Source organism: Halochromatium roseum (genome assembly GCF_016653315.1).
Lineage (GTDB): Bacteria > Pseudomonadota > Gammaproteobacteria > Chromatiales > Chromatiaceae > Lamprobacter > Lamprobacter roseus.
Window position 1 is genome coordinate 1 of record NZ_NHSH01000086.1, and the last position, 56,598, is coordinate 56,598.

Genomic DNA, 56,598 nt, shown 5'->3' on the forward strand with positions numbered 1-56,598 from the left:
AGCTGGGGCTTCTGGTCGTGGCTGGAGACGCGGGCGTAGAGCACGGCACGTGTGCCGCCCGCCGGAGCCTCGTCAGTCACCTCGACCAGGATGGTGCCGGTCTCGGTTTGGTGCGCCGGGGCCGGCAGTTTCCCCGCCTTGTACCAGTTCCACGCGGTGCGGTACGCAATCCCTTGCTGCTTGGCCCAGGCACTGAGTTTGATGCGCTTCATGCATAACAGAATAGCGCAAAAGGCTATGTCCGTCTATTTATTTGTTCAACGGATAGAACCCTTCATCACCATCGGCTGGCGCTGCTGGCAGGGCAGCGACTGCCGCTGAACTATCCCGTTCTGCCGGGATCTCCCGCAGGCGCTCGACATCGAGACCGCGCGCCTGCAGATGTGCGATCAAGCTGTCGAAACCGCTGTCCTTGGAGAGGATGCGATAGCGGGCCTGTCGATCAGCTGCCGCCAGCTCGCCGAGGTAGAAGGCCAGATGGAAGTCGAGCGCATTCTTGCCGGCACGCTCGATCTTCACGTAGCGACCACGCCCGCCGAGTGCCTGCATCCGCATCACCAACTCGATCGGTAGCCGTTGCTGCTGGGGGCCGACGAACAGGGTGATACTGGTTTCCTCGTCGAGCCAGCCCTCCAGTTGCTTAGGCTGGATGCTTTCATAGTCGATCAGGTAATGTGTACTCATCATGGCTTCTGACTTCAGACATCCTGGTCGATGCTTCTTCGCTATCAGTCTTTCAGGTCTGCTTTTGTGCAACCTGATGCTACCGCGTTTGGGCGTGACCCTTGAGTTCGATCGACCGGTGGATGGGTCACGGGAGCGCGAGCAGGTTCCAGTACTCGCCATTGATCTGTCGGCGCTTGATGCTCAGGGGCTTGTCGGGCCAACTGACGGCAAACGCGCCCTCAGCTATGAGTTCTGCATCCCGGCTAACGAGGCTCGGGTCGCCGAGGTTCGCGGCATCGATCCGAGTGCTCAATTCTTCCCGGTCTCGCCGGGGCGCATCGGTTGTGGCGACCATCAACAATTGGTCATCGGTCATACCCATCAGCCCGGCTTCGCTTCCATCCTCAGGCGCTTGGCCGATCTGCTCTACGTCGAGCGGATCGAGAAGAGCGACTTCGAGTGAGGCGACACGGCACGGCTTAAGACGCTGCTAGGCAAAGGCCTAAAAAGCTGCGTTTTGCCCGAAAACGGCAGAAAACGAGCAGATTTTGGTTGCTCGGGTTTGTTAGAGAAGTCAGCGCGTAGGATTGATTAACAAAATCAAGTGCTTACAGGGAAACATTATTTTGAGACCCTTGAGGATCTCGGTCTTCTGCAACCCGAAGGTGAGGACGACCACTCAGCTCGCTGATGCTGATCGGGCTGGGGCCATCTCGTCGGCCTCACGGGTTTAACTCATCGGGATCGAGTCCAAGCGCGCGCAAGCGCTCTGCTAAACGCTTGGCGCGGGTCTGTGCGGCATCGGCCCGCATCGCTTCTTGCTTGGCCCGTATCGCCTCCTGATCGGCACGTTGCGCCTCCTGATCGGCACGTTGCGTCGCCTGATCGGCACGTTGCGTCGCCTGCTCCGCCCGCTCAACAGCCTGCTCGGCGCGCCGAGCCAGCTCCACCGAGGTCAGGAACGGCTGGCCGTTGGGGTAGAACAGCAACAGCGTCTCGGGCGTCATCGCGAAACGCACCCCGAGCAATGGGCTGGTCCAGCCGTGGATGTGTGATTGGCGGATGAGCCTTGGACGCTGCTCCTGACGGCCTAGTACCGGCTTGAAGTTGGGCGCTGACTCCGCCGCTGAGGATGAGGCTGTACCCAACGCTGACGCCAGTGCGGACTTGGACGCGGCAGCGGCCTCCGAAGCAGCCGCGGACACGGACACAGAGCGATCGCCGCCTTGGCGGGTCCAGATGCCGAGGGTGTGCCGATCCGGGTCGTAGACGTAGTATTCCTCGACACCGTAGCGATCATAGAAACCCAGCTTGTCGGCCATCTCCTTGACGCTGTTCGACGGGGAGAGGATCTCGAAGGCGACCTGTGGCGCGATGTCGTCCTCTTCCCACTGCCGATAGGAGCCCCGTCGCCCCTTGGGTCGACCGAAGACCACGAACACATCGGGCGCGATCGGCCCGGTCTCGCGCCGATCGGGCACCGGATACCAGAGTAGGTCACCGGCGATGAAGACGTTCGGATCATCGGCGTACAGGATCTCCAGATTCTCCTTGATCTTCACCAGCCACTGATACTGCTCGGTGTTGTCGGCCATCGGCTGCCCGTCGCTCTCCGGATAGGGATCATCCGGATCGATGTGAGACAAGGGGTTCATCGCTCGGCTCCGGTAGGGGGTTGATTCACAAGACTGATCATTGAGACGTCTCGGATCATAAAGCAAAGGCGGCCAGCATGCGCGTCACAACCCCTGCTCGCCCACCACATAGCGATTCTTCATCCCCTGCAAGCGGGCGATCCGCTGCTGGCGCTTCATCTCCCAGGCATCCACTGGATCAAGCTCGTTCCAGGCCGCGTATAGCTGCTCATCCTGCCTTGACAGTCGCAATCCGTAGGTATCGCGCATGTACAGCATGATTCGGGCAATATCGCCACGCAGGGCATCTGGTGGCTGGGCTCGTCGTCCCGCGGCATCGATGCGGATACCGCAGCGGCCATAACGCTTGCCGCTCGGCGCCATGCCCCAGCTGTAGTCACGCCGGTCGCCGTTGATCATCCCGACCGCCGGAATCAGGTTCTGCAGGTCGTTATGCGCAACGATAAAGGTCTCATCGACGCGCAGGCAGCATTCCCGACCCGAGACCGGATCACCCTGCTTGTCGCGACAGGCGCGATAGGCCCGGGGCTGTCGCCAGCAGCGCCGGAAGTTGCCAAATTGCGCCGCCGGAAACACATGCTCGGCCTCGACCCATCGCGCGCGCGCCTTGTCCGCGAAACCCTCGAGCCCGCAACTCTCGAGGTCAATCTTGCGCTTGCTGTTATAGGTGCAGCCGCAGTAGGCGGTGAGCCGATGCCCACGGTAGACGCGCTGGTAGAGCAGCTCCTTGGCCTCGCTGAAACTGGCCGCCACCCGCGGCAGATCGCCGCCGCCGATGGGCAGGGAGGGCTGTGGCCACCAGTCCACCAGCAGACCGCCAAGGAGATCACCGAAGATCGCCTGTGGCGCCGGCAGCAGATCGCCGAGGCGGGGCAGTCGAACGCCAAGATCCAGCTCGCGCGCCTCGCGCAACGCATCGACCAGCATCACGCCACCCTCCTCGGCCAGCGCCTTGCCGTTCTCGCCGAGCCAGTCGGCGCCCTGCTCGATCACCAAGGCACCGACATCTAATAACAGCACGCGGATGTCACGGGTAATCGCCGCGGCGCGCTGAGCTAGCACGGGCCAGTCGGCGGTCACCGATGGCGGCACCAACGAGATCGCCATGATCAGCCCGAGGCCGATGGCCAGACCACGCAGCTTGGCGCCAAGGCGTCGCAGCATCCCGAACAGCCTCGGTCGCTGCCGGGTCGACCTTGAGCGACTCGGCTTTGCCGCGTTGGCGCTGGGTTTGGCGGACGATGAGGCCGAGCCGCGAGCGCCACGGCGGCTCGCACGAGCGGGAGTGGATGCGGGTGCGGAGGAATCAGGAGAACGACGAGGCATCACGGACAACATCAGCGGACGATGCCGCGAGACTATCAGAGCTCGAGGCTCGGCAGGTCAACTGCTTATCTGAGGATCACCGAGACCCTCGCAACCTTGGCGGATCTCGGTCTTATGCAACGCAAAAACGAGCCCTATCGTTTAGCGCGCTAAAGGTCAAAAAGGCATCTCTTAGCCTCGCCTCGCCGCTAGCACCAAGGCCAAATGGCGCTATGAACTCGGCGACCCAGGGTCCAACCGCCAGCCCGCGGCATCGTTCGGCAAACGGCCAAAGTCATCGATGACCTGGACCGAGCAAGGCGTCAGCGATCCGCCATGTCGGCCGCTGAAGGCCGCGACCCGACCCGCTTGGCAGGGTCACCCAATGGGCCTAAACTCATCTGTAAGACAGCTTTGTATTACAGGGAGACCCAGCGATGGCTCTGTCACTCCGGCTCGATCAGGAAACCGAGGTCGCACTGCGCCAGCATCTGCAGCGCACCGGCCTCACCCAGTCTAGCTTCGTGCGCGAGGCGATTCGAGAAAAGCTCGCCCGTTCTTCACCCGAAGCATCAACCCCGTATCAGCTCGGCGAGTCCTTGTTCGGCCGCTGCGCCAGTGGCGATTCGGGCCGCAGTCAACACCGCAAGACCTTGAATCGGGAGCGTTTGGATGCAAAGCATCGTCGTTGATAGCGGTCCCTTGATCGCGCTCTTCGACGGCTCCGATCGTTTCCATCAGGCGGCGCTGGCCTTTATCAAGGCGCAGCCCGGACCACTGATCACCAACCTCCCGGTGATCACCGAGGTGGTCTACATGCTGGATTTCGCCGCCCAGGCACAGCGGGACTTTCTCTTCTGGGCGGAATCGGCACTGCTGCTCGATACCGAGACCGCGAACGACCTGCCACGGATTCGCGCCCTGATGGAGCAATACCACGACCGACCCGCCGATTTCGCCGACGCCTCCCTGGTCGCCCTCTGCGAGCGGCGGCGGATCACGACGGTTGCCAGCGTCGATGCCGACTTCACCGTCTATCGCATGCAAGATCGGCGCGGTTTCCGCAACCTGTTCCAGACATTCAACTGAATCAGTCGGTCTTCCGAATCTGTGGCAAACAGGAATCCCAGGTTCTCCTTGCTGTCAAGCGCGCTCGCGAAAGCCGCCTCGGCAAATCCGTTCTAGCCGACGGGAGCTGTTTGGGCAGCGCGGGGGTTGGATTTCGCTGTCATACGCAGGTCGTCGAAGACACGGCGGACCTTGCGGGCAAGCTTATCAATGGTTGCCGAGACAGAATCATTGGATTTTGCCTGGATCAAACCGGTCGCGAACCGACGCAGGCGGGAAATGTTTTCTGGACCCTGGCCGGTGCGAATCGTGCAGCGATCCTCGTCCCAGTTCCAGTCGAGCATCCAGTGATGGGCCTCGACGCCCCAATGCCCGCGGTTAAAGGAAAGCAGGCGCTCGGGATTCGCGCTATCAGGGATCGCCATTGACTCGACCGCGCTGCCCAGGCGCTTCAGCGCGCCAATGGTGGTGGCGTTCTGCTTGGCGGCGACCTCGGCCGCGGCGCCCTCGCAGGTGATGGTGACCTGCGTCACGCTCACAATCGGCGCGCGGGTGGTGTCGATCCGCTGCGCCTCGTCGCTGGTGGACAGGTGCGGCTCGGAAATCAGCGTACCGGTATCGGGCGCCGGGGCGCGCGTCAGGCGCTGATCCACCGGCAGGGTGAAGGACTGGCCATTGATCCGACAGGTTGTAATAACGCTCAAGCATGACAGGACTCTTAGAAGGTCACGACGAATTCGAAGGTTTCACGGGTGCTCGGCTGGCGCACGATGGGCACGCTGTACTGAAGCAGCAGCAGGATAGGATGGCCATGGTGACATCATCTCCGTTGGGAATGGGACACTGAGCCACCTTGCCGGAAGCGCAGTCTGTATATACACTTAAAGGACATGAACATCGTCTTCGATCCCGCTAAGGACCGCCGCAACCTCGCCAAGCACAGGGTGTCCTTGGCGCTGGCGGGTGATTTGGAATGGGAGTTCGCGCAGGTGCGTGAGGATCTCAGCGCGACCTATGACGAGCAGCGCTGGATCGGCTTTGCGCCGATCGGCCATCAGATCTACTGCGTGGTGTTCACCGAGGATCAGGACGTCTATCGCATCATCAGCTTGCGCATCGCAGAGAACCATGAAAAACGAACCTACATCGATCACCTCTAAATCCGGCCGCGTCTTTCGGCTCAATACCGAAGAGGAAGACGCCCGCATTCGCGAAGGCATCGCCGCCGATCCAGACGCCCGCGAGCTGAGCGACGAGGAACTCGCCGAACTGCGCCCGTGGCCTGAGGTGCGCGCCGAAGCCAAACAGGCCCGGCAGGCCAAGCAGGCCATCTCGATCCGGCTCTCCCCGGAGGTGCTCGAGCACTTCAAGGCCGGTGGGCCGGGTTGGCAGACCCGCATCGATGCGGCGCTGCGCGAGTACGTCTCGGCACACTCGGCGCATTGAGTCCCTTTCCAGGGCGCGAACCGACAAGGATTCCTTCATCCTTCAAACCTTAACGCAATGACCCATACGTTCGACGCCTTCGATCTCGACGAGCCGCTGCAGCGCGCCATCGCCAACGCCGGCTGGCGGCAGCCGACGCCGGTACAGCAGCGGGTGATCCCCGCCGTGCTCGAGGGGCGCGACCTGCTCGCCTCGGCGGCCACCGGCTCCGGCAAGACCGGCGCCTTTCTGCTGCCAATCCTGCAGCGTCTCAGCGAGGAGCCGGCGCCGGATGGCGGCATCCGCGCCCTGGTGCTGGTGCCGACGCGCGAGCTGGCAAGCCAGACCCAGAGCGAATTCCTGAGCCTCGGCAGCCGCACCCGGCTGACCGCGGCGGTGATCGTCGGCGGCGAGGATCGCGGCCGCCAGGTCTCGGCGCTGCGCAAGAACCCGGACCTGGTCATCGCCACTCCCGGCCGGCTGCTCGAACATCTCGAGACCGGCGAGGCCGATCTGACCCAACTGCGCTTCCTGGTGCTTGACGAGGCCGACCGCATGCTCGACCTCGGCTTCGCCGCCGATGTCATCACCCTGATTGGCGCCAGCAACCGAGCGCGCCAATCGCTGCTGTTCTCGGCCACGCTCAAGCACGGCGGACTGCGCCCGATCACCGATCATCTGCTGAACAACCCGCTGGTCATCGAGATCGACGCCATCCGCGCCGCGCATCCGGACATCAGCCATCAGATCATCCTCAGCGACGAGCTGCCGCATAAACAGGCCCTGCTACTCTGGCTGCTGCAACACGAGACCTATGAGAAGGCGCTGGTGTTCACCAACACCCGCGCCCGCGCCGAGGCCATCGGCGCCTTCCTGGTTGGCGAGCAGGTGCGCGCGGCGGCGCTGCATGGCGAGCTGGATCAGCGCGAGCGCAAACGGGTGATGGGCCTGCTCGAGCGCGGTCAGGTCTCGGTGCTGGTCGCCTCCGATGTCGCCGCGCGCGGACTGGATCTGACCGGCGTCGAGCGCGTGATCAATCTCGACATCCCGCGCAGTGGCGAGGACTATCTGCACCGCACCGGGCGCACCGGCCGCGCCGGCCGGGCCGGCATCGCCATCTCGCTGGTCTCGGCGCCGGAATGGAACAAGATGGCGTCGATCAGCCGCTGGCTTGGCCTCGAGGTCGCGCTGCGCCAGTTGCCGGGTCTCGAGGCCCATTTCAAAGGCCCCAACCCAAGGCGCAAGGCCGGCGGCAAGCTCGCGAGCAAGGCAGGCAAGGCAGTTAAAACCGGCAAGCAGGCGGACAAGACATCCAGCGGCAAGACCGGCAACAGCCGCACGAGCACGACCGGCAACAGCCGCACGCGCACGACCGCCAAAAGCGCCACCAAGACCGAAGCACCTAAGCCAAAGCAACGGCTCCGCGACCGTAAGAACATTGGCAAACGGCGCAAGCCCAGCTCCACAGAGGGCGCCGGCACCGAACGCATCGACGCCGGCTTCGCGCCACCCAAGCGCCGACCTAACAGCGATGATCCGATGAAGCGATAAACCGGCTCGAACGATTCGCCGCGTCATCCCTCGAACAATTCGGAGTGCGTGCCCGCGCGGACAAACAGGATGCTGTCGTCATCCGCTTGGTAGATCAACAAGAAGTCACCACCGATGTGGCATTCCCGGTGATCAGCCCAGTCACCCTTGAGCGGATGATCCAGCCACTCGGGTCCCAGCGGGGCATCGTCTGCGATCAGCAACAGCATCACCTGCTTCAGGCGCTGGAGATCATAGCGGCCCGCGTGCGACAAACGCCTCCAGTCCTTAAGGAAGGTCTTGGTGTCATCGCATGCCCTCGGCGGCTTGGCCCGCTTATGACTGGCTGGCTTTTTCGAGGTCATCGATCAAGGCATCAGCAGCCTGAAAACGCGCGCTTCGATGCTGACGCATCAGGCGCGCCTCCTCCATCGCCGCGCGGGTCTGCGCGTTGGGTACCTTCAGCTCCAAAGGGAACGCTTGGTCGTTGACCACGCGCTTGAGCAAGATGCGCACAGCGTCGGATACCGTCAGGCCCATGGCCGCCAGTGCCTCGCTAGCCTGCGCCTTGGTGTCCTCGTCCACCCGGACATGGAGCATGGTCGACTGAGCCATACCGATCCCCCAGATCGTCACTCGATCATCATCAACGTGATCAGATTATGTATCGCTTTTGAGAGACAAAGAAGCGCGTTCGTGATTGCGATTGCCTGAGCGCCGCATCCCGTGCCGAAGTCACCGATCGCAAGCGGGAAAGGCTAAAATTGAGCAATGCCGCAACAAACGAATCCTGCCGTCTCTGGTATCGTTGATCAGCCTGGCCTGACTCAGGCAGCCGGTTGAGCGACCCCTGGAACAGACGCCTCCTCATCCGGGGCCGCGCTGTAAGATGTCAGGGTTTAGAGCAGAAGAAATGGGGATGCGATGCATCAACAAACGATTCTCGTCGTCGACGATGAGCCCGCCAACATCGACCTCCTGGTCGAATGCCTGAAAGACGCGTACAACGTCAAGGCCGCCACCCGCGGCGAGCGCGCCTTGCGCATCGCCCGCTCCGGCGAACCGCCCGACATGATCCTGCTCGACATCATGATGCCCGGCATGGATGGCTTCGAGGTCTGCCAGCAGCTCAAGTCCGAACTCAGCACGCGCCATATCCCGGTCATCTTCATCACCGCCAAGATCGCGCTCGACGACGAGATCCGCGGCCTCGAGCTAGGCGCTGTCGACTACATCACCAAGCCGATCAGTCCACCGATCGTCCAAGCCCGGGTGCACACCCAGCTCGCGCTCTACGATCAGAACCGCATCCTCGACATCAAGGTCCGCGAGCAGACCGCGCAGCTGCACGAGACCCGGCTGGCGATCATCCGCCGGCTCGGACGCGCGGCGGAATACAAGGACAACGAGACCGGCCTACACGTCATCCGCATGAGCCATTATGCCGCCATCATTGGCCGCGCTATCGGCATGGACGAGCGCAATGTCGACCTGCTGTTGAATGCCGCGCCCATGCACGATGTCGGCAAGATCGGCATCCCTGACAGCATCCTGCAGAAACCTGGCAAGCTCACACCCGAGGAATGGGACGTGATGCGCACCCACGCACAGATCGGCGCCGACATCATCGGCGATGCCAGCGACTCCGAACTGCTCAAGATGGCGCGCGTGGTCGCCCTGACGCACCACGAGAAGTGGGACGGCAGCGGTTATCCGAACGGCCTCGCTGGCGAGCAGATCCCGCAGGTCGGGCGCATCGTCGCCATCGCCGATGTCTTCGATGCCCTGACCTCGGTGCGCCCCTACAAGCCGGCCTGGCCGGTCGAGCGCGCGCTCGAGCTGTTCCGCGACAGCCAAGGCAGCCATTTTGATCCAGATCTGGTGCCGGTGTTCTTTGAGGCGATGCCAGAGATCCTGACGATTCGCAGCCGCTATGCGGAAGACGGCATGGTGACCTAGACCGCTCGCCACAGCCTATACACTCTCCAAGCCGTTCCAGCTTAAACAGGCGGATGCACCATGAGCGATGACATCCCGGATGACATCCCGACTCGGTTACTGATCGTCGACGACATCCCGACGATGCTGCAGACCCTACGCTATGCCCTCGAGGACCAAGGCTTCGAGGTCGTCGCATCAGCCGCCGATGGCCAAGAAGCGCTCAACCTGCTCAAGCGCCAGCGTGTCGACATGGTGCTGGCCGACTGGCACATGCCGAAGATGAACGGGCTCGAACTGCTGCGGCAGATTCGCGCCAACCCGAAGACCGCCAAGCTCCCGTTCCTGATGGTGACCGGAGAGAACGAGCGCACCAGGGTCGCCGAGGCGATCAAGTCCGGCGTCACCGACTTCGTCGCCAAGCCCTTTACCTCCGAGTCACTCGCCAAGCGCGTCAGAGGCGCGCTCAAATACGGCGCCAGCGCCATGCACCTGCCGACTGGCAGCAAGCCCGCCAATCCGCTCAGTCGCGCGCTCGAGACGCCATCTGGTCCGCGCCAACGCATCATCCTCACCGTCGACGACGAGCCCGACAATATCGAGATCGTCGCCGAGGCGCTGAAACCGCAATACAACGTCAAGGCCGCCATCAATGGCCGCATCGCCCTCAAGGTGGCCGCCGCCCAGCCACCGCCCGATCTGATCCTGCTCGACATCATGATGCCGGAGATGGACGGCATGGAGGTGCTCGGCAAGCTCAAGCAAAACCCGCGCACGGCCTCGATCCCGGTCATCTTTGTCAGCGCCAAGTGGACCAACGATGAGGTCGCCGCCGGCCTCACCGCGGGCGCCGACGACTATATTGTCAAACCCATTCAGCCGCTCATCCTCAAGGCCCGCATCGAGACCCAACTGCGGCTCAAGGACGCCGCCGATGCGCTGCGTGAGCAGCTCGATCTCACTGTCGCGCATATCCGCCTGCAGGAAGACATCGACCGCATGGTGCGCCACGACATCCGCAATCCACTCACTGCCATCATTGGCTACGCGGATGAACTCGGCGAACAGGGCTATCTAACCCCGGTGCAGAATGAGCTGCGCGAGAAGATCGAGCAAGCCGCCTTCACCGTCAGCGAGCTGGTCAATTTCTCGGTCGAGCTGCTGCGCATCGAACGCGGCGAATACGAACCCAAGCTAGCGCCGGTCAACCTGGTCGACCTGGCGCAACGGGTGATGCGCGACCTGCAGCCGCTGGCGCGCGCCGGCATGGTCGAGCTGTTGCTGCAAGAGCACGACCATCCGGAGGCGCTGGTCGCCTCGGGCGAGCGGCTGCTGATCTACACCATCCTCGCCAACCTGATGCGTAATGCGATCGAGGCCACCGCCGCCCGCGGCAGCGTGCGCATCCGCTTCGAGTATGGCGCTGGCCAGGTCAAGGTGCATGTGCTGAACCCGGCCTTGGTGCCGACCGAGATCCGCGAGCGTCTGTTCGAGAAAGGCGCCACCTTCGGCAAGGAAGACGGCTCGGGCCTCGGCACCTACAGCGCCAAGCTGATGGCCGAGGTGCTCGGCGGCTCGATCAGCTTCGTCAGTAATGAGAAAGAGCGCACCTGCTTCAGCGTGACCCTGCCCGCGCATCATGGTCGCTGAGCATCGCGGGGCCGGTTCTCCTCGCCGTTGGCCGGCGCATCGCCTCCACCGCCTGCTCGCCACCTCAGCACTCGCCATCACCCCGCCTACAGCCGCGCTTGCCGATGCCGGCACTGGCGTCGGCGCACTCGCACCGGTCGCCTTCATCACCTGGGCCATCAGCATTGGCGTCAGCATCGCGCTCGCTCTGGCGCTGCTGCGACGGCTGCGCCGCGGCAGCGAGGATCATCTGATCGAGCGGCGCGGCCTCATGCTGTTGGCACTGACGCTGGCGGGCCTGTTCCTAGCGCTGGCACTGGCACTGGCGCAACAGGGATTGAGCCAGATCGATCAACGCCTGCGCGCCGACAAGGCCGAGACGCTCTGGGCGATGAATCGCGCCACAGAGCAGGCGATGCAGATGTGGGTCGATAGCCACCAGCGCGAAACCGAGCGCATCGCCCATGATCCACAGCTGCAGCCACTGCTCGGGGCCTTGCTCGCGGCCGCCGAGGCGCCGACCCCGCTGCGCGACAGCCCAGCACTGACGCTGGCGCGCGAGCGCCTAGCCGAGCACCGCAACCTCAGCAACGCCGAGGATGTGTTTCTCCTCTCGCTCGAAGGCCGAGTGCTGGCCGCCGCCAAGCCGGGATCGCTCGGCGAGCTCCATCCGATAGCCCGCTGCAACCCGTTCGACTTCGCCCGGCTGTTGAGCGGCGAACGCCTGTTCATCCCGCCCAGCGCGCCGAATCAGGAGAAGACCGACGCTGACTGCCTGCCGCAAGCGCTGTTTCTGCTCGCACCGGTCAAGGATGCTCAGGGGATGCGCGCCTTGCTCGGCCTGCGCTTGGCCCCGGAACAAGCCCTGCGGCAGATTACCGCGTTCGGACAGCTCGGCCGCAGCGGCGAGACCTATCTGTTCGATACGCGCGGCCATCTGCTCACCCCCTCGCGCTTCGAGCAAGCGCCAGTAGCCGGATTCGAGGTCACCCCGGGCCTGCGCATTGCCGACCCAGGTGGCGATCTGTCCCGTGGCTTTCAGCCCAGCAACGCACCCGAGACCTGGCCGCTGACCCGGATGGCGCAGGCCGCGCTGCAGGCCGAGGATGGCATCGACGCCCAAGGTTACCGCGACTATCGCGGCGTGCTGGTGATCGGCGTCTGGAGCTGGTCCGAGACGCTCGGGCTCGGTATCGCCACCGAGATGGATCTGGATGAAGCCCTGGAACCCTATCGCGCCCTGCGCACTCCACTGCTCAGCGCCTTGGGCGGCGTGGTGCTGCTCGCTTTGGGGCTGATCGTCGCCCTGATCTGGCTCGGCGAGCGCGCCCGCGGCCGTCTCAACGAACTGGTCGAGGAGCGCACCCATGACCTGCGCAAATACGTTCAGGCGGTCGAGCAGAACCCGCTCTGCATCATCGTCACCGACCACCAAGGCACGATCGAGCACATCAACCCGACCTTCAGCCAGATCACCGGCTACAGCGCCGAGGAAGCGCTCGGCGAGAATCCGCGCCTGCTCAAGAGCGACAACACCCCGACCGAGACCTATGAGCAGCTGTGGTCGACCATCCTCAGCGGCCAGACCTGGCATGGCGAGCTGTGCAACCGCAAGAAGAACGGCGAGCACTACTGGGTCTCGCTGTCGATCGCGCCGGTCGCCGACGAGACCGGGCAGATCACCCACTTCGTCGGCATCGCGCAGGATCTCACCGCGACCAAGCAGATCGCGCTGGCGCTGCGCGAGGCCGAGATCGCTCGCAACCTCGCGCTGGATGCCGCTGAAGTCGGTCTTTGGAGCGGTGATCTGCTGAGCAACCGCTGGAGTTGGGACATACGCGTCGCGCAGTTGCTCGGTCTGCCGGAAGACCAGCCGGCGACGCTCGAGGGCTGGATTGAGCGTATCCATCCCGAGGATCGCGCCTGGGTCCTCGCCGATTTCGACGCCAGCCTGCGTGGCGAGCGTCCGCTCGAGATCGAATACCGGGTGTGCTGGCCCGATGGCAGCGAGCACGTCATCGCCGCCCGCGGCGGCACCAGCCTGGACCAGCAAGGCCGGCCAATCCGCATCGACGGCGCCGCCTTCGACCGCACTGCCCTGCGTCGCGCCGAGGCCGAGAGCGAGGCCGCGCGCGAGCGTAATGCGCTGATCCTCGACTCCGCCGGTGAGGGCATCATGGGCCTGGATCTGGAAGGCACCATCAGCTTCTGCAACCGCGCCGCCGGCGAGCTGCTCGGTTATGCACCGGAGGCGCTGATCGGCCTGCCACTGCATGCCACCCTGCACGATCGCGATGCCGACGGCCACCCGTTCCCAGAGGCCGACTGCCCGATGAATCGCACCCTTGCCGACGGTCAACGGCGCCGCATCGAGCAAGACCTGCTGTGGCGCCAAGACGGCTCGGCGCTGCTGGTCGAGTACGCGATGGTGCCGATGCGCAAGGCTGGGCAACAGATCGGTGCCGTGCTGGTGTTCAGGGACATCGCCGAGCGCGTCAGTGCTCAAAACGCCTTGATCGCCGAGCGTCAGCAGCTGCAGAACATCCTCGACTCGAGTCCGTTGAGCGCGGCCATCACGGTTGGCGGCACCATCCGCCTGGCCAATCCGAGCTTCCAGCAGGCCTTTTCACTCTCGGTTGGCGACTCGGCCATCAACATCTACGCCGACCTCTCACAGCGCCGGCAGATGCTCGAGCGCCTGGAGCGCGACGGCCAAGTGACCAACTTCGAGGTCGAGATGCACCGCAACGACGGCAGCATCGGCTACATGCTGGCCAGCTTCGTCAAGCTCGACTACCACGGCGAGCCGGGCATCCTCGGCTGGCTGATGGACTTCACCGAGCGCAAGGCCGCACAGCAAGAGTTGGCGCAGGCACGCGATGCCGCCGAGGCCGCCACCCGCGCAAAATCCGAGTTCCTGGCCAACATGAGCCATGAGATCCGCACACCGATGAACGCCATCCTCGGCATGTCGCATCTGGCCCTGCAGACCGAGCTGAACCCGCGTCAGCGCAACTACATCGAGAAGGCGCATCGCTCGGCCGAGGCCCTGCTCGGCATCATCAACGACATCCTGGATTTCTCCAAGATCGAGGCTGGCAAGCTCGACATCGAGGTGCGTGACTTTCGGCTCGAGGACGTCATGGACAACCTCGCCAACCTGATCGGTCTCAAGGCCGAGGAGAAAGGCCTGGAGCTGTTGTTCGAGCTGCCGCCGGATCTGCCAACAGCGCTGGTGGGCGATGCACTGCGCCTCGGCCAGGTGCTGATCAATCTCAGCAACAATGCGGTCAAGTTTACCGAGCCCGGCGGCGAGATCCTGATCCGGGTTGGCCTGGACCAGGAAGACGAGGCCCGCGTCTGGCTGCACTTCAGCGTCCGCGACACCGGCATCGGCATGACCCCGGAGCAGCAGCAGCGGCTGTTCCAGTCCTTCACCCAGGCGGATAGCTCGACCACCCGCAAGTACGGCGGCAGCGGGCTGGGACTGGCGATCAGCAAACGGCTGACGGCGATGATGGGCGGCGAGATCTGGGTCGAAAGCAGCCCCGGCGTCGGCAGCTGCTTCCACTTCACCGCCTGCCTGGGCAAGCAGCGCGGGGTGCGCTCGCAGCGACGCCTAAAAGTCGACGATCTGGAGGCCTTGCGGGTGCTGGTGGTCGATGACAATCGCAGCGCGCGCGAGCTGCTGCAGTCGATGCTCAGTGCCTTCGGCTTCCAGGTCGAGCAGGCCGCCAGTGGCGCCGAGGCGATCGAGCGCCTCGAGCAGGCCAAGGGCCAGGGCGCCTTTGATCTGGTGCTGATGGATTGGAAGATGCCGGGCATGGACGGGCTGGATACCACGCGGGCGATCCAGGCCGATCAGCTCATCGCGCGCGCGCCAACGGTGATCATGGTCACCGCCTACGGGCGCGATGAGGCGCAGCGCGCGGCCGATGGTCTGGAACTGGCCGGCTTCCTGACCAAGCCAGTGACCCCCTCAAGCCTGCTCGACGCCATCCTCAACGCCATGGGCCGCGAGGCGGTCTCCGATTCGCGCGCGGCCGATCAGCAGGAGGCGACCAGCGAGGCACTGGCGGCGCTGCGCGGCGCGCATCTGCTGCTGGTGGAGGATAATGCGATCAATCAGGAGCTGGCGTTAGAGCTGTTGATCACCAACGGCATGACCGCAGCAGTCGCGAACAACGGACAGGAGGCGCTGGATCTGCTCGAGCAGGAGCGCTTCGACGGCGTCTTGATGGACTGCCAGATGCCGATCATGGATGGCTACGCAGCAACCCGAGCGATCCGCCAAGACCCACGTTACAAGAGGCTGCCGATCCTCGCGATGACCGCCAATGTGATGACAGGCGATCGCGAGAAGGCCCTCGCCGCAGGCATGAACGATCACATCGGCAAGCCGGTGAAGGTGCGCGAGCTGCTCAGCACCATGGCGCGTTGGATCGAGGTCGAGAAGCGAGTTGAGAGGAGTGAGAAAGAGAGTAAGAAAGAGAGTGAGAAAGAGAGTAAAGAGAGAAGCGGGGAGAGGAGTGAAGAGAGCCTCATGAGCCCTGAGACGACGTCTGAGGGGACGAAGCCCATGGACACGAAGCCCGTGGCGAGCCTGAATGCAAGCACTCAGCAAGCCGCCACGTCCCCACTCACACCTCACTCCTCTCAACTCACTCCTCGCTCTTCTCCACTCACACCTCACTCCTCTCAACTCACTCCTCGCTCTTCTCCACTCACACCTCACTCTTCTCCACTCACTCCTCACTCCTCTCTACCAGGCATCAACATCGCCGCTGGCCTAGCGATCACGCAGCACAATCAGACGCTCTACCGACGCCTGCTGCGCCGCTTCGCCGAGACGCAAGCAGACTTTGCCGCGGACTTTGCCGCGGCGCAGGCGGCTCGGGCAGAGGACCCGGATGCCGCAACCCGCTGCGCGCATAGCCTCAAGGGCGTGGCGGCGAATATTGGTGCCGAGGGGGTGCGACGAGCCGCGGCGGCCTTAGAGGCGGCCTGTCAAGCGAGTGCCGATGATGGGCAGATCCAAGCGTTGGTCGCCGATACCCGCGCGGCGCTGCTGCCCGTGCTGGCGGGGCTCGAGGCGCTGACGCCTGCACCGAGCGCCAGGACTGGTTCCGAGACCTTTGGGGCCGGGATCGGGGCAGACTCCGCTGCGCTTGATGCGACGGCGCAGCCCGCTCTCGACCCTGCCACCTTGGTCAAAGAGCTCGCGCAGCTGCGCAGCCTGTTGGAGCAAGACGATACCGATGCCATCGGACTCGTGCGAAACCTCACCGAGCAGCTCGGCGCCAGCCAGCTTGGTCAGGTCCTAAAACCGCTCGCCACCGCGCTCGAGGCCTATGATTTCGAGACAGCGCTGCAAGCGCTCGATGAGGTTGAGAATGCCATCCATGCCGCGTGACAAGACCAGACAGCGTCAAGCGCAACGCGCTGGCGCCGATATGCACTGGGCGCCGCTGATCCTGCTGCCGTGGTCGTGCCGATTGCTGCCACGCTTGCTGCCGCGACGCCTGTTGCTGCAGCACCTATTGCCGCAACGCCGATTGCTGCCACACCTGCTGTCACCGCGACGCCTGACTTCACTCTGTCTGCTGCTACTCGCGTTCTCCACTGGCCCCGCGTTCGCGCAAGCGCGCGTCCTGCAAGTGGTCGGCGACGAGAATTACCCCCCCTATCTGTTCATCAACGCCGAGGGCGAGGCCGATGGCTACCTGGCCGACCTCTGGCAGCGCTGGTCACAGGCCACCGGCATCCCGGTGAACTTGCAGCCCTTGCAATGGGAACTGGCGCAGCAACGCCTGCTCGATGGCGAGGCCGATGTCATCGAGAACCTCTATAAGACCCCACAACGCCTGCCGCTCTATGCCTTTTCCGAGCCCTACGCCACCCTGCCGGTGGCCATCTATCGCGACCGTTCGATCGGCGGGCTGACCAAGCTCGAGACCCTGCGCGGTTTTCAGATTGGCGTCATGGAAGGCGATGCCTGCATCGACTGGCTGGCCAATCGCGGCATCCATAACCTAGTGCGCTACCAGGACTACCGGGCGGTGATCGAGGCCGCCAAGGCGCAGCGGATCAAGGTCTTCTGCATGGATGAGTACCCGGCCAACTTCTACCTCTATCAGCTCGATGCCCATCGCCAGTTGGTCAAGGCCTTCGCGCTCTACGAAGGGCAATTCCACCGCGCGACGCGCAAGGACGCCGCGGCCACCCTCGACCTGGTCGAACAGGGCATGGCGTCGATCCCCGCGGCCGAGATCGAGGCGCTGCGGCGGCAATGGCTGATGGAGCCGACCGACTATCGCCAGCATGCGGCACTGGCCCTGAAGGCGATCGCCGCGCTCAGCCTGACGCTGCTCCTGGTCGGCCTCTGGGTGATCTCGCTGCGTCGCGCGGTCGCCAAGCGCGGCGCCGAATCCGAACAGGCCAAGCAGGCCTTGCTCGAGCGCGAGGCGCAACTGCGCGCGCTCGGCGACAACCTGCCCAGTGGCTTTGTCTATCAATATCGGGTTGTCAACGGCCAGCCGGAGTTCTGTTACGCCAGCGCCGGTACCGAGCGCATCCTCGGCTTCAGTGCCGAGCAACTGCGGGCGGACGCGGATTGCGTGTTCGCGCGCATACCCGCGGAGGCGCGCGAGCGCAACGCCGCGGCCGGCGCCAAGAGCGCGGCGGAGATGAGCGATTTCTCCCAGCTGCTGCCGTTCGACCATCCGGATGGCCGACGACGTTGGCTGTTGATTCAATCTCGCCCGCGGCGCGGCGAAGACGGCAACACCCTCTGGGACGGCATCACCCTGGATGTGACCAGCCAGCAAGAGGACAAGATCCGCTTCCGCGAGAGCGAGCAACATCACCGCCGCCAGCTCGAATCCCTGGTCGCCGAGCGCACCGCCGAGCTGCGGGCGAGTAACGACCAACTCGCCTATACCCAACGCGCGATGGATCGCGCCGGCATCGGCATCGCCTGGAACAACGCCGATAACGGGCGCTTCATCTACGTGAATGATCAATGCTGCGCGCAGTTCGGCTACAGCCGCGAGGCGCTGCTGTCGCTGACCGTGAGCGACATCAATCCCGAATTCACGCCAGATGATCTGCGTCAGATCGCCGAGCGCCTGCGTCAAACCCAGGACAGCCTGAAGATCGAAACGCTGCATCGGCGCCAGGACGGCTCCCTCTATCCGGCCTCGGTCACCATCTACCTGCAACGGGCAGGCGACGAGGAATGGTTCATCGCGTTCTTTGAGGATATCAGCCAGCGCAAGGCGCTCGAGGACCGACTCGCGCGCAGCGAGGAGCGGCTGCGCCTGGCGATCGAGGGCGCCAACATCGGCGTCTGGGAGTGGGAGATCAGCACCAATGAACTCTATTGGTCGGATTCCTTCAAGGCCCTGTTCGGCGTCGAGATCGAGGGGCTGGCCTCTTATGAGCTGTTCCTCGAGACCCTGCATCCGGAGGATCGTGCCGGCGTCGATGCAATGGTCCGCGCCTCGGTCGAGGCCGGCGCCCCCTATCAGGTCGAATACCGCATACAGCGCCCTGACGGCGAGCAGCGCTGGATCAGCGCGCTTGGCCAAACCTACCTCGGCGCGGATGGCAGCGCCCAGCGCATGGGCGGCATCGTGCAAGACATCACCGAGCGCAAGCTGGCCGAGGAGGCCTTGGCGCAGGCGCGCGATGCCGCCGAGGCGGCGACCCGCGCCAAGTCCGAGTTCCTCGCCAACATGAGCCATGAGATCCGCACGCCGATGAACGCCATCCTCGGCATGTCGCATCTGGCGCTGCAGACCGAGCTGAACCCTCGCCAGCGCAACTACATCGAGAAGGCGCATCGCTCGGCCGAGGCGCTGCTCGGGATCATCAACGACATCCTCGAATTCTCCAAGATCGAGGCCGGCAAGCTCGACATCGAGGCGACTGACTTCCGCCTGGAAGACGTGATGGACAACCTCGCCAACCTGGTCGGGATCAAGGCCGAGGAAAAGGGTCTGGAGTTGCTGTTCGAGCTGCCGCCCGATCTCCCCACGGCGCTGATCGGTGATGCGCTGCGCCTCGGGCAGATCTTGATCAATCTCGGCAACAACGCGGTCAAGTTCACCGACCCCGGCGGCGAGATCCTGATCCGTGTCGGCCTGGAGCGAGAAGCGGCCGATCAAGTTTGGCTGCGCTTCAGCGTCCGTGACAGCGGCATCGGCATGACCGCGGAGCAGCAGCAGCGGCTGTTCCAGTCGTTCAGTCAGGCCGATAGCTCGACCACCCGTAAGTACGGCGGCAGCGGTCTCGGGCTGGCGATCAGCAAGCGGCTGACGCAGATGATGGGCGGCGAGATCTGGGTCGAGAGCACGCCGGGCGTCGGTAGCAGCTTCCACTTCACCGTGCGCCTGGGCAAGCAACGAGGAATACGCTCGCAACGACGCCCGAAGATCGATGATCTCGAGACGCTGCGGGTGCTGGTGGTGGATGACAACAGTACCTCGCGCATGGTGCTGCAGTCGATGCTCGGCGCCTTCGGCTTCCAGGTCGAGCAGGCCGCCAGTGGTGCCGAGGCCATCGCGCGCCTCGAGCAGGTCGACGGCCAGAGCGCCTTTGACCTGGTGCTGATGGACTGGAAGATGCCCAACATGGATGGCCTCGACACCACCCGCGCGATCCAATCCGACCAGCTGATCGCGCATGCGCCGACGGTGATCATGGTCACCGCCTATGGCCGCGACGAGGCGCAGCACGCCGCCAATGGTCTGGAACTGGCCGGCTTCTTGACCAAGCCGGTGACGCCTTCGAGCCTGCTCGATGCCATCCTCAACGCCATGGGCCGCGAGGCGGTGGCGGACTCACGCGGCACCGATCAGGAAGAGGCCACCAACGAGGCGCTGGCCAAGCTGCGCGGCGCCCATCTGCTGCTGGTCGAGGACAACGCCATCAATCAGGAGCTGGCCTTGGAACTGCTCAGCACCAACGGCATGAGCGCGGCAGTGGCCAACAACGGCCAAGAGGCGCTGGCGCTGCTCGAACAGCAGCGCTTCGATGGCGTGCTGATGGATTGCCAGATGCCGATCATGGACGGCTATGCCGCCACCCGCGCCATCCGCCAAGACCCGCGCTACCGCGACCTGCCGATCCTGGCGATGACCGCCAACGTGATGACCGGCGATCGCGAGAAGGCCCTCGCCGCCGGCATGAACGATCACATCGGCAAGCCGGTGAAGGTGCGCGAGCTGCTCGGCACCATGGCGCGCTGGATCAAGGTTGAGAAGCGAGTGGAGAGGAGTGAGAAAGCCACCTCTTCACTCACTCCTCACTCCTCTCCACTCACTCCTCACTCTTCTCTACCAGGCATTGATACCGCCGCCGGCCTCGCCATCACCCAACACAATCAGGCGCTCTACCAGCGCCTGCTGCAGCGCTTCGCCGAGACCCAAGCTGATTTCGCCGGCGACTTCGCCGCCGCGCTGGCGGCCAGGGCGCAAGATCCAGAGGCGCACACCCGCTGCGCGCATACGCTCAAGGGGGTGGCTGCCAACATCGGCGCCCAAGGTGTGCGCGAGGCCGCCGCGGCGCTCGAACAGGCCTGTGCCAGCGGGCAGGACGAGGAGAGGATTCAGGCCTTGCTCAAACACACACTGGCGGCACTGGACCCGGTGATTGCAGGGCTGCGGGCGCTTGCGACGGCTGACGCCTCCGCGGCCTCTTCCGCGGCTTCTTCCGCGGCTTCTTCCGCTGCCGTCAGCATCGATCGAGCCGCCCTCAACGCGTCACTCAAGCAGCTGCGAGGTCTCATGGAGACCGACGATATCCGCGCGCTCGAGGTGATCTCGGCGTTGCATGAGCAACTCTCGGCAACGCCCCATGCCAGCGCCTTCAAGCCCATCGCCAAGGCCGCGGAGGCTTACGACTTCGAGACGGCACTCAAGGCCCTCGATGAACTCGAGCGCCGTCTAGACCGCGCTTGAAGGCCCTGATGACGACCAATCTGACCGGCTCGCGGCAACCAGACTCTCCCAGTCATCGGGCGGATTCCCACGTTCGAGCAGTCAGAAAAATCCTTACCCGGTCAACCTTTCGCTGAAGCGTCTCGTCGATCAACAGCCTGCCACGGTCGAGGCCGGCTCCGGCTCAACCCCAACCCGGTTGCGCCCCTGCTGCTTGGCGCGGTACAGGGCTTGATCCGCACGGGCTTGCAATTGGCTCAGAGTGGCCTTGGCATGGCCATCATTGTGCGTCGCCACGCCGAGACTTAAGGTGACCACCTTGGCAAGGCTGGAGCCAGCATGGGGGATGGCTAAGGCCTCCACCGCCGCGCGCATCCGCTCGGCCAGATGGCGCGCGCCCTGGTGATCGGTTTCTGGCAACAGGGCGATGAATTCCTCGCCACCATAGCGCGCCACCAGATCGAGCGGACGCTCGCAAGATGACTTCAGCACGCTCGCCACCTGTTTGAGACAGACGTCGCCAGCGGCATGACCATAACGGTCGTTGTATTGTTTGAAGTGATCGATATCGATCATGATCACCGATAGCGGCAAACCGACGCGTTGCGCCCGCTGCCATTCCATTTTAGCCCGCTCATTGAAATGGCGACGATTGGGGATCTCGGTCAGACCATCCTGCCTAGAGAGCTTCTCGAGCAGATCCGTCTTGATCCTAAGCTCCTCGGTGACCAGCGTCCGTTTAACAATCTCATTTTCCAACGCATTATTGGTCTCACGCAACACCGCTTCGGCTTCTTTGCGTTCGCTAATATCCTGTTGGATGCCAAACCAGCGACTATCGCCATTATCAAAAAACAGTGGGCTCGATTCGATCAGCATATAGCGCACCTCACTGCCAACGATCACCCGTCCCTCCCAGCGAAACTGACTTTTTTGCTCGATCGCCTGCTGATTACAGCGTTTGAATGCCTCCAGATCATCGGCATGGATGACATCAATGGCAACCGTTTGATCAGCCAACACCGCCTCGCGGGAGAGTTGATTCATCGCGCACCAGCCATCGCTGACATACTCGAAATCCGCGCCGCCATCGCCGCGATGCCAAAACACATAGACGCCGACCGAAACATGGTCGACGAGATCGTTGAAACGGCGCAAGCTTTCCGTCAAGGCCGCTTCGGCACGCTTGCGATCGGTGATATCGGCGAGGACACCTTCCCACACCGTGCTGCCATCGGCGAGGGCGCGGGGGAAGGATTCAGCGGTGATCCAGCGGATCTGCCCATCAATCAGTAGTCTGGTTTCGCCAAAAAAGGGCGCCTTCTCGGCAAAGGCCTTGGCATTGAGCGCGACCCAGTCATCAAAGTCGTCGGGATGCACGCAGGCGAAGGCGCGCAACGGATCGGAAGACGCATCGGCGCGGCTGAGACCGGTCAACTCCAGGAACCGGCTGCTCATGAAGGCAAAATTGGCCATGCCACCCGCGGCCGGTTGCACCATGGTGTAAGTGCCGATCGGGATGTTTTCAGTCAAGTCGTAGGCGGTCTTCTCGAGCCGGGCCTCGGCCAGGCGGAGTGCCTCCTCGGCCGATTTTTGCGCGCTCTGATCATAGAGATAGCTGCGCATCGCGGTGACCCGACCGGCTTGATCACGCACCAGAATGGTAAAATCATATAGCCACAGAAACTGCCCCTTGCCGGTCCGCAGCCGATAGGCTGTCTCGAAACGATCCCTGCCCTGTTCAATGTTGTTTTGCAAATCAGCGAGTATCGAGGGCGAATCCTCCGGATGGATCAGGCTGCGGTAACTGAAATCCGCATCCAGCAGGTCCGCCGTCCGGTAACCAAGGATCTGCTCGACGTTCGAGGACACATAAACCAGCGTCCATTGGCCTTTTGGTTCAGCCCGCCATTCGATCGTGAAGATGGGCCCCGCGGCAAACAGATCGCGCTCTTTTTTGAGCGTGTCCGTGGCCTTTCTGGTCTTGGCGAGCAAGAACACGATCAGCGCGACGAAGATCAGGATCGCCGACACGACGGCAAGATAGAGCGACATCAGCGGGGCGCTCAGGACCGAGTAGCCGCTCCAGCCGTTTGCGGGGATGGCGCCCAACTGCCAACTACCGTCGGGCAGGTCGATGGTTTGGGTGACCGGCTCACGCTCGAACACCGAGGCATCACCAAAAAACACCTCACCCTCCGGCCCGCGCGCATCGCGACCTCTGAGGCTGATGCGCAGTTCGCCATCATTCGCCATGATCCCAGCGCCAGCAAGGATCGACTCCAGATCCATGACCACCGACGCAAACCCCCAAAATCGCTCCCGTCCCGATGCCGGATCAGGGACATGAATGGGAATGCGGGCAATCACGCCCTGGCCGCCCTGTACCAGCGAGAGGGGGCCGGCGAGCACGATCTTGTTGAGCGCTAGCGCGCGGCGCACGGCTGTAATCTGAGCAGGCTGCTTTCTGTAGTCCAAGCCCACCGCCGCTTCATTCCCCTGCAGCGGGTACACGAGGCGAATGACCATCTCCCTGGCAAGGCCGATATTGCGCAAATCCGGTTTTTCACGAAACGGCACCGCCATGGCGCGATTGAAATCCTCCTGCGTCAAGTCGGGATTCATCGCCACCAGTGATTTGACGCCGGAGACGGCATAGATATTGGCGTAGATGCGCGCCTTGAGCGCCGCGGTGCGCCGTTCCAACTGCCGCTTGACCTGCTCGATCTCGCGTTGTCGATGGCCTTCGGCCTCAAACTGAAACAGCTGTGTGCCAATCAGCTCGAACAGGCTCAACAGCACCACGAACAGTACGATCGCCATGCTGGTGAGATTGATCGGTTTCACAGGGTTATTGCTCCGCAGGCCCTGAGATTGCCGCGACTCATTCGTCGTGCACGGGCAATCCCAGCCTAACAGCTGGGGACTGGATAGCGACCAGGCAGGGCGGATGGATACCACCACGTTCAGTCAAACCGTCCATGTTCAGGGCCTGTCCGCCTGCCCATTTGCAGATGGGTCAAGCTCGGTTTGATCGGCCCGCTCGGCTCGGTCTGCCCGCTGTTGGGCACGCAACTCGCTCAGTAGGGCCAATGCCTGCTCGTAGTCGAAGTCGCCGATGTGCTGCTCTAATCGATGCAGTCGTTCACCGAAGGCCGCACTCAATAGCGGTCTCGCATCCGCAAACAGGCGATTGGCCTCGGTGTCGTCATTCGACAGCAGACAGGCTAGCCGATCAAGCTGAACAACGAGCTGCTGATATTGGTCATCAGCCACAGCCCCCGCGGCGACCGCACACGAGCCTTGTTCAGGAGACCGATCCAGGGGCACTCGATGGACAGCGGCACAGAAGGACTGCAGCGCCAATCCCAACTGCTCGATCGGCGCCCGCAACCGCTCCGGATTGAGCCCCATACGCGCGGCCTGCTCAATATCCGCGGCATGGTAGCGAATGCGATCGGCCGCCAAGGTGGCAGCAACGCCCTTTAGCGCATGCGCTAAGGGTGTGATAGCCTCCCAATCACCCGTTTGCAAGCACTGACTCAGGCGCTCCGCATCCTGCCCGTGATCGTCAACAAAGCGATGCAACAGCCGACTGTAGTGGCGACTATCGCCACGCAGCCGGCGCAGTCCATGCTCGACATTGAGTCCAGGCACCTCAGCCAGCATCCGTGCCACCGCACCGGCGGAGGCATCATTCACTGCAGGCGGGCGCTGGGACGCACTTGGCCATGCATTTGGCCATGCATTTGGCCATGCATTTGGCCGCTCATGTGGCCTCATCGTTGACGCGGCGCCAGGCGAGGCGCCTAGCGGCGTCGCCGAGTGGCCTTGGGGCAACCACTGCTGCAGGGTCGCGACCAGCACATCCGGCTCGATCGGTTTGCCGATGTGCGCATCCATACCGGCCTCTAGCGAGCGTTGCCGATCCGCCTCGAACACATTCGCCGTCATGGCCACGATCGGCACCCGCTGACACCCGGGGAGGCGACGAATCTCCCGCGCCGCCATCAAGCCATCCATCACCGGCATCTGGATATCCATCAGGATCAGATCAAAATTGTGCTCGCGCACCTGTGCAACCGCCTCGGCACCATCTGCGGCAATCCTGACGCGATGCCCGAGCGCCTCGATCAGCTCGCGCGTCACCTCTTGATTAATCGCATGATCCTCGACCACCAGGATGTCAGCGGAGATCGACTCGGCGGCGGGATGGGTCCGGGATGGATGGGCCCCGGATGTGCGCATCGCATCCGGCTGCGCCTTTGCATTCGCCTGGGCCTGAGCCTGGATCTGGTTCTGAGCCTCCTGCAGCGCGGATTGCAAGGTATCGCAGAGCTTGGAGGCGGTTACCGGCTTGGCTAACACCTGGGTGATCCCTGCTGAGGCCGCCAGATCCGTCGGCAGCTCATCGCCAAAGGCGGTCACCAGGATGCACCCCGGCACCTGCCGCAGTGGCAGCGCCTGGATACTCTGCGCGGTGTCGATGCCGTCCATCTCCGGCATGCGCCAATCGACCAGCACCAGATCGAACGGCTGCCCAAGGCGGTCGGCCTTGAGGACCGCGCTCAGCCCGAGCGCGCCGCTGGCCACCGCCTCCGCCCGCACCTGAAAGGTCTCGAGCAGTTGCACCAAGATCTCGCGATGCGCGGGATCATCATCGACCACCAGCAGGCGGCGCTCTTGCAGCCGCGCCAACAGAGACCCCTCTGATTGCGCTGAGGCAGCGGGCTGAAACGGGATCTCGACGGCAAAACAACTGCCCTGCCCCGGCTCGCTGCGCACCCGGATCTGCCCGCCCATCAACTCGCACAGCCGCTTGCTGATCGCCAGCCCCAGGCCGGTGCCGCCATAGCGCCGCGTGGTGCTGGCATCGGCCTGCTCGAAGGCCTGGAACAGGCGCGAGCGCTGCTCCTCGCTCATGCCAATGCCCGTGTCGCAGACCTCGAAGCCGAGCCGCAGCGCAGTCTGCGCGGTCTTTCCGCCCAGTCTGGGCGTTTCAGGCAGTCCGGGCTTTTCGGGCTTTTCGGGTCGTCTGGTCTGATCGGTCTGGTCGGGTCTGGCCGTCTGTCCGGTTGGCGCGGTTGACGCAGTTGACCCGGTTGAATGAGTGCGCGCCGCCGGCTGCCCCGCATCGAGCAGGACGCCTTGGATCGAGACCTCGCCCATCTCGGTAAACTTGGCCGCATTGCTGAGCAGATTCAGCATGATCTGCCCAAACCGGGTGCTGTCGCCGCGCACCCGCAACGGCAAGTGATCGAGATCGATGCGCAGCTCCAGGCCTTTGTTGATCAGGGTCGGCGTCACCAGGGCGCAGACATGGTCAATGATCCGTGCCGGTTCGAAGTCGTCTTCTTGGAGTTGGATCTTGTCGGCCTCGATCTTCGACAGATCCAGCACATCGTTGATGATATGTAACAGATGCTGCGCCGAGGCCGAGAGCTTCTCGAGCTGCTGCGACTGCCGAGGGGTGAGCGGATCACGACGCATGAGATGGGCATAGCCGATGATCGCGTTCATCGGCGTGCGGATCTCATGGCTCATATTGGAGAGGAACGCCGACTTGGCGCGATTGGCGCTCTCCGCGGCGGTCTTGGCGGCCTGCAGATCGATGGTCCTTGAGGCGACCAGCTCTTCGAGATGCAGCCGGTATTCATCGAGTTCGCGCTCCCGGCGCTTGCGCTCGGTGATGTCCTGCCAGACCCCAGAGATCATCTGGCGGCCGTCATGCTCGACCAGCCGGAAGGTGAGATTGACATCCAGAAGCGAGCCGTCCTTGTGCCGCATCCGACTCTCGAAGCCACGGATCTCGCCGGCGAGGATGGCGCGGATATTGTCGGCGATGGTCTCCGGATCATGCTCGGCCTCGAAGTCCCGGACCCTGAACCGGGCGAACTCGGCGCGACTGTAGCCCAACCCCTGGCAAGCGGCATCGTTGAATTCGAGGATGCGCCCGGTCTCGGGCTCGGCCAGCACGATGGCATCGGTGGTCTGCCCGAACATGGTTTCGAGCAACGACTCGCGCTCACGCAGACGCTGTTCGACCGAGGCCTGCTGGGTGATATCGCGCACCGCCACCACATGGCGCCCAGAGGCGGCGAGCGCACCAAAGCGCGCCTCGAAACGATGCAGCCCCGCGGGCATTGGCAGCTCGTACTGGAACGACACCCAACGCTCACCCTCGCGCGCGCGCCGAAGCGCGTCAGCAAACGCCGGGCCGATCTCCGCGGGCAGCACCGCCTGCGGCGTCTTGCCCAGGAAGACCTCTGGCGGCACGAACAACTCACCGGTCTCGGCCTGATAGAAGTCGACGATGGTGCCGTCGGCCTCGAGCACGAAGATCAGATCAGCCGGTGCCGCGTGTTCTGTCATTGTTGTTGTTTTCCTGCCGGATCATTCAGCGGCCTGTATCAATGGCCAGGATCAACGCCACGGAGTGACCTGAAAGCACATCGGCGCTTGGTTATTAGCGTCCGCTGGTTTGCCAAATCATATACCCTTTGCTTTGAGTGGAAAACGCTCGGGATGCTCAATGATCTCTTCCGTTAAATCAACATCGAGGTCCGGCCAGTAAAAATGACCTTGAGCAAGCTCTTCGACATTGAGGATCAGCTTCACGGCTCGATCCTTAAACCATGGAAAATGGTCGTACGACAAAAAAAGCTCTTTGTCATGCGCAAGCAGCCAGAGACCATGGCCAGAAATATTCGTGACCTCAACCGCTGAAGTGTTGGCGCCATGCGCTAATGAGCTCACCATGATGAACCTCAATCAATGACTCGATGTGTTTCAGCTGCTTTCTGGAATAGCGATGATTCTTCGCCAACTCTATTTCTGGCTCTAACCAGAACTTTGCCTCACCCTCACCAGATATCACCTGGACATGCATGCGTTCCTCCTCCCTTGAGAAGAAGAAAAACCGATAGCCATCCTCTCTGAAGGCGGTCGGACTCATCTTCTATCGCACTGCCCGGGATGATTGGTGATTCGTTTCTTGAGCTGCTGTTTATGCAAAGCGCCGTACCTCCCCCTCGCCGTCGATATTCTCCACGCAACGCCCGCAGAGTTCGGGATGGGCGGCCTGAGCGCTAACATCGGCGCGGTGATGCCAGCAGCGCACGCATTTCGGATGCGCGCTGGCGCGAATGCGCACCGCGAGCCCCTCGACATCGGTATCGAGCGCGTCTTCGGGCCGCTCGCCCAACGCATGCACCCGCGCCTCGGAGGTGATCAGCACGAAGCGCAGCTCATCGCCGAGGCGGCCGAGCAGGGCTTGCAGCTCCGCTGAGCAATAGAGATCGATCTCGGCATCGAGCGCGGCGCGGATCTGGCCTTGCGCGCGCGCGGCCTCGAGCTGGCGACCGATGGCGGTGCGCACCGCCAGCACCTGACTCCAGAACGCACGATCAAAGGGGTCGCCGGCGTCGAGCGCGAATAGGCCGTCATACCAGCGGGCGGTGAAGAGGGTCTCGTCACGCTCGCCGGGCAGATGCTGCCAGATCTCCTCGGCGGTGAAGCTGAGGATCGGCGCCAGCCAGCGGCTCATGGCCTCGATGATGTGATACATCGCGGTCTGACAGGAGCGCCGCGGCAGACTGTCGGCGCCGGTGGTGTACTGGCGGTCCTTGATCACGTCCAGATAGAAGCCGCCCATGTCGACCACGCAGAAGTTGTGCAGCCGGTGGTAGATCAGATGGAACTGATAGTCCTGATAGGCGGCGATGAACTCCTGCTGCAGTTGCAGCGCCCGGTCCACCGCCCAGCGGTCGAGTTCGATCATCTCGGCGGCGGGAACCAGATCCTTGGCCGGGTCGAAGCCATTGAGGTTCGAGAGCAGGAAGCGCGCGGTGTTGCGGATGCGCCGGTAGGCATCGGCGGTGCGCTTGAGGATCTCATCGGAGACGCGCATCTCGCCGCGATAATCAGCAGCGGCGACCCAGAGCCGGATGATGTCCGCGCCCAGGGTCTTCATCACCTCCTGCGGGCGCACCACGTTGCCCTTGGACTTGGACATCTTCTCGCCCTTCTCATCCACGGTGAAGCCATGGGTGAGCACCGCGCGATAGGGTGCCTGGTCGTGCATCGCCACCGAGGTCAGCAGAGAGGACTGGAACCAGCCCCGGTGTTGATCCGAGCCTTCGAGATAGAGATCGGCCGGGCGGCGCAGTCCGGCCCATTCGGCAGCGGTGACGCCAGCATCGGCGCCGCGATCGAGCACGCAGGCGTGGGTGACGCCCGAATCGAACCAGACATCCAGGGTGTCCTGGACCTTCTCGTAGCGCGCGCCCTCCTCATCGCCCAGCAGTTCCTCGGCGCGCAGTTCGAACCAGGCATCGATGCCCTTGACCTCGATGCGTTGGGCCACCTGCTCGATCAGTTCGGACGTGCGCGGATGCAGCTCGCCACTCTCCTTGTCGACGAACAGTGTGATCGGCACGCCCCAGGTGCGCTGGCGCGAGATGCACCAGTCCGGTCGGTTGCGCACCATGCCGTCGATGCGCGATTGGCCCCAATCCGGCATCCAGCGCACCTGGCCGATCTCGCGCAGCGCGGACTCGCGCAGGCCGGCCTGCTCCATGCTGATGAACCACTGCGGGGTAGCGCGGAAGATGATCGGCGTCTTGTGCCGCCAGCAATGCGGGTAGCTGTGGCTGAAGCGCTGCTCGCGCACCAGTGCCTGCTTCGCCTTTAGGGTCTCAATGACCTGCTCATTGGCATCGAAGACATTCTCGCCGGCAAACAGCGGCGTGCCGTCGAGGAAGCGGCCGTTGCCGCCGACTGGATTGTCGACCGGCAGATCATAGCGGCGGCCGACGATGTAGTCCTCCAGGCCATGACCGGGCGCGGTGTGCACCGCGCCAGTGCCGGCCTCGAGGGTGACATGCTCGCCGAGGATGATCGGCACCTGACGCTCATAGAACGGGTGCGCGAGCATCAGACCCTCGAAGGCATCGCCACGGCCATAGGCGATGACCCGATAATGCTCGATGTCCCAGCGCAGCATGGTGTCCTTGAGCAGGCCCTCGGCGACCAACAGCCGCTCGGCACCGTTCGGCCCGTCCTCGGCTACCTGCACCAGCGCGTATTCAAGCTCGGGGTTCAAGGCGACGGCCTGGTTGGCCGGCAAGGTCCAGGGCGTGGTGGTCCAGATCACCACCGACATCGGCCCGCTGCCATGCCCGGCGATTGCCCCATCGGCGGCGCCAGTCGTTGCTCCGCCAACGCCAGCAACAGCAGCCACGCCAACAGTCGCCGTCTGCGCGATACCAGCGGCGCTCGCATCGCCCCCCGTCGCCTCGCCGTCTGGCACCTCTGGCTGGGGATGGCAACGCGCCAGCAGCGCCTCGGGATCAGCCACCGCAAAGCGCACATCGATCGCGGTCGAGTCCTTGTCGGCATACTCAACCTCAGCCTCGGCCAGCGCCGAGCCGCAGTCGATGCACCAGTGCACCGGTTTGGAGCCCTTCTGCAGATGGCCGTTGGCGATGATCCGCCCGAGCGCGCGCACGATGTCGGCCTCGAAGCGCGGCGCCATGGTCAGGTAAGGATGCGCCCAGTCGCCCAACACACCCAAGCGCTGGAAATCCGCGCGCTGGCCATCGACCTGCTTCGCGGCATAGTCGCGACAGGCATGACGAAACTGGGTGGCGCTGATCTTCTGCCCCGGCTTGCCCTTCTTGCGCTCGACCTGCAGCTCGATCGGCAGACCGTGACAATCCCAGCCCGGCACATAGGGCGCGTCCAACCCATCGAGGGTGCGCGACTTGACGATGATGTCCTTCAATACCTTATTGACCGCGTGGCCGATATGGATCTCGCCGTTGGCATAGGGCGGCCCATCGTGCAGGATGAAGGTCTCGCCACGCGCGCGCGCCTCGGCCCGCGCCGCGCGCACCAGGGCGTAGACATCGATCGCCTGCCAGTGCTTGAGCATCTCCGGCTCGCGCTGGGCTAGGTTGGCCTTCATCGGGAAGCCGGTCTGCGGCAGATTGAGGGTGTGTTTGTAGTCAGTCACTGCTTGAAAAACCCGTTGTACGCGCGGGTGCAGGCAAACAGCACCCGATCTGAATCAGTTGGGGGAGAGACTACCAGACTCGCCTCACTCTGGCGCTCGATGCACGAGACTCATGGCTCATGGCCTGGCTCATGGCTTGGCTCATGGCTTGGCTCATGGCCTGGCTCATGGCCTGGCTCATGGTCTGGCTCATGGCTCACTGAGCCTTATGGCGCCTCGGGAAAGAGCTTGCCAACTTTGCTGGCAAAGAACCGCTCGCTCCAGAGACTCAGGCTAGCCTGATCCGGCGCGCTGATAAAAGGGGCCACATCACGCGCCGCTTGGGGCCAGTCGATCTCGGCAATGCGCGCCATCAAGGCCGCTTTCAGCCATTGCCGATCGACGCGCGGAGGCTGCTGCGCCCAAGGGCCGACTTGGGCCAAGGCCGCCTCCAGATGCGGCAGATTCGGGGCAACTCGGCCCGCGACATACCAGGCAAAATCAAACCAATCCCGGCCCTTCACATACGGCCGGCACAGCAATGCGTGCAGCTTGAGCGCGAAGTTGCTCGGTAAATCCTGAGCGCAGAGCTCGAAGTCCAGCGGGAAATCCAGGTACTGAAAGTCGAAGCCCGATCCTGCCGGTGGTCGGGTATCCAGCTCCAACTTGACCCGCAGCTTCTTGCCGGAGCCTCCCCGGTAAAACGAGAGATCCAGTTGGCGGCCGAGGAAATCGTCCTTGATCATGGCCTCCCGCACGGCTCGCGTCATCCTGCTTCGGTCGCGCAGCTCACAGCGGATGCCGAAATCGGCCAGCACATCGGCCATGGTGGCGAGATAGGGCTCCCAGCGAAAGTCAGGGGCAGGCGTTCGCGAGATGAAAGCCAGATCTTCCGAAAAGCGCCTGAGGCCGTGCAGGATGCGCAAGGCCGTGCCTCCCTGAAAGGCCGCCTGCTCGAAGAAGCCTGCCCGCCAGAGTCCGTAGAGCGCAACCTCTTGCAGGATCTCCCGCAACGCTTGCTGCTCACGGTGCGCATCCGTCGCGGCATGGGACTGCAAGCGCTCACGCAGTAGGTCGATCACTGACAACCGCCCTGGCTGAGCACCCGTCCATCTTCTGCTTCCCCTGACAGTCGATAGCGGCTGAGGCCATCGATGACCTGCTGCATCCGCCGATGCCGATAGACGCGGCGCAGTGCTTGCAGCCGCTCGACTTCTAATGCGGCCAATGGCTCCAGATCGATCCGCGCCCCGCCGAGCCATGCGCGCGCGCTACTCCAGTCCCAGCGATGCAGGCAGAAGAGATCAAGCAGCGCCCGCAGCGGTTGAGCAACCAGGGCGGCTTGGTCTTGAAGCACGACCCGGCCCACAGCCTCCAGCATGAACCCCTTGATCAACGGCAATGGAGCGAATTGGAACAGGCCGGCTTCATCGATCTGGTACTGACGACTGCGCCGATCTGGAGTAACCGCTTGGACCAGCGTCACCGCCTCCGGAATCCAGCCATGAAAGGCCAGTGCCGACTCGAAAGAGACATAGGCACCAGGCACCAAGCCTTGCACCAACACAAACGAATGCGCACCGCTACCAGGATAGGCACCGCCGCCAGGATACGAGCTGCCGTTAGCAACCCGACTCGCGAGACGATAGCGGCCACGCCGCAGGCGCAGCAATTCACCCCGGTGCAAAGCACGATTAACCAGATTGTAGCGACGTTGCGCGCTGCCCCCGAGCAGGCGCGCAAGCTGTGCCTCGGAGAGCGTTCGCTGTTGCAAGCCGGCGCTCAGGATGGTTTTGGTCAGCGTCTCCATTCATGCAAGATACTTTCATTTTATGAAAGGATCAAACATGACTTGGACAACCTCACAGCCCACCTCCGCCATCAACGATCTTCAGCGGATACGCCGCCAGTCGGCCTGGATCAGATTGCGCGCGGCGCTGCTGAAGACGAGGCCGACTTCAAAGAGACCCTTCCCTGGTGCATCCTGATACTTCTGGCTGTAACCGCGCGCCTGGATCTGCGCCAGGGCTGGGTTGATGGCAGGCGCTGCTTCCTGATCGTCTTTGCCGCGCGCATCACGCACCAACTTGATCTCGATGACGTAGATGTACCCGGCAAGCTTGAGGGTCAGATCGACCTGACCTTGATTGGTCAGATCCTCCGGGATGATCCCGGCATCCAGGCTGGCGAAGAAGGCATAGAGCACGCTGGCATAGTAGCCCTCGGCTTCGGGCAGATCGTTGCCGGTGAAGTTGCGCCAGGGGATGCTGGCGAACAGGCGTTTGATGGTGGCGACGAGGGCCGGCAGGTCGGCCTGCGCCAAGGCCTCGATGAGCCCCCGCTTATAGCTCAGGCGCGTGTCGCTGATGCCCGCATAGGCATCGATGAATTGGTTGTTCAGCGCGCGCCGCACCTCGCTGTTCGGGATGCGCAACCGAAAGGTCAGCTCACCCCACTGCTGCGTGGTCGAAGCCACGGTCAAATACCCCGCCTGAAACAGCAGCGTCACGGGATTGATCCGCTCGACGTCGAAGGAATCCAGGATCTCTTCGCCCACCTCAAGCTGTTCCAGATCCGGCAGGAAGTAGCGTCGCTGCTGAAACAGCTTGATCAAGAAGCTCGGGCTGCCGGTCTCGAACCAGTAGTTGCGGTAGCTGTGGCCATCGCTGATGAACAGCAGGATGTCATAGGGGTTATAGACCGGCTCACCGAGAAAACCGTAGCCGTTGTACCAGCGACGCAGCTCGTCCCAATCGACACCGGCAAGATGCTCAGCGAAGGTGGTCTCGAGATCCTGCTGGGTGTAGCCGCAGATGGTCGCAAAGGGGGCGCTGAGCGTGATGTCGCGCAGTTGGTTGAGCCCCGAGAATAGGCTCACGCGGCTGAATTTGCTGACTCCGGTCAGAAACACGAAGCGCAGATGGGCATCCTGCGCCTTGAGCACCGAGTAGAGGTTCTTCAGCCCATCGCGCAGCTCGGCGGCGCGCTCCGGATGCTCGATGTTGTCAAGGATCGGCTTGTCGTATTCGTCGATCAGCACCACCGCGCGTTGGCCGCTTTGGACATGGGCCTGGCGGATCAGGTCAGCGAAGCAGCCCGGGATGTCAGTATCCTGCCCGTCGCCATCGATCCCGAGTCGCAGGGCATTGTCCTTGAGCAGTTTCCGGATGCGCCGATCCAGCTCGGCACGGTTCTGGAGCACACCGGCGGCAAAGTCGAGCAGGATCACCGGATGGCGCTGATGCCAATCCCATTGGTCATGGATATGCAGGCCGCGAAACAACGCCTCGTTGCCCTCGAACAGCTCCTTCAGCGTATCGACGAACAGGCTCTTGCCGAAGCGGCGCGGGCGCGAGAGAAAATAGGCCTTGCCTTGTTGCGCCAGCGCCTGGGCCGCGGCGGTTTTGTCGACGTAGCAATAGTCACCCTCGCGGATCTCGCGGAAGGTCTGGATGCTGATGGGGAGTGGTTGTCTGGACATAAGGCTAAAGTCGCAAGTCAGCAGTGGTCGAGTGCTGCAAATCCCTTCATTATCCCGCAGGGCGATCAACTGATTGCATCGCAGCCGGCGTCCCCGAGGCAGCCGAGCAAGCTCATCGCATCAGGGATGCCGGGCTTCCACCGCCACAGGGTATCCTTGTCGCCTGCAGTCCAAGGCACCGCACTGTCCCGATTATGAATCTCCGCGATATCAAGTACATCCTCGCCCTTGCCGAGACCCGCCACTTCGGCCGCGCCGCCGAGCGCTCGTTCGTCAGTCAACCGACGCTGAGCGGCCAGATCCGCAAGCTCGAGCATGAGCTAGGCGTGACCATCTTCGAGCGCACCAACCGCTCGGTGGAGATCACCCCCACCGGTCAGCTGATCCTGCAGCACGCACGCCTGCTGATGGAACAGGCCGATGCCATCGAGCAGGTCGCGCGCGCCCATCAGGACCCGCTCGCCGGGCCGCTGCGCATCGGCGCCATCCCAACCCTAAGCCCCTACCTGCTACCGCTGATCCTGTTGCCGCTGCGCGAGCGCCTGCCACAGATCAAGCTAGTGTTGATCGAGGAGATCACCGAGACCTTGCTCAAGCGACTGGAACATCATGAGGTGGATGCGGCGCTGCTGGCGACCCCGGTCAGCGAGCCGGAGCTGGTCGCGCGGCCACTGTTCGAGGAGCCGTTCTGGCTCGCCTATCCGCAGCAGCATCCGCTCGGCGATCAGGCCGAGATCACCGAGGCCGATCTGGAAGAGACCGAACTGCTGCTGCTCAGCGATGGCCATTGCCTGACCCATCAGGTGATGGAGGTCTGCCGTCTGGCCGAGCGCCCACGCAATGGCGAGATGGCCGATCTGCGTGCCTCGAGTCTCGAGACCCTGCTGCAACTAGTCGGCGCCGGTTTCGGCTGCACGCTGCTGCCGGCACTGGCCTGCAGCGGCGAGAATCCACCGGACAGCCCAATCGTGCGGCGGCCGCTGCATCTGCCAGATGCCTATCGGCGCATCTCGCTAGTCTCGCGGCGCAGCTTCCCGCGCCAGCAGGCGCTGGATGCGTTTGCTGAGGTGCTGCTCTCACAGCTGCCAGACTCGGTGCGCCCGTTGCCAAGCACTTCAGCTGCTGCTGCAACCCCAACTGCAACGGCACCTCTCACAGCCAACGATACGCCGCGTTCTTCGACACCTTCCGTAGCATCAGACACATGAGCGAGCTTCGCTTCTTCGCCAGCGCCGCGCGCAATCTCGAGAGCCTGCTCGCCGACGAGCTACGCGGCCTCGGTATCGAGACCGCCGTCGAGACCCGCGCCGGGGTCCAGTTCTCCGGCAGCCTGGCCGATGCCTATCGGGTCTGCCTCTGGTCGCGGGTCGCCAGCCGCGTGCTGCTGCCGCTCAGCGACTTCGCCGCGCCAGACCCGGACGCCCTTTACGCCGGCATCCGCGAGATCGACTGGTCCGAGCACCTCGGCCCGGAGCAGACCCTCGCGGTCTCGGTCGACAGCGCCCGCTCGCAGATCGAGCACACCCAGTTCGCCGCCCAGCGCATCAAGGACGCCATCGTCGATCAGATCCGCGAGCGCAGCGGCAGCCGTCCGAGCGTGCGTCCGATCCAGCCCGATCTGGCGCTGCGCTGCCGCCTGTTCCGCGACCAGGCGGTGCTCTTTCTCGACCTCTCCGGCGAGGCCCTGCACCGGCGCGGCTGGCGTCTCCAAGGCGGTGCCGCGCCCTTGAAAGAGACCCTCGCCGCCGCGCTGCTGCTGCGCGCCGGCTGGCCCGAGATCGCCGCCGGCGGCGGTGAGCTGCTCGACCCACTCTGCGGCATCGGCACGCTAGTGATCGAAGGCGCGTTGATCGCTGCCGACATCGCCCCCGGGCTGCGGCGCACCTATTGGGGCTTCAGCGGCTGGCGCGGCCATGATCAGGCGGCCTGGAGTGCCTGGAGGACGCTCCTGGCCGAGGCCAAGGAGCGCCGCGCAACCGGCCTGCATCGACTCGCGCGCAGCAGCACCCGACTGTGCGGCAGCGATCTCGATCCGGCCGCAATCAAGGCCGCGCATGCCAACGCCTCGCATGCCGGGCTTGCCGGCCATGTGCAGTTCGAGCGACAGGCGCTTGAGGATTGCCGGCCCAGTGGCAGATCGCAGATGGCAAGCCTCAGCCTCGATCAAAGCCTGAATCCAAGCCCAGGCCTCAGTCCAGACTCAAGCTCCGATCCGCTGACCGGCACAGGCACCATTGCGGACACCAACGCCAGCAGCGCGAGTTCGAGCGCCAGCAGTGGCACCGACGTCGAGGCCGGCAACGGCGGCAGCGTGGAAACACGCGTTGGCACGGACACTGACATCGGTCTGAGACCCCCTGCGGGCAACGCTCACAGGAGCCCCCAGCCGATCCCCTCTGCCGCCTCATCCGAGCGTGCATCAAATACCACGCCGATACCCGGCCTGCTGATCACCAACCCGCCCTATGGCGAACGCATCGGCGCCGAGGATCTCGCCGGCCTCTATCAGTCGCTCGGGGTGCTGCTACGCTCCCAGTTCGAGGGCTGGCGCACTGCCGTGCTGACCGGCAACCCGGAGCTCGGCAAGCGCATGGGGCTGCGCGCGCGCCGGTTCCATAGCCTCTACAACGGCCCCATCGAATGCCGCCTGCTGCACTTCGAGGTCCGCCCCGAGGCCCATGTCTCCGACCGCCCGCGCCCGCTGCCCGTCGCTGAGCGCGGACCCGGCGCCGAGATGTTGGCCAACCGGCTGCGCAAGAATCAAAAGGCGCTCAGGAAATGGCTAGAGCGCGAGGGCATCCATTGCTACCGACTCTATGATGCCGATCTACCCGAGTACGCGCTGGCGGTCGATCTTTACCAGAGTGCCGACCCGGCGACCCCGGAGCGGCGCTTCGTGCAGGTGCAGGAATACGCCGCCCCGTTCGGCATCGATCCCAAGGCCGCGCGGCGGCGGCTGCGCGAAGGCATCGGTGTCATCGCCGAGGTGCTCGAGGTGCCGGAGCACGACCTGTTCTTCAAAGTCCGCCAGCCGCAGCGCGGCAAGGCCCAGTACGAGCGGCTGGCGCAGACTGGCCAATTCCACAAGGTTGCCGAAGATGGCCTGACCCTATTGATCAACTTCGAGGACTATCTGGATACCGGCCTGTTTCTTGATCACCGTGAGACGCGGCGGTTGATCGGCCACCTGGCCGCTGATCGCAACATGCTTAATCTGTTCGGCTACACCGGCGTCGCCAGCTGCCATGCCGCGCGAGGTGGCGCCCGCTCGACCACCACGGTTGATCTCTCCAAGACCTACCTCGATTGGGCGCGGCGCAACCTGGCCCTGAACGGCTTCACCGGCCACGACCATCAGCTGATCCAGGCCAACTGTCTGGAATGGCTGGAGCAAGCCCGCGCCTACCGCGGTCACTTCGGGTTGATCTTCCTCGATCCACCGACCTTCTCCAGCTCCAAGCGCATGGACGGCACCTTTGAGGTGGAGCGCGATCAAGTCAGACTGATCCGTTCCGCCATCGCCCTGCTCGCCCCCGATGGCGAGCTGATCTTCTCGACCAACAAGCGCCGCTTCAAGCTCGACGAGGAGGCGCTGAGCGATCTGGACATCAAGGACATCAGCGCCCAGACCATCCCCAAGGACTTCGCCCGCCATCCGCATATCCACCGCTGCTGGCGGATTCGGCGCCCACAATGACCATTCACTCGCTCCACCTCAGAGAGCAAAATGCTCGCGGATCGCGAACACAAATGCCTCAGCGGCTTCGACGCTCTGAAGACCGATGGCGTCGTCGATGATGTCGCCGGTGTAATCCGCGACCAGTCGCGCCTCTTCCGCCCGTTTCAGCTGTCGGCCGAGTTCTTTGGGCAGGATGCCAGGTTTGATCAGGTGCAGGCTAAACGCATTGATGAGCCCTTGATGGGTCTTACCAATATGTGGTGGTAGGCCTGTATCGGCAGCCAGCAAGGCAGCTCGAGCGGCGTCGAACATGGCGTAGTAGGCCCTGTTGCAAGCGCCGTCGACATCACCAGACTCGAGAAGCAGGCGAGCTGAAGCAACGGCTTGCGCGGCCTTGCGCATCATGACTTCCGCCGTCAGCGCGGTCGTCACAGCGGAATCCCCTCTCGGGCAATGGAATACAGCAAGGCCGGATTGGAAAATGTCTCAGGATGTTCCCATTGGTCGAGCCATACCGGCAGCGGCGAGATATTGATCTCGGTGTCCAGTAGTACGTCGAAGGCAAGATCCGCCATGTCCAGTTTGGTCGAAAGCAATCCCTGATGCGCGCCTCGCAACAGAATCATGAGATCGGCATCACTGTCTTCCCGCTGATCGCCACGCGCTCGACTCCCAAACAGGATCGCACCAGCGATCTCGTAGCGGACCGATGCCAAGCGCAAGAACGCTTGCACAGCGGTCTGAGTCCGTTCATCGATGGTCACCGTCGCGTCGCTACTCATCTCATCTCATCTCATCAGTGTATGTCGTTCTCGTCAGCCATCTTTGTTGTGAACCTTGCGTAACTCATCCACGATACTCGCGCCGTGCGACCACCGCCAAGGCCTCCACGGGCCGCTCGCCTTCATGGCGCAGCACCACCGTCTCGAGCTGGTCGATGACCAATCCCGCCGCATCGAGCACCTGGCGCAGATAGCGCCGGCTGTGTCGATAGCGTCCTGACGGCTGGAGTTCCCAGGCTTCAGCGTCGGCCTCCTCCGTGGTGGCGATGAACAGGCCTTCGGGCCGCAGCGCGGAGGCGACAGCGGCAACCAGCGGTTCCAATGCGCCCAGGTAGATCAGCACATCGGCGGCGATGATGACGTCCCAGTCCGCCTGCGCTGTGGCCAAGAAGCTCTCGGCATCGGCCTCATGCAAGCCGTCATAGAGATCGCGCTCGGCGGCGCGGGCGAGCATCTCGGGCGACAGGTCCAAGCCCTCCAGGCGCTGAGCCAGTGGGCGCACCACCGGCGCGACCAGCCCGGTGCCGCAGCCGAGGTCGAGCAGGCTGTCCACACCCTCGGGACGTGCCGCGCGCAGCAGGCGCTCGACCAGGGCCGGACCGGCATAGTCGAGGGCGCCGAGCCGGTCATCGAAGCTCTCGGCGAAGGCGTCGAAGGTGGCCCGCACATAGGGACTGCTGGCCCGCTCGGGCGGCGCGGCGTCCATCAGCGCCGGCGCCAGATGCTGAGCCGTCGGGCTGTCGGGGTAGGTGCTGAGCCAAGCGATGGCCTCTTGCCGGGCCTGCTCCAGGCTGCCAGCGGCACGCAGCGCATAGAGGGTTTGGCCATGGACCGTGTGCAGGGACTCTGCGTCGGGCTGCAACGCTAGCGCGCGGCGGCCTTCCTGCAACGCGGTCTCGAGTGCTCCAGCATCCTGAGCCGCCTCCGCCAAGCCCACACGCGGGGTCGGATCATCTGGCGCAACGTCCGTCGCGGCCCGAAACGCCGCCATCGCCTCTTGCGGCTGCTGCAGCCGGCGCAGGGCGTTGCCCAGCATCAGATGCGCCTGTGCCAATTGCGGGGCCTGCGCGATGGCCTGGCGCGCGGTCTGGGCCGCTTCGTCATCGCGCCCCTTGCGCCATAGCGTCGCCGAAAGCCCGGTCAGCGAAGGGACGTGCTCGGGGCGCTGCACCAGCGCGCGGCGGTGCAGCGCCTCAGCCTCATCCAGGCGACCTGCCTCGCGCTGCGCGTGTCCACAGGCGGTGAGAATCGGGGCCGAGTCGGGCGCCAGGTTGACCGCCCGCTCCAAGGCCTCGAGCGCCTCATCCTGCCGATCCTGCGCCTTGAGCACGGTGGCGAGATTGGCCAGGATCTCCGGGCTATTCGGCGCCACCGCTAGCGCATCGCGATAGGCGCCCTCGGCCGCGGCTGGCTGGCCGGTATCCTTCAGCGCCAACCCCAGATAACGATACACCTCGGGATTGTTCGGATCACCCTTCAACGAGGCGCGAAAATGGCGAATCGCCTCCTTGGGCCGACGGCGTTGGTGGACCGCGATCCCCAGATAATAGAGGGCGCGGGCATCAGTCGGACGCCGCCGCAGGATGCGACGGTAGGCCTTCTCGGCCTGTTCGAGCTGACCGGCACGATGGAGGCCGGCGGCCTCAGCGAGCGCCTTGTCCCCACTGCATGAAGGTCCCCGCATCGAACCGCGTGAAGCGGTGCGCCGCGACTGCACCATGATGTCTCTCCCGTTCGGTTTCGTCGGTTGCAGCGGCGAGATTGTGGTTCGCGCCGTCGCGCGAGGTCAATGATTGCGGCCCCCAAATCAGGTTAGACTCCTGGCGTATCCTATGTTCTGTTTGACGCACTGACAGTGCCTCCATGGACCTCGCGCATGTGCTCAGCAGACAACGACCAGCGCGAGCCAGCCTCTGGCCCGACGATCCTGAACCAACCCCAGCGAAGCCGCTCGAATCGGCTGCTAACACAGATTCCATGCGCTTGCCGCCAGCGCGCGTGCGCAGAGACAGCCCTCGTCAGCGCCAACCACCCTCAATGAACATCAAACACCGCGGCCAGATCTACAACATCTATGTCGTTGTTGGCCTGAGCAGCCTGTTGCTGATCGGCAGTTTCTACTTCTTCGGCCTGCGGCCGCTGATCGAGTATCTCCGAGCAACCCACACCCAGAGCCTGAATCTCGCGGTGCAGAACAGCGCCGGGCGCTTGCAGGGCATCCTGCGGCATCATGAAGATCTGGCGCGACAGACGGCAAGCCGTACCGCGATTCGCCTCAAACAGGCCGCCTATCTACGCGGCGAGATCAGCCGCCAGGCACTGGTCGACTTCAGTCAGCCGAAGCTCGCCGATGCCTTGCGCGCCAACGACCTCATGCTGGCCATCGCCCGTCATGGCCCTGATGGCGAACGCCTGTTCGGTGTCGGTAGACCGGTTCCCGTGGCACTGACGGCGGCCTGCATGGACGACGCGCTCGAGCAGGTGCAACGACTGTCGAACGACGCCGCCAAGCGCACCGGCGCGCTGGTCTATTGCTCGCCGCTGTTCGATGCCAGCGGTGAGCGCATCGGTTTCGACACCCTGATCATCAGCGATCAGGCGGTGCAGCAGTTCATCGACGAACAGAGCCATCCCGCCAACCTCTTGGCGCTGATCTCCGGCGAGCGTCAAATCACCTACTGGCCACGCCAAGCAACAACCGACCGGCCCGCTGATGACCAAGCTGTCACTGAACAGCCCACGACTGACCAGGCCGCTGCTGAGCAAACCCTGAATGACCAGGCTTCAAGGAATCATCAGGCTTCGAGGAATAATCAGGCTTCGAGGGATCAGACTCCGAATGATCAGGCTCAGAGGGATCAGGCTTCGACGGATCAGGCCCAGACAGCGCTGCGACAGTTTTTGGCATCCGACCTGACCGACCCACGCTTCATCATCCGCCAACAACCGCTCGAGGGGGACCGCTGGAGCCTGGTCTCGATCGTTGACGCCGAGCAATTCCATGCCCCCATCGACCAGCAGATACAGGTGTTACTGGTGACCACGGCTGGCGCCACCCTGGTCATCTATCTGCTCACCGTGCTGGCGCTGCGGCCGATTGTCTCGACCCTAGCGCGCGAGGAGCATCTGCTCTCGCTCTCGCGCACGGATGGACTCACCGGGCTCTACAATCACGCCTATATGCAGGAGTTGATCGATACCGAACTCGAGCGCGCCACGCGCTATCAACGCCCGTTGACACTGGTCCTCTTCGACATCGATCACTTCAAGGCGCTCAACGATCAATACGGTCACCAGGCCGGCGATCAGGTCTTGATACAGCTCGCTCGGCTGAGCCAGACACTGATCCGCGATTCCGACAAGATTGCCCGCTATGGCGGCGAGGAATTCCTCGTCATCTTGCCCGAGTCGGAGTCCGAGCAGAGTCAGTCATTCGCCGAGCGCCTGCGCCATGAGATCGAACAGGCCCGGTTCCACTTTGGCGAAACGCGGCTGCGGATCACCATCAGCATCGGCCTCGCGCATTGGCACGGAACAGGCCACCCGCCGACCAAGGTCGAATTGATCCGCGCCGCCGATCGCGCGCTCTACAAGAGCAAGGAGCAAGGGCGTAACCGGGTGACGCTGGGATGAGCGGGCGCGGCCAGGTGCAGGCCGGCTAGGCTGCCCGAGTCAAGCGCGCGCGATCGGCAAGATCCTGCTCGCGCTGTCGCACACGGCGCTCATAGCTGGCCTGGTTCTTGGTACAGATCAGGGTATAGGGACGGCCCAGCTTGTTGGTGCGGCAATCCAGATCGCACTGATCGAGCTGGATTCTCTGCTCGACATGACTCCTCGCGTCTTGGACGGCCTTGAGCTGCCAGGTCGACTCGCTCGGCGAGGCCAGAAAGCGGCTGAGGTCTTGGCAATACTGGCAACGACAACGCAGCTCGGCCTCACGCCGCCAATCGGCGGGCGGCTCCAGCGGCTCGGCGATGCGTCGCTCGAGATGCGCGAGCACCGCCTCGCGCAAACCGGCGGATGCGCTGCCTGCGGGCATCAGCGCCGCTGAGTCGGCCAGATTCAGGGCCGCCGCGAGCAGGATGGCGTCCATCGGATAGCGCTCGGGATCAGACAGACAGCGTGCTAGGGCCTGCTCGGCGAGACTCGGGTCGATCTGGTCCAAGGCCCGCAGCGTATCGGCGACCAGCCGTTGCGATGGCTTTGCGGCTCGCCACTGCGGGATGACCTCGGCCGCATCGCCATCATCAGCACCAACACCGGGCCGTGACCCGACGGTCTGTGCCGCTGCGGGCTGTGGCGCACCGGGCAAGCCGGCTAACAGGGCGGCAGCCGCCGGCCGCAGTTGCTCGGCATCCAGCAGGTTCTGCTCGACACAGCGCGCCAAGAGCGCGGCACAGGCCTCTGGTGCAACGCGGACATTCCCCTTGACCAGGATCGCCAGCAGTTCGCCGGCGCGAGCGGCGGGCACGCGACCAAGCAGTTCGACAAGCTGGGCATTGTCGGCCTGATCATAAGCACCGGCCGCCATCCGCTCGACCACGAACTCCGCCGCCGCGGACGCATCACCCAGCGCGCTCAAGGCGCTGAGCAAGGCCGCGCCGTAGCCGGCCTTGTTGGCATTCTGCGCCTGCCAACGCTCGCGCGGCCAATCGTCGCGAATCGCCAGCGCCAGCCCATGTGCCTGCTGCCAGGCCTCGTCGCCCGAGACCGCACCGGCCGCTCGCCAACGTTCGACCAGATCAGTCAGATAGGGCAGGCTGACGCTCAGTCCCGCATCAACCAGCACCAGCGACCGATGCGCGCGCGGCCAGAGCACCAGCGCCGCGCATTGGTAGCTGCGCTCGTAGGAGGCACCTTCGTTGCCGGTGGCCTCCTCGAAATCGGGCTCGATGTCCTCGAAGCCATCAAAGGCATCCGGCGGGCTGACCTCATCGTCATCAAAATCCAGATGGCCCAGCTCCAGCGGCTCCCCATTGGCCGCGCGCCACTGATGGATATAGCGGCCTTCCTCGAAGACCTCACCCACCTCCATATCCACATCACCGCCGTACCAACCGCCGGTGTACTCGGCGCTGCCCTGCTCAAAGAGGGTGACCAGCCCAAGGTGCAGATCGCAGTCGGCCGCTTGCGCGGCATCCAGCACCAGGCTCGCGACCGCGGCATCGGCGCCCTTGAGGCTGTGAAAGCCCAGCTCCGCTGGGGTATAGGCATGCTCCAGCGGCAGCACCAGTTTGTCTGGCTCGCCCTGCCAGCCGCGCAGCTGTTGCGTCAACTCCTCGCGCTGGCTGTCATGATCCGGCGGCTGCGGCAGCGGGCCACCATCGGTACGGATCAGGTTGTAGACCAGCGCGAGGCGATGGCCAGAGGCGATCGGCTGCACCTCATGCCGGCAGTCGGCGTAGAAGGCGGCGAAGGCGACCTCCGAGGGCTCATCGCGGCGCAGATCCAGGCGCACCTCTTGCGCCTTGTGGCGGATGATCAGCTCGCCGCCGGTGTAGAGCGAGGGCAGCACCATCACCAGGGTGGCAAACATGCCGGGCGCCTTCTCGGTATCGCGATGCGAGACAAAGAAGCTGCCGGCATCGTAGATCAGCAGCTTGTAGAGCGCGGCCTCGACCTGGCCATGCACGCCTAACCCGGTGGTGACCTGGCGCACCACCCGCTCGAGATCCTCGGCCCAGCGCCGGCCGCTGAGCTGCAGCTTGGCGGCATCGATCTGCCAGGTTCGGCGCACTTCGGTATCCACCAGCGTCTCCGTCCCGCGGCCGTAAGGTGCTTGCTCCGCCAGCGCAACCAGCTGCTCGGCCTGCGCTGGCAACAACGGCATGGCGACCGGGCCGAGTCCCTCGACCTGGAGCTGGAAGGGATGCATATCTAAGGTGCCGCTGGCATAGAACTCGCCAGGATGCTGGACCTCAGACAGGATGGCGGCGATCTGGTTGGCAAGATGGGGCATCGGAAGCGCTTCGTTGTTGGTTGGATTGGGTTGCTTGCGTTGGCGCCTGAAAGGCCCTGGCAGTGTACTTGATCGGCCCGACGGTGGCAGGTCAGGCATGGATGAAGGCGATGAACGTCAAGCCATGGCGCTTGCGCGAACAGGCGCGATAAACTGCTGTCTTAGACATCGAAACGACACTCAATAAATCCACGCCCTCTGTCTCGATTACAGACTGGAGACAACATGTGGTGTTGGCGCGCGTAAGCACCTGGATACCAGCATGAACAATACCCTCAAACGCTTCTTACGCGGCGTAGGCAGCGTCATCGATATTGCACCGGCACCCGATCCGCGGCGCTATTTGCCACAACGCTCCGATGCCGAGCTGTTGCGCACGGACCTGGAGGCGATTGGTGCAGACATGCGCCAGATCATGGAGACTGAGCGCCATGTCCGCTCAACCGCTCGATCACAGCGCTGACCCCACAGCCGAAGCCTCGGCAAACAACACCACGCTGACGCTAGAACGGCGCGAACTGTTCATCGGTCCTCTGCCACCTCCAGATCATCATTGGCCGTCGCGCAGATAAGCAAGGATAGCTGTTGCCTGCGGGAGCTTCACTCGTTCAGCCACGATCGCTTGATGACCCATCCGCATCCGTCACGACTCGCATTTCGACCACCTAGCAGCATGCAGCAGCAAACCCCAGCACCCAAGATGCACTCAGCGCCGCTCCCCGAGCCGCCCGACATTCATGCCGATCTTGCACAACGGGTGATAGTCGACACCCGGCAGTTGGACTGGGAGCCGAGCCCGAGCGGCACCGTCTGGCGCAAACCGCTCTATCGGCAAGGTGGCGAATTCGGGCCGGTGACCAGCCTGGTCCGCTACGCGCCTGGCGGTGCCTTCGCCGAGCACAGTCATCCCGAGGGCGAAGAGATCCTGGTCTTGGACGGGGTCTTCTCCGACGAGCAGGGTGACTACCCCGCCGGCACCTTCTTGATGAATCCCGATGGCAGCCGGCATTCGCCGCGCTCCGAGCCCGGCTGCACGCTGTTGGTGCGCTTGCGCCAATATCCTGGCAGTGATCGCCCGCGCTTGGTGGAGGACACCCAGGCCGCCAGCAGCTGGCGACCCGGTCTGGTCGATGGCCTCAGCGTCCGGCCGCTGTACAGCCAGCCCGGCTACCCGGAGAGCGTGGCGCTGGTCCGCTGGGCGCCCGGCACCCAGTTTCAGCCGCACAGCCACTGGGGTGGGGAAGAGATCTTCGTGCTCGAAGGCGAATTCGCCGATGAGCAGGGTCGCTACCCAGAGGGCACCTGGATACGCAGCCCCCATCTCAGCCGGCACCAGCCCTGTTCTGACTGCGGCTGCCTGATCTATGTCCGCGTTGGCGGGCTCGACCACAGGAACGCCGATCAAATCGACCTGCGACCCTGATGATCAAGCTCATGGCCGACCATCATCACCGACGTTCGTAAGCGCGCATGAACCTGCATGACGCGTTGCCGCGTGTCAGCCCCCGCAAGTCTCCGATCACCAGGGGCCTCCGTTGATCGTCACTCCAGCGGCAGCCTGGGTGCTGGCGTCTCTGTTGCTGCTACTGGCCGGTTTCTGCCTTCTACAAAGGAACCTATGGCGCGCTTGCCAAGGCTTCGTAGCCTTCGCGCTGCTCATGTCACTGGCCTGGCTGGTGCTCGGCTCGCCTTGGCTGGCACTGGCCGAGGCGCTGCTCGGCGCGCTGCTAACCGGTGGCACATTGCTCTGGACGCTGCGTGGTCGCGGAGCCCTGCCACGCTTGGAGCCAGTCGATAAAACCCCGCGGCGAGCGCGCCTCAGCGCACCCGTGCGCTGGCTGCTGATCTTGGGCTGGCTGGGTCTGAGCAGCATCGCGCTGCTGATGCTGCTCGGCCTCGACGCGCTGAGACTGCCAACATCGATCAGCACGCTATTGGCCGCCACCGGCGTGCTGATCATGGGCCTGGGGCTCTGGGCCTTCAGCGCTCAACGCCACCTGCTGCGCCGGCTGCTGGCCTTCAACCTGCTTGGCTCCGGGGTGTTCCTGCTGTTAGCCGGGCTTGCTGCGCCGGCGCCTGTTCCAATCGCCGAGGTCCGGGCGTTGATCTTCATCGGCTTGGTGGTGGCACTGCTCGGCTCGGTGCTCGGCGCGGCGTTGTTGCTGCGCCTGCATGCACAGGCTAGTCAGGTCACGCTGAATGCCGTCCTCGGCTCCGGTCTATCAACCTCAACGCAATGAGCCCGACGCCGTTCCATCTGCTCTGGCTACTCTTCGCGCCGCTGGCCCTTGGTCTGCTGGCTTGGGTGCGCCCGCCGCGCCATAGCGGATGGGTCTTGCTCGTCGCCCTGCCGCTGCCTCTTTTGGCACTCTGGCTGCTGCTCGGGCTCAATGACAGGCCGATGACGGGACAGCTGGCACTCGGGCCGCTGACACTGCACTGGCGCCTGGACGGACTGGCGGCGTTGTTGTGGCTGCTGACGCAGCTGTTGCTGCTGGCCAGCGCCCTCTATGCCGCAGGTTATGTCCGCACCACCACACTCGGCCAGCGCGCCTATGCCTGGCTCTGGCCACTGATGGGCGGTCTGGCGCTGGGACTCGGGCTGATCTGGATCGCGGCCGATCTGCTGCTGCTCTACGCCGGCCTGGAGCTGATGGGGCTCTGCGCCGTTGGCATGATGCTGCTTCCCGGCAGTGTCGAGGCGCTCACTGCCGGCCTGCGCTACCTGCTATTCGCGCTGGTCGGCTCGCTGACCTGGCTGCTCGGCGTCGCACTGCTGCTCGGCGCTTGGGGCCGACTCGACCTGGCGGGGATGGCGGGGCTGGCAGCGGTCACCCAACCCGATCCGGTGACGCAGATCGCCGTCGCGCTGTTAGCCAGCGGGCTGTTGCTGAAGGCGGCGATCTTTCCGCTGCATAGTTGGCTAGCGCCCGTGCATGGCAGCGCCTGGACCCCGGTCAGCGCGATCCACGGCGCGCTGGTGGTCAAGGCCTCGTTCTTCATCCTGCTGCTGCTCTGGCGCGCGCTGCTGCCGGAGGCCATCGCCGGCGCCTGGGCGCTTGGCCTGCTCGGCAGCCTGGCGGTGCTCTGGGGCGGGATACAGGCCTGGCGCGCCGTCGGGCTTAAGCAGCTGGTGGCCTGGTCTACCGTCGGCCAATTGGGCTATCTGATGCTGGCCTTCCCGCTGCTAGCCGGGACCAGTGCCGCGGTCGCGATGATGGCCTGGCAGGCGACCTGGCTGCAGTTGGCCGGGCATGCCTTGGCGAAGGCAGCGATGTTCATGGCCGCCGGCAACCTGCTGCTCTCCACCGGAGCGCATCGGCTCGAGGGCCTGACCGGGACCAGCCGCCGGCTGCCGCTCTCGCTGATGACCTTTGGACTCGCGGCGGTGACCCTGATGGGGCTGCCGCCCAGCGCCGGCTTCACCGCCAAGTGGCTGTGGCTGCAGGCCTCGTTGGCATCGGGCCAATGGCTCTGGGTGGTCGTGCTCGCGCTGGGCAGCCTGCTCAGCGCCATCTATGTGTTCCGGGTGCTGCGCTGTTCCTTCGTCGAGGACGCCCCTGAACAGGCGTTCCGCAGCCTGCCGTTGGGGATGGAGCTGATCGCCTTGGTGCTGGCGCTGGCCGCCATCGGACTGGGCCTAGCGGCCGGCTGGCCGCTGTCGTTTCTGGGGCCAGCGGGGGTGTCATGAGTGCCGCGAGTGCCATGAGCGCCGTGCTGCCGCTGGCGACCCTGGCCAGCTCGCTGCTCACCGCAGCGGTGATCTTCATGCTGCCGGAACAGGCCGTGCGCACCCGCACCGCGCTCAACCTCGCCGCCGCGCTGATCAAGCTGGTGCTGGTGATCTGGATGGCGCGGGGCCTGGTCGCGGGCGAGGTCTACGCGGTCGAGTTTCCGGTGGTCGAGGGCCTGAGCTTTGTCCTGCAGGTGGACGAACTCGGACTCACCTTCGCCGGGCTGTCCTCGCTGCTGTGGCTATTTACCACCATCTATGCCATCGGCTACCTCGAGGACTCGCCCAATCGTCGGCGCTTCTTCGGCTTCTTCAGCCTTTGCGTTGCCAGCACCCTGGGCATCAGCCTGGCCGGCAACCTGTTTACCCTGCTGATCTTCTATGAGCTGCTGACGCTCTCGACCTATCCGCTGGTGGCGCATCGCGGCACGCCTCAGGCATTGGCCGCAGCCACCGTCTACCTGCGCTATACACTCAGCGCCGGTCTAGTGTTGATGATCGGTATGGTCGCCTTGCAGGTCTTGGCTGGGGATCTGCGCTTCGGTCAGCGCGAGCTCCTAGCCGCACTGGGTCCTGAGGCTCGCCCCTGGCTGATCGGCCTGTTCTGGCTACTGACTCTCGGCTTCGGCGTCAAGGCGGCGCTGGTGCCGCTGCATGGCTGGCTACCGCGGGCGATGGTAGCCCCGGCGCCGGTCAGCGCCCTGCTGCATGCGGTGGCCGTGGTCAAGGCTGGCGCCTTCGGCATCGTGCGGCTGGTCTACGATGTCTACGGGATCGGTTTCAGCGCGTCCTTAGGCGTGCTCGATGGACTGGTGGTGATCGCCTCGGTCACCATCGTCTACGGCTCGCTGCGCGCGCTGGCCCAGCAGGAGCTGAAACCGCGCCTCGCCTACTCCACGGTCAGCCAGGTCTCCTACATTGTGCTCGGGATCGGGCTGTTCGGGCCGCTCGGGACCATCGCCGCGCTCGCGCATCTGCTGCATCAGGGGCTGATGAAGGTCACGCTGTTCTTCTGCGCCGGCAACTATGCCGAGGAGTTAGGGATTCACCGTATCGATGAGCTCGATGGCGTCGGTCGGCGCATGCCGCTGAGCAGCTTGGCCTTCACCATCGGCGCGCTCGGCATGATCGGCATGCCGCCGCTGGTCGGCTTCATCAGCAAATGGATGCTGGGCATGGGTGCGGTGCAGGCCGAGATGCCCTGGGTCATCGCGGTGCTGGTGGCCAGCACCCTGCTCAACGCGGCCTATTTCCTGCCCATCTTGAATCGCCTCTGGTTCCGCCCTGGACCAGCCCATGGGATTGGGACCTGGCCGGCTGAGCGTGCGCCGAGTCGGCTCGAGACCAGCGCCTGGTTGCTGCTGCCGGCACTGGCGACGGCGTTGCTGAGCCTGCTGGCCGGGATGCTGGCGGGACTGCCGTTCAGCCCCTTGCAGTGGGCCACCCGCGTGGTCGAGCAGACCTATCTGATGCCATGACCGAGCTGAGCCTTGCACCCTTCCCTCTCCTGCGCCTGCCGCTCGCGCCTTTGCTCTTCGCAGCATTGCTGTGGCCGCTGCTGCTGAGCCTGCGCGCCGCACTCGGGGCGACGATCAGCCTTGGCCAGCTGCGCCCTCACCTGAGCCGCCCCCTAAACCAGCCCCTAAACCAGCCCCTAAACCAGCCACTAAACCAGCCACTAAACCAGCCACTAAGCCAGCCCTCGAGCCGATCCCTGCATCGGCCACTGGACTGGCTCTGGATCAGCGCGCCCTTGCCAGCGCTCGCGCTCGCCGTGCTGGGTCCAGACGGCAGCCTCTGGCTGGAGGCCTGGCTGCTGGGAGGCTACTGGGAGCTTGATGACCAACGCCGCTTGCTGCTGGCCTTCAGCGCCCTGCTGTGGGGACTGGCGGGCTGGTACGCACGCGGCTACTTCGCCGCCGAGCAGGCCCAGGCCGCGGCCGGCGACCGGGACAGCCGCTCGCGCCTGCTGCGCTTCGCGCTGTTCTGGCCGCTGACCCTCTGCGGCAATCTGCTGCTGCTCGTCGCCGAGGATATTGCCAGTTTCTACCTCGGCTTTGCGCTGATGACCTTCTCGGCCTACCCGCTGGTGATCCACAACGGCAGCCGCGAGGCGCGCACCGGCGGCTTGGCCTATCTGGTCATGGCTGTGCTCGGGGAAGGGATGATCCTGGCTGGCCTGCTGTGGGGCGCCGGCACCGGCTCGGCGCTGACCCTGTCGGAGCTGCGCGCGACCCTGGCGACGGCGGACATGGGCCTCTGGATGGGGCTGCTGCTCTGGCTCGGCTTCGGCGTCAAGGCCGGGGTGATCGGTCTGCACCTGTGGCTGCCATTGGCGCATCCGGTCGCACCGACGCCCGCCAGCGCCGTGCTCAGTGGCGTGATGATCAAGGCCGGACTGGTCGGCTGGCTGAGCACGCTGCCACTGGGTATGGCCGGTGTCGATCAATCCTTTCACGGGTTGGGACTGGCGATGCTGGTGGCTGGTCTAGTCGGCGCCTTTGCTGCAGCCTTGTGGGGCGTCGCGCAACGCCACCCAAAGGCGGTGCTGGCCTATTCCAGCGTCAGCCAGATGGGCATGCTTGCGGCCCTGGTCGCGATCGGCCTGCTAAAGCCTGACAGCTGGCCCGCGCTCAGCGTGCTGCTGCTGTTCTTCGCCGCTCACCACGGCTTGAGCAAGGGCGCGCTGTTCCTCGGCGTCGGCATCAGCGAGCAGCCGCCGCGCTTACCTGCCTGGCTGCTCTGGACGCTGCTGATCCTGCCAGCGCTATCGCTCGCCGGCGCCCTGGGCTCCGGCCTGATCGCCAAATGGGGTACCAAGAAGGCGCTCGAGGCTGCTGGGGAAGAGACTCTGGCCTTCTGGCTGAGTCTAGCGACCGTCGGCACAACGCTATTGATGGCGCAGACGCTGTGGCGGCAATGGAGGCAAGGGCTGCAGCATGCACCGACCGCAACCGATGATCGACGTCTTCTCGCATCCATGCCGCTGGCCTGGTTGATCAGCGTCCTCGCCGCACTCAGCCTGCCACTCTGGTTCAGCTGGCTCGCGGGCGGGATCGAAGGCGTGCTCTCAGGCCGACTCGCGGGCAGATTCGCCTGGCCTCCGCTCAGCGCGCTCCCGGCCCTGCTCTGGCCGCTGGGGCTCGGGCTGCTGTTATCGCTCGCGCTCGGCTGGAGCCTGCGCCGAGTCGCGCCGCGGCTGAGCGACTGGCTTCCCGCCGGCGATCTCTGGTGGCCATTGGCCTTCTGCGGCCGTTGGCTGTGGCGTCTCGCCCGTAGACTGCTGCAAGGGCTAGCGAGTCTGCAAGCGGCCTGGGTCGCTTGGTGGGTTGCGCGCGAGGGCGATGGCTTGGCCGGCTTGGATACGCTGACGCGCGCCGAGGACTGGCTGCGCCGCCAGTTGGCGCTGTTACTGCTGGCCGTCGCCCTAATGTTGGCCGCTGTGCTGTTGCTCAGCGCCAAGAGCAGGCTGCTGTGGCCCTGAACGCTGAATGGCCTGCACTCGCTGACTCAACTTGCGAGCATTTGTCCCCGGTGATTGGTCAGCTTCGCAACCGAAAAGCCGGACGCCAACGGTGTTGCTCGATTGGTCAGGCTTGGCTGGCGCGTAACGGCGTGAGGACGACTTCTCTAACGACTTCCTTGATGACTAACGCCGCACCAACGCCCGCAGCGCGCGTCCGAAAAAGCCCTCGCGCTTGGCTTTAACGCGCTTGACCAAGCGCCGAACCTCCTCGAGTCGGTCCGCCTCATGGTCATCCTCGATGAAGGATTCGACCAGCTTGAGCTGTGATTCGGCCACCTCGTCCTCGCCGCGGGCGCTCTCGAGCATCGCCAGTACGCCATGAAGCTGGATCAGATCCAGGATATGGATACGATGCTGCTCGCGGTGTCCCTCGAGCAGGTCACTGGCGGCCTCGAGCTCGCCCCGCATGATCAACGCACGCGCTAGATTGCAGCGGGCTAACAGATAATCCGGATTGGCCTCGATGGCCTGCCGCAACAACTGTTCCGCCTCGGTGCGCCGACGCGCCATGTGGCGCATCGCGGCGAGCATCAGCAACGTCTGCGGATGATTGGGAAACGACGCCAGAATCGACTGCAGCTTGGACTCGCAGGCCTCGAATTGAAAATCGTTATAGTCATCACGCGCCTCATCGAGCAGGTCGTCGAGCGCGTCCGGCAAGCCACTGTCGGTCGGCTCGCGATGCACCTGCATCTCGAAGAGCTTGATCGCCCTCAGCGTGTCACCGTCCCAGAACTCGATCAATTCATCCTCGCCGAGCTGGCCGGCCTCGCGCAGCACCCTGAGCATCTTAAATCGATCGTTTGAGGTCCCGATCGGCAAGCGTACCAGCTCACGCAGCACCTCGGCGACCGCGTTGTCGCGCTGCTGCAACCGATACATCAGGACCACACTCACGGCTTGGCGCAGCGGCTCACTACCATTGATATAAAGCGCCCGAAGATAGGCATTGGAGGCGCTCAGACCGATGAGGGTTTTTTCGGCTTGACTGGTCCGCTGCGCCTGCATCTGGTTTCGCATGGCGTTGAAGCGGCCAGCAGGTATCGCGTTGTGCATCTCGATCGCGGCGGGAAGCAGGGTCTCGACATCGGCGGCAGCCAAGCGATTTTCCGCCGCCAGCGCAAACCCGGGCGATGCCTGTTCGATCTCCTGCCACAAGCGTCGCGCCGGTTTGAGCTCACCGCAACGGGCCGCGGCGCAAGCGCCCAGATGGGTCATGAGGGCCGTCGTCAGGTCTTGAATCCCTTCCCACCAGGGTGCGTCAACCGTGCGCTCGTAAGCCGCCCAAGCAGCCTCGGGCTGATCCAGCAGGAGCAGCGCGATCAACTGGGGCAAGGCCTCGTCAGCCCGTCGTGCCGTCATCATCGCCAAGCGGGTGCAGAGACCGCTGGCGCCTTCGACATCCCCCAGGTACAGCCGCAGGCTCGCAGCCCAGCCGAGCGCGAACAGATTCTCGTCATCCCGACGCCAGCCCTCTAGGGCGAGGGCGAGCGCCTCGTCGATGCGCTCGAGATGAAACAAGCAGGTGATCCGATTATTGCGCGCGCTGGTCAGCTCCAGGTCTTCCAGATACCGCAACGCCTTGCTGAAGGCAAAGCCGTTCATGCAGAGCCGGGCGCGATCGAATTGGACCATCGCCGCTTCGTCTGCGCGAGTGCCGTCAACCAGGGTGCAAAGCGCCGTCTTGATCTCATCGGAGAGCGGAAAACTGGAGGGCACCTCGCCCCCGAGGGCGCGAACCTGCTCGGCAACGCGTTCAGCCAGCATCAGGCAATGGCCCTCGGTGGCATAGACCAGCAGTTGCTCTTGCGCGAACAGACTCTGGGGATGGCGCTCGGCCCAGTCGTGCACGACAACGGCAGCAAATTGTGCCCCCTGCCCGCGACGCAAGGCCTCGATCAAGAGGCCTTGCGCGCCACCATGATCAGGAAAACGCTGCACCAACTGCCGCGCGCGCTCAATGGCCTTGGCAAAGTCCTCGGCCTCCAGCAGACGCTCGATGGCGCGCAGCTGTGCGGGCTCAGGCCGCAGATGCGGACTCGTCTTGCGCTTGCTAGAGCGCTTGGGTTTGTTTTTAGGTGTCTTTTTGGACATGCTGTGTCTTTGCGAATGGATCACGGCGTCGCGGTCCAGCCCGACTGGCGCGCAGCGGCGTTCATCCAACAGATGAGGTGATTATGACAGCCGACATCATCGGCCATTGCTGGCACTGCGGCACTGATCTGACGCGCGCCGACTACGGGCGTGAGAATCACTGCTTGAGCTGCGGCAAGGCGACGCGCGCTTGCCGCAATTGTCGTCTCTATCAACGCGGGCGTCCCAATGATTGCCTCGAGCCGCTGGCCGAGCCGATCGCCGATCAGGTCCGCGCCAACTTTTGCGAGCATTTCGATCCCGCACCGCACCCTGCGGCGTCTCCTGTCCCGAACAGTACGCAGGATGAAGACCCCCTACGTCAAGCCGCCGAATCCTTGTTCAAGTAGCCACTGACGTCCCCGATCGGTCAGCCGATCGGGCTGAAGCCGGCTCTTGGGCTTGTTTGGAATCGCCATCTCGATCAAGCCGGCGCCTAGCGCAGGCTGCAGGTAGCGCTCGCGGAAGGATTTACGATCTTGTCGTCGGAGCGCGACTTGCAACCCCTCTCGGCTCATCTCGCCTTCGATGACCTGTAGCAGCTTGCCGACTTGGGGGGTGACTTGGGGGGTCGCGGTCGTCATCGCCGCCAAGATCATCCGCAACATGAAGACGATGAACGGCGCCGAATCGGTTTGCTCGGTGCTCTCTTGCAGGGCTTGGTCATACTCGCCCTGATGCTCGAAGATCAGGCTTTCCACCGGCAGATCGGCAAACAGCGGATTCCAGCACGCCAGGATCAGGCTCTGCCACAGCCTTCCCATGCGCCTGTTGCCGTCGGCGAAGGGGTGGATAAACTCGAAATCGTAGTGAAACACAGCGCTGGCAATGAGAGGATGAGCATCCGTCGCAGCCAGTCAACGTAACAGCTCGGCTGTCAGCCCAGGCACTCGAGCCGCTGGGGGCGCCAGATGGATCACTTCGTCGTCTGCCATGACGCCAACGCCCCCGCGCCGGTAGACACCCGCCTCATCGATCAGCCCTGCTATCAAGATGCAATGCGCGTCGAGCAGGTCTGCCTCCATCTCCGGTCGCCAGGACGGAAATCGGTCATAGGCCGCCAGCGCGTTGCGCACCTCAAGGATCTCGCGCGGCGGGGCGTCGCCGAGCGGGTTCATCGCTTGCACCCAACGCTCGGCTGCCTTGGGCTTTAGCCTCAGGCGCAAAGCCGTGATTCGGACCGTCGCCCCCAGTCATCAAAGTCAGCTTGAATCAAGCAGCCTCTTCAAGAGAATTCTTGACCGCCAACGGAACCTGAATCGGAACAAAGCGCGTTGCGGAATAAAGGTAATCTTCGCCGCTCTCATCAATCACTCGTATGTCACCATCTGCCGCCGCTTCTTCATCGGGAAGGACTTTGTAGATCTTGTGACGTTCGAGGGAGGCAGGATAGTCAGCGTTGTCCAAGCAAACGACGTAAGCTGCCAGAGTGTTAGGATCTTGAGTCATGGTCATTCTATGTAGCCTTTGCGTTTCATCTCTCGTCTACCAATACCATGCGCCTCATACCAATGAAGCTCAGCCATTCGTTCGCGGCCATTCTGCAGACGAACCAGCGCATAGCCTTTCAACTTGCGCCACTTTCCTTTGCCGTATTGACGGTTTAGCCTGGGCAGGTCACGAATACCAGGACCACGCGCGATCACATCAATGCCAACAAGCTCACCAATAACCTCAAATTCGGCCATACCAAGACTGGTCAAGCATTATTCACGATGCGTTACTTGCCGAGCGGCAACCAATGTCTCAAGGTTGCGGGGCCACCTCAGAGTCAAATCCCTGTTGTCTCTCAGCGCGCATCCAGGATGGCAGCAACCAGTGCGCGGTCGAGATCAAGCGCTTCGGCGATCTGTACCGGCTCGAGACCCAGCGCCTGCAGCTTGGTGACGGCGGCGATGCGGGTGGCGTCGCGCTCCGCCTCAGCCTGCTGTCGGGCCTGTTCTTCCCGCCGCCTGGCCTGTTCTTCCTGCTGCCACTGCGGATAGACGAAGGCCTGGTAGAGAGGGTCGTGGCGCAGCGCCTCCAACGGGGTGCGCCCGAGCAGGTCGCGAATGTGGAATTGAAAGCCGGGCAGGGTTCGGGAGCGGACAATGCCGTCAGCGCCGAGTATGGACTCGAAGCCGCCGTCGCCACCCCGCGACAGAAAGGTCAGAC

43 protein-coding genes and 2 pseudogenes are annotated in these 56,598 nt (G+C 64.0%); 20 read left to right on the plus strand and 25 right to left on the minus strand.

The features are described 5' to 3' along the window. Both CCR96_RS23540 and CCR96_RS23545 read right to left on the minus strand, forming a co-directional pair. A pseudogene (locus CCR96_RS23540) lies at positions 1-212 on the minus strand (recombinase family protein); the annotation flags it as partial. 37 nt (positions 213-249) lie between these two features. Continuing rightward, entirely contained in the window at positions 250-684 is a 435-nt protein-coding gene (locus tag CCR96_RS23545; RefSeq protein WP_207192062.1) for a PIN domain-containing protein, read from the minus strand. 76 nt (positions 685-760) lie between these two features. Here CCR96_RS23545 and CCR96_RS23550 point away from each other — a divergent pair, with 76 nt between their 5' ends. After that, positions 761-1,129: a hypothetical protein gene (locus CCR96_RS23550; protein ID WP_201224434.1), complete on the plus strand. Its 369-nt coding sequence runs from the start codon at positions 761-763 to the stop codon at positions 1,127-1,129. A 259-nt stretch (positions 1,130-1,388) separates the two neighbouring features. Here CCR96_RS23550 and CCR96_RS23555 read toward each other — a convergent pair whose 3' ends face one another. Together CCR96_RS23555 and CCR96_RS23560 are read right to left on the minus strand one after the other, a co-directional pair. Beyond that, positions 1,389-2,321, minus strand: coding sequence for a Uma2 family endonuclease (locus CCR96_RS23555; RefSeq protein WP_201224442.1), 933 nt, complete (start codon positions 2,319-2,321; stop codon positions 1,389-1,391). 84 nt (positions 2,322-2,405) lie between these two features. After that, positions 2,406-3,485 carry an endonuclease gene (locus tag CCR96_RS23560; protein WP_242519329.1) on the minus strand — a complete coding sequence of 360 codons (1,080 nt, stop codon included), beginning with the start codon at positions 3,483-3,485 and terminating at the stop codon, positions 2,406-2,408. Between the two features lie 578 nt (positions 3,486-4,063). Between CCR96_RS23560 and CCR96_RS23565 the strand changes: the two genes are divergently transcribed. Continuing rightward, entirely contained in the window at positions 4,064-4,318 is a 255-nt protein-coding gene (locus CCR96_RS23565) for a ribbon-helix-helix protein, CopG family (protein WP_201224444.1), read from the plus strand. Beyond that, positions 4,299-4,715: a type II toxin-antitoxin system VapC family toxin gene (locus CCR96_RS23570; protein WP_201224453.1), complete on the plus strand. Its 417-nt coding sequence runs from the start codon at positions 4,299-4,301 to the stop codon at positions 4,713-4,715. Before CCR96_RS23565 ends, CCR96_RS23570 begins: the two co-directional genes overlap by 20 nt. A gap of 92 nt (positions 4,716-4,807) precedes the next feature. Here the strand turns inward: CCR96_RS23570 and CCR96_RS23575 are convergent, their stop codons facing one another. Continuing rightward, complete coding sequence (locus CCR96_RS23575) at positions 4,808-5,347, minus strand: hypothetical protein (RefSeq protein ID WP_201224455.1); 540 nt, start codon at positions 5,345-5,347, stop codon at positions 4,808-4,810. A gap of 237 nt (positions 5,348-5,584) precedes the next feature. Here CCR96_RS23575 and CCR96_RS23580 point away from each other — a divergent pair, with 237 nt between their 5' ends. From CCR96_RS23580 to CCR96_RS23590, 3 genes are read left to right on the plus strand one after another with little or no spacing between them, the layout of a single operon-like run. Beyond that, a complete protein-coding gene (locus CCR96_RS23580; RefSeq protein WP_201224457.1) occupies positions 5,585-5,854 on the plus strand; it encodes a BrnT family toxin in 270 nt (89 codons plus the stop codon). Next, a complete protein-coding gene (locus CCR96_RS23585) occupies positions 5,823-6,140 on the plus strand; it encodes a BrnA antitoxin family protein (protein WP_201224459.1) in 318 nt (105 codons plus the stop codon). Before CCR96_RS23580 ends, CCR96_RS23585 begins: the two co-directional genes overlap by 32 nt. Positions 6,141-6,197: 57 nt before the next feature. Further along, positions 6,198-7,670 (plus strand): DEAD/DEAH box helicase, encoded by a 1,473-nt coding sequence (locus CCR96_RS23590; RefSeq protein ID WP_201224466.1) that lies wholly within the window; start codon positions 6,198-6,200, stop codon positions 7,668-7,670. 23 nt (positions 7,671-7,693) lie between these two features. Here CCR96_RS23590 and CCR96_RS23595 read toward each other — a convergent pair whose 3' ends face one another. Together CCR96_RS23595 and CCR96_RS23600 are read right to left on the minus strand one after the other, a co-directional pair. Continuing rightward, entirely contained in the window at positions 7,694-8,014 is a 321-nt protein-coding gene (locus tag CCR96_RS23595) for a type II toxin-antitoxin system YafQ family toxin (RefSeq protein ID WP_201224467.1), read from the minus strand. After that, positions 7,986-8,264, minus strand: coding sequence for a type II toxin-antitoxin system RelB/DinJ family antitoxin (locus tag CCR96_RS23600; protein ID WP_201224468.1), 279 nt, complete (start codon positions 8,262-8,264; stop codon positions 7,986-7,988). The genes CCR96_RS23595 and CCR96_RS23600 overlap by 29 nt, the downstream gene beginning before the upstream one ends. Positions 8,265-8,573: 309 nt before the next feature. Here CCR96_RS23600 and CCR96_RS23605 point away from each other — a divergent pair, with 309 nt between their 5' ends. The 4 genes from CCR96_RS23605 to CCR96_RS23620 are packed head-to-tail and all read left to right on the plus strand — an operon-like array spanning position 8,574 to position 21,178. Beyond that, a complete protein-coding gene (locus tag CCR96_RS23605; RefSeq protein ID WP_201224469.1) occupies positions 8,574-9,608 on the plus strand; it encodes a response regulator in 1,035 nt (344 codons plus the stop codon). A 60-nt stretch (positions 9,609-9,668) separates the two neighbouring features. Then, complete coding sequence (locus tag CCR96_RS23610; protein WP_201224470.1) at positions 9,669-11,237, plus strand: ATP-binding response regulator; 1,569 nt, start codon at positions 9,669-9,671, stop codon at positions 11,235-11,237. Then, entirely contained in the window at positions 11,227-16,629 is a 5,403-nt protein-coding gene (locus CCR96_RS23615) for a PAS domain-containing hybrid sensor histidine kinase/response regulator (RefSeq protein WP_201224471.1), read from the plus strand. The genes CCR96_RS23610 and CCR96_RS23615 overlap by 11 nt, the downstream gene beginning before the upstream one ends. Further along, positions 16,619-21,178: a response regulator gene (locus tag CCR96_RS23620; RefSeq protein ID WP_201224472.1), complete on the plus strand. Its 4,560-nt coding sequence runs from the start codon at positions 16,619-16,621 to the stop codon at positions 21,176-21,178. Before CCR96_RS23615 ends, CCR96_RS23620 begins: the two co-directional genes overlap by 11 nt. 129 nt (positions 21,179-21,307) lie before the next feature. Here the strand turns inward: CCR96_RS23620 and CCR96_RS23625 are convergent, their stop codons facing one another. The 8 genes from CCR96_RS23625 to CCR96_RS23660 all read right to left on the minus strand — a co-directional run bounded on the left by CCR96_RS23625 (position 21,308) and on the right by CCR96_RS23660 (position 34,632). Next, entirely contained in the window at positions 21,308-24,004 is a 2,697-nt protein-coding gene (locus CCR96_RS23625) for a diguanylate cyclase (protein ID WP_201224479.1), read from the minus strand. Between the two features lie 138 nt (positions 24,005-24,142). Continuing rightward, on the minus strand, positions 24,143-27,529 hold the full coding sequence (locus CCR96_RS23630) for a hybrid sensor histidine kinase/response regulator (protein ID WP_201224481.1): 3,387 nt from the start codon (positions 27,527-27,529) through the stop codon (positions 24,143-24,145). Between the two features lie 117 nt (positions 27,530-27,646). Continuing rightward, positions 27,647-27,916, minus strand: a complete 270-nt coding sequence (locus CCR96_RS23635) for a DUF2442 domain-containing protein (protein ID WP_201224483.1) — start codon at positions 27,914-27,916, stop codon at positions 27,647-27,649. After that, positions 27,873-28,112 carry a DUF4160 domain-containing protein gene (locus tag CCR96_RS23640; protein WP_201224485.1) on the minus strand — a complete coding sequence of 80 codons (240 nt, stop codon included), beginning with the start codon at positions 28,110-28,112 and terminating at the stop codon, positions 27,873-27,875. The genes CCR96_RS23635 and CCR96_RS23640 overlap by 44 nt, the downstream gene beginning before the upstream one ends. Before the next feature lie 51 nt (positions 28,113-28,163). After that, positions 28,164-31,172 (minus strand): isoleucine--tRNA ligase, encoded by a 3,009-nt coding sequence (gene ileS / locus CCR96_RS23645; RefSeq protein WP_201224487.1) that lies wholly within the window; start codon positions 31,170-31,172, stop codon positions 28,164-28,166. A gap of 206 nt (positions 31,173-31,378) precedes the next feature. Beyond that, positions 31,379-32,233, minus strand: coding sequence for a nucleotidyl transferase AbiEii/AbiGii toxin family protein (locus CCR96_RS23650; RefSeq protein ID WP_201224489.1), 855 nt, complete (start codon positions 32,231-32,233; stop codon positions 31,379-31,381). Beyond that, entirely contained in the window at positions 32,230-32,961 is a 732-nt protein-coding gene (locus CCR96_RS23655; protein WP_201224491.1) for a hypothetical protein, read from the minus strand. Before CCR96_RS23655 ends, CCR96_RS23650 begins: the two co-directional genes overlap by 4 nt. A gap of 81 nt (positions 32,962-33,042) precedes the next feature. Continuing rightward, positions 33,043-34,632 carry an ATP-binding protein gene (locus tag CCR96_RS23660; RefSeq protein ID WP_201224493.1) on the minus strand — a complete coding sequence of 530 codons (1,590 nt, stop codon included), beginning with the start codon at positions 34,630-34,632 and terminating at the stop codon, positions 33,043-33,045. Positions 34,633-34,826: 194 nt separating this feature from the next. Between CCR96_RS23660 and CCR96_RS23665 the strand changes: the two genes are divergently transcribed. Together CCR96_RS23665 and rlmKL are read left to right on the plus strand one after the other, a co-directional pair. Continuing rightward, positions 34,827-35,840, plus strand: coding sequence for a LysR substrate-binding domain-containing protein (locus CCR96_RS23665; protein ID WP_201224495.1), 1,014 nt, complete (start codon positions 34,827-34,829; stop codon positions 35,838-35,840). Beyond that, positions 35,837-38,329 (plus strand): bifunctional 23S rRNA (guanine(2069)-N(7))-methyltransferase RlmK/23S rRNA (guanine(2445)-N(2))-methyltransferase RlmL, encoded by a 2,493-nt coding sequence (gene rlmKL, locus CCR96_RS24925; protein WP_242519330.1) that lies wholly within the window; start codon positions 35,837-35,839, stop codon positions 38,327-38,329. The genes CCR96_RS23665 and rlmKL overlap by 4 nt, the downstream gene beginning before the upstream one ends. 18 nt (positions 38,330-38,347) lie before the next feature. Here the strand turns inward: rlmKL and CCR96_RS23680 are convergent, their stop codons facing one another. The 3 genes from CCR96_RS23680 to CCR96_RS23690 form a co-directional block, all read right to left on the minus strand. Further along, the gene (locus tag CCR96_RS23680) at positions 38,348-38,743 is read right to left on the minus strand and encodes a HEPN domain-containing protein (protein ID WP_338035941.1); all 396 of its coding nucleotides are present in this window, start codon (positions 38,741-38,743) and stop codon (positions 38,348-38,350) included. Then, positions 38,740-39,093, minus strand: coding sequence for a nucleotidyltransferase domain-containing protein (locus CCR96_RS23685; protein ID WP_201224496.1), 354 nt, complete (start codon positions 39,091-39,093; stop codon positions 38,740-38,742). The genes CCR96_RS23680 and CCR96_RS23685 overlap by 4 nt, the downstream gene beginning before the upstream one ends. A gap of 64 nt (positions 39,094-39,157) precedes the next feature. Beyond that, positions 39,158-40,777 carry a tetratricopeptide repeat protein gene (locus CCR96_RS23690; protein ID WP_201224498.1) on the minus strand — a complete coding sequence of 540 codons (1,620 nt, stop codon included), beginning with the start codon at positions 40,775-40,777 and terminating at the stop codon, positions 39,158-39,160. A 353-nt stretch (positions 40,778-41,130) separates the two neighbouring features. On the opposite strand from CCR96_RS23690, the gene CCR96_RS23695 reads away from it, so the two are divergent. Continuing rightward, positions 41,131-42,726: a GGDEF domain-containing protein gene (locus CCR96_RS23695; protein WP_201224500.1), complete on the plus strand. Its 1,596-nt coding sequence runs from the start codon at positions 41,131-41,133 to the stop codon at positions 42,724-42,726. Between the two features lie 25 nt (positions 42,727-42,751). Here CCR96_RS23695 and CCR96_RS23700 read toward each other — a convergent pair whose 3' ends face one another. Then, complete coding sequence (locus CCR96_RS23700; RefSeq protein WP_201224502.1) at positions 42,752-45,052, minus strand: 2OG-Fe(II) oxygenase; 2,301 nt, start codon at positions 45,050-45,052, stop codon at positions 42,752-42,754. A gap of 262 nt (positions 45,053-45,314) precedes the next feature. On the opposite strand from CCR96_RS23700, the gene CCR96_RS23705 reads away from it, so the two are divergent. The 6 genes from CCR96_RS23705 to CCR96_RS23730 all read left to right on the plus strand — a co-directional run bounded on the left by CCR96_RS23705 (position 45,315) and on the right by CCR96_RS23730 (position 52,269). Beyond that, positions 45,315-45,515, plus strand: coding sequence for a hypothetical protein (locus CCR96_RS23705; RefSeq protein ID WP_201224504.1), 201 nt, complete (start codon positions 45,315-45,317; stop codon positions 45,513-45,515). A 210-nt stretch (positions 45,516-45,725) separates the two neighbouring features. Beyond that, a complete protein-coding gene (locus CCR96_RS23710; RefSeq protein WP_242519331.1) occupies positions 45,726-46,475 on the plus strand; it encodes a cupin domain-containing protein in 750 nt (249 codons plus the stop codon). A 139-nt stretch (positions 46,476-46,614) separates the two neighbouring features. After that, the gene (locus tag CCR96_RS23715; RefSeq protein ID WP_338035942.1) at positions 46,615-47,292 is read left to right on the plus strand and encodes a hydrogenase subunit MbhD domain-containing protein; all 678 of its coding nucleotides are present in this window, start codon (positions 46,615-46,617) and stop codon (positions 47,290-47,292) included. Next, complete coding sequence (locus CCR96_RS23720; RefSeq protein WP_201224508.1) at positions 47,289-48,743, plus strand: complex I subunit 5 family protein; 1,455 nt, start codon at positions 47,289-47,291, stop codon at positions 48,741-48,743. Before CCR96_RS23715 ends, CCR96_RS23720 begins: the two co-directional genes overlap by 4 nt. Next, entirely contained in the window at positions 48,740-50,263 is a 1,524-nt protein-coding gene (locus CCR96_RS23725) for a complex I subunit 5 family protein (protein ID WP_420827296.1), read from the plus strand. Before CCR96_RS23720 ends, CCR96_RS23725 begins: the two co-directional genes overlap by 4 nt. After that, positions 50,260-52,269 (plus strand): proton-conducting transporter transmembrane domain-containing protein, encoded by a 2,010-nt coding sequence (locus CCR96_RS23730; protein ID WP_201224510.1) that lies wholly within the window; start codon positions 50,260-50,262, stop codon positions 52,267-52,269. The genes CCR96_RS23725 and CCR96_RS23730 overlap by 4 nt, the downstream gene beginning before the upstream one ends. Before the next feature lie 165 nt (positions 52,270-52,434). On the opposite strand, the gene CCR96_RS23735 is transcribed toward CCR96_RS23730, so the two are convergent. Continuing rightward, the gene (locus CCR96_RS23735; protein WP_201224512.1) at positions 52,435-54,405 is read right to left on the minus strand and encodes a tetratricopeptide repeat protein; all 1,971 of its coding nucleotides are present in this window, start codon (positions 54,403-54,405) and stop codon (positions 52,435-52,437) included. A gap of 83 nt (positions 54,406-54,488) precedes the next feature. Here CCR96_RS23735 and CCR96_RS23740 point away from each other — a divergent pair, with 83 nt between their 5' ends. Then, positions 54,489-54,794 (plus strand): hypothetical protein, encoded by a 306-nt coding sequence (locus CCR96_RS23740; RefSeq protein WP_201224513.1) that lies wholly within the window; start codon positions 54,489-54,491, stop codon positions 54,792-54,794. On the opposite strand, the gene CCR96_RS24930 is transcribed toward CCR96_RS23740, so the two are convergent. From CCR96_RS24930 to CCR96_RS23760, 5 genes and pseudogenes are all read right to left on the minus strand, one after another. After that, the gene (locus CCR96_RS24930; RefSeq protein ID WP_274601185.1) at positions 54,762-55,301 is read right to left on the minus strand and encodes a Fic family protein; all 540 of its coding nucleotides are present in this window, start codon (positions 55,299-55,301) and stop codon (positions 54,762-54,764) included. The genes CCR96_RS23740 and CCR96_RS24930 overlap by 33 nt on opposite strands. Next, a complete protein-coding gene (locus CCR96_RS24940; protein WP_242519333.1) occupies positions 55,302-55,610 on the minus strand; it encodes a Fic family protein in 309 nt (102 codons plus the stop codon). It abuts the gene before it with no gap. A gap of 46 nt (positions 55,611-55,656) precedes the next feature. Continuing rightward, positions 55,657-55,899, minus strand: a complete 243-nt coding sequence (locus CCR96_RS23750) for a hypothetical protein (RefSeq protein WP_242519334.1) — start codon at positions 55,897-55,899, stop codon at positions 55,657-55,659. Further along, positions 55,896-56,132: a hypothetical protein gene (locus CCR96_RS23755; RefSeq protein ID WP_201224514.1), complete on the minus strand. Its 237-nt coding sequence runs from the start codon at positions 56,130-56,132 to the stop codon at positions 55,896-55,898. Before CCR96_RS23755 ends, CCR96_RS23750 begins: the two co-directional genes overlap by 4 nt. Before the next feature lie 101 nt (positions 56,133-56,233). Beyond that, positions 56,234-56,598, minus strand: a pseudogene (locus CCR96_RS23760) (hypothetical protein); the annotation flags it as partial.

What these genes read in the sequence shown, in the direction of transcription:
- CCR96_RS23660 (WP_201224493.1), bottom strand. Translation starts at nt 34,632, where the DNA reads ATGTCCAGACAACCACTCCCCATCAGCATCCAGACCTTCCGCGAGATC.
- CCR96_RS23545 (WP_207192062.1), bottom strand. Translation starts at nt 684, where the DNA reads ATGAGTACACATTACCTGATCGACTATGAAAGCATCCAGCCTAAGCAA.
- CCR96_RS23690 (WP_201224498.1), bottom strand. Translation starts at nt 40,777, where the DNA reads ATGCGGGGACCTTCATGCAGTGGGGACAAGGCGCTCGCTGAGGCCGCC.
- CCR96_RS23615 (WP_201224471.1), top strand. Translation starts at nt 11,227, where the DNA reads ATGGTCGCTGAGCATCGCGGGGCCGGTTCTCCTCGCCGTTGGCCGGCG.
- CCR96_RS23560 (WP_242519329.1), bottom strand. Translation starts at nt 3,485, where the DNA reads ATGCTGCGACGCCTTGGCGCCAAGCTGCGTGGTCTGGCCATCGGCCTC.
- CCR96_RS23580 (WP_201224457.1), top strand. Translation starts at nt 5,585, where the DNA reads ATGAACATCGTCTTCGATCCCGCTAAGGACCGCCGCAACCTCGCCAAG.
- CCR96_RS23700 (WP_201224502.1), bottom strand. Translation starts at nt 45,052, where the DNA reads ATGCCCCATCTTGCCAACCAGATCGCCGCCATCCTGTCTGAGGTCCAG.
- CCR96_RS23735 (WP_201224512.1), bottom strand. Translation starts at nt 54,405, where the DNA reads ATGTCCAAAAAGACACCTAAAAACAAACCCAAGCGCTCTAGCAAGCGC.
- CCR96_RS23605 (WP_201224469.1), top strand. Translation starts at nt 8,574, where the DNA reads ATGCATCAACAAACGATTCTCGTCGTCGACGATGAGCCCGCCAACATC.
- CCR96_RS23740 (WP_201224513.1), top strand. Translation starts at nt 54,489, where the DNA reads ATGACAGCCGACATCATCGGCCATTGCTGGCACTGCGGCACTGATCTG.
- CCR96_RS23635 (WP_201224483.1), bottom strand. Translation starts at nt 27,916, where the DNA reads ATGGTGAGCTCATTAGCGCATGGCGCCAACACTTCAGCGGTTGAGGTC.
- rlmKL (WP_242519330.1), top strand. Translation starts at nt 35,837, where the DNA reads ATGAGCGAGCTTCGCTTCTTCGCCAGCGCCGCGCGCAATCTCGAGAGC.
- CCR96_RS23655 (WP_201224491.1), bottom strand. Translation starts at nt 32,961, where the DNA reads ATGGAGACGCTGACCAAAACCATCCTGAGCGCCGGCTTGCAACAGCGA.
- CCR96_RS23610 (WP_201224470.1), top strand. Translation starts at nt 9,669, where the DNA reads ATGAGCGATGACATCCCGGATGACATCCCGACTCGGTTACTGATCGTC.
- CCR96_RS23695 (WP_201224500.1), top strand. Translation starts at nt 41,131, where the DNA reads ATGAACATCAAACACCGCGGCCAGATCTACAACATCTATGTCGTTGTT.
- CCR96_RS23600 (WP_201224468.1), bottom strand. Translation starts at nt 8,264, where the DNA reads ATGGCTCAGTCGACCATGCTCCATGTCCGGGTGGACGAGGACACCAAG.
- CCR96_RS23620 (WP_201224472.1), top strand. Translation starts at nt 16,619, where the DNA reads ATGCCGCGTGACAAGACCAGACAGCGTCAAGCGCAACGCGCTGGCGCC.
- CCR96_RS23705 (WP_201224504.1), top strand. Translation starts at nt 45,315, where the DNA reads ATGAACAATACCCTCAAACGCTTCTTACGCGGCGTAGGCAGCGTCATC.
- CCR96_RS23595 (WP_201224467.1), bottom strand. Translation starts at nt 8,014, where the DNA reads ATGACCTCGAAAAAGCCAGCCAGTCATAAGCGGGCCAAGCCGCCGAGG.
- CCR96_RS23685 (WP_201224496.1), bottom strand. Translation starts at nt 39,093, where the DNA reads ATGAGTAGCGACGCGACGGTGACCATCGATGAACGGACTCAGACCGCT.
- CCR96_RS23570 (WP_201224453.1), top strand. Translation starts at nt 4,299, where the DNA reads ATGCAAAGCATCGTCGTTGATAGCGGTCCCTTGATCGCGCTCTTCGAC.
- CCR96_RS23730 (WP_201224510.1), top strand. Translation starts at nt 50,260, where the DNA reads ATGACCGAGCTGAGCCTTGCACCCTTCCCTCTCCTGCGCCTGCCGCTC.
- CCR96_RS23590 (WP_201224466.1), top strand. Translation starts at nt 6,198, where the DNA reads ATGACCCATACGTTCGACGCCTTCGATCTCGACGAGCCGCTGCAGCGC.
- CCR96_RS23750 (WP_242519334.1), bottom strand. Translation starts at nt 55,899, where the DNA reads ATGACCATGACTCAAGATCCTAACACTCTGGCAGCTTACGTCGTTTGC.
- CCR96_RS23710 (WP_242519331.1), top strand. Translation starts at nt 45,726, where the DNA reads ATGCAGCAGCAAACCCCAGCACCCAAGATGCACTCAGCGCCGCTCCCC.
- CCR96_RS23725 (WP_420827296.1), top strand. Translation starts at nt 48,740, where the DNA reads ATGAGTGCCGCGAGTGCCATGAGCGCCGTGCTGCCGCTGGCGACCCTG.
- CCR96_RS23565 (WP_201224444.1), top strand. Translation starts at nt 4,064, where the DNA reads ATGGCTCTGTCACTCCGGCTCGATCAGGAAACCGAGGTCGCACTGCGC.
- CCR96_RS23555 (WP_201224442.1), bottom strand. Translation starts at nt 2,321, where the DNA reads ATGAACCCCTTGTCTCACATCGATCCGGATGATCCCTATCCGGAGAGC.
- CCR96_RS23640 (WP_201224485.1), bottom strand. Translation starts at nt 28,112, where the DNA reads ATGAGTCCGACCGCCTTCAGAGAGGATGGCTATCGGTTTTTCTTCTTC.
- CCR96_RS23755 (WP_201224514.1), bottom strand. Translation starts at nt 56,132, where the DNA reads ATGGCCGAATTTGAGGTTATTGGTGAGCTTGTTGGCATTGATGTGATC.
- CCR96_RS23665 (WP_201224495.1), top strand. Translation starts at nt 34,827, where the DNA reads ATGAATCTCCGCGATATCAAGTACATCCTCGCCCTTGCCGAGACCCGC.
- CCR96_RS23630 (WP_201224481.1), bottom strand. Translation starts at nt 27,529, where the DNA reads ATGACAGAACACGCGGCACCGGCTGATCTGATCTTCGTGCTCGAGGCC.
- CCR96_RS23720 (WP_201224508.1), top strand. Translation starts at nt 47,289, where the DNA reads ATGAGCCCGACGCCGTTCCATCTGCTCTGGCTACTCTTCGCGCCGCTG.
- CCR96_RS23585 (WP_201224459.1), top strand. Translation starts at nt 5,823, where the DNA reads ATGAAAAACGAACCTACATCGATCACCTCTAAATCCGGCCGCGTCTTT.
- CCR96_RS23550 (WP_201224434.1), top strand. Translation starts at nt 761, where the DNA reads ATGCTACCGCGTTTGGGCGTGACCCTTGAGTTCGATCGACCGGTGGAT.